General features: G+C 70.2%; 53 protein-coding genes and 1 tRNA gene (2 of these 54 cut by a window edge). 18 read left to right on the forward strand and 36 right to left on the reverse strand.

The genetic code is table 11. The annotated features are described in order from the left end of the window. Both CLM62_RS18825 and CLM62_RS18830 read right to left on the reverse strand, forming a co-directional pair. Positions 1–1,129 carry the 5' portion of a hypothetical protein gene (locus tag CLM62_RS18825; protein ID WP_095751057.1) on the reverse strand. Its footprint begins 218 nt before the window's first position, so 1,129 of the gene's 1,347 nt are visible here — the first part of the coding sequence; its start codon is at positions 1,127–1,129; the stop codon falls past the left edge of the window. A 169-nt stretch (positions 1,130–1,298) separates the two neighbouring features. Next, positions 1,299–2,414: an esterase family protein gene (locus CLM62_RS18830; RefSeq protein ID WP_095751058.1), complete on the reverse strand. Its 1,116-nt coding sequence runs from the start codon at positions 2,412–2,414 to the stop codon at positions 1,299–1,301. 224 nt (positions 2,415–2,638) lie between these two features. Here CLM62_RS18830 and CLM62_RS18835 point away from each other — a divergent pair, with 224 nt between their 5' ends. The 6 genes from CLM62_RS18835 (at position 2,639) to CLM62_RS18860 (ending at position 7,758) form a co-directional block, all read left to right on the forward strand. Next, complete coding sequence (locus CLM62_RS18835) at positions 2,639–4,450, forward strand: phosphatidylglycerol lysyltransferase domain-containing protein (RefSeq protein ID WP_095751059.1); 1,812 nt, start codon at positions 2,639–2,641, stop codon at positions 4,448–4,450. Positions 4,451–4,553: 103 nt separating this feature from the next. Continuing rightward, the gene (gene folP / locus CLM62_RS18840) at positions 4,554–5,480 is read left to right on the forward strand and encodes a dihydropteroate synthase (protein WP_095751060.1); all 927 of its coding nucleotides are present in this window, start codon (positions 4,554–4,556) and stop codon (positions 5,478–5,480) included. Next, positions 5,477–5,980: a nuclear transport factor 2 family protein gene (locus CLM62_RS18845; RefSeq protein WP_095751061.1), complete on the forward strand. Its 504-nt coding sequence runs from the start codon at positions 5,477–5,479 to the stop codon at positions 5,978–5,980. The genes folP and CLM62_RS18845 overlap by 4 nt, the downstream gene beginning before the upstream one ends. A gap of 264 nt (positions 5,981–6,244) precedes the next feature. Continuing rightward, a complete protein-coding gene (gene folB / locus CLM62_RS18850) occupies positions 6,245–6,604 on the forward strand; it encodes a dihydroneopterin aldolase (protein WP_095751062.1) in 360 nt (119 codons plus the stop codon). Further along, on the forward strand, positions 6,601–7,212 hold the full coding sequence (gene folK / locus CLM62_RS18855) for a 2-amino-4-hydroxy-6-hydroxymethyldihydropteridine diphosphokinase (protein ID WP_095751063.1): 612 nt from the start codon (positions 6,601–6,603) through the stop codon (positions 7,210–7,212). The genes folB and folK overlap by 4 nt, the downstream gene beginning before the upstream one ends. A 57-nt stretch (positions 7,213–7,269) precedes the next feature. Next, positions 7,270–7,758 carry a DUF3180 domain-containing protein gene (locus tag CLM62_RS18860; protein ID WP_095751064.1) on the forward strand — a complete coding sequence of 163 codons (489 nt, stop codon included), beginning with the start codon at positions 7,270–7,272 and terminating at the stop codon, positions 7,756–7,758. A 12-nt stretch (positions 7,759–7,770) separates the two neighbouring features. On the opposite strand, the gene CLM62_RS18865 is transcribed toward CLM62_RS18860, so the two are convergent. The 7 genes from CLM62_RS18865 to dacB form a co-directional block, all read right to left on the reverse strand. After that, positions 7,771–8,691 (reverse strand): hypothetical protein, encoded by a 921-nt coding sequence (locus tag CLM62_RS18865; protein ID WP_257003911.1) that lies wholly within the window; start codon positions 8,689–8,691, stop codon positions 7,771–7,773. A 141-nt stretch (positions 8,692–8,832) separates the two neighbouring features. Continuing rightward, a complete protein-coding gene (gene folE / locus CLM62_RS18870; protein ID WP_095751065.1) occupies positions 8,833–9,438 on the reverse strand; it encodes a GTP cyclohydrolase I FolE in 606 nt (201 codons plus the stop codon). Positions 9,439–9,571: 133 nt separating this feature from the next. Next, positions 9,572–11,611, reverse strand: coding sequence for an ATP-dependent zinc metalloprotease FtsH (ftsH, locus tag CLM62_RS18875; protein ID WP_095751066.1), 2,040 nt, complete (start codon positions 11,609–11,611; stop codon positions 9,572–9,574). A gap of 183 nt (positions 11,612–11,794) precedes the next feature. Then, entirely contained in the window at positions 11,795–12,355 is a 561-nt protein-coding gene (gene hpt / locus CLM62_RS18880) for a hypoxanthine phosphoribosyltransferase (protein WP_055523757.1), read from the reverse strand. A 60-nt stretch (positions 12,356–12,415) separates the two neighbouring features. Beyond that, a complete protein-coding gene (tilS, locus tag CLM62_RS18885; RefSeq protein ID WP_095751067.1) occupies positions 12,416–13,456 on the reverse strand; it encodes a tRNA lysidine(34) synthetase TilS in 1,041 nt (346 codons plus the stop codon). 192 nt (positions 13,457–13,648) lie between these two features. Then, complete coding sequence (locus CLM62_RS18890; RefSeq protein WP_095751068.1) at positions 13,649–14,782, reverse strand: zinc-dependent metalloprotease; 1,134 nt, start codon at positions 14,780–14,782, stop codon at positions 13,649–13,651. 140 nt (positions 14,783–14,922) lie between these two features. Continuing rightward, entirely contained in the window at positions 14,923–16,509 is a 1,587-nt protein-coding gene (gene dacB, locus CLM62_RS18895) for a D-alanyl-D-alanine carboxypeptidase/D-alanyl-D-alanine-endopeptidase (RefSeq protein WP_257003912.1), read from the reverse strand. A 124-nt stretch (positions 16,510–16,633) separates the two neighbouring features. On the opposite strand from dacB, the gene CLM62_RS18900 reads away from it, so the two are divergent. Both CLM62_RS18900 and CLM62_RS18905 read left to right on the forward strand, forming a co-directional pair. Next, complete coding sequence (locus CLM62_RS18900; protein ID WP_095751114.1) at positions 16,634–17,125, forward strand: inorganic diphosphatase; 492 nt, start codon at positions 16,634–16,636, stop codon at positions 17,123–17,125. 103 nt (positions 17,126–17,228) lie between these two features. Beyond that, on the forward strand, positions 17,229–18,929 hold the full coding sequence (locus CLM62_RS18905) for a threonine/serine exporter ThrE family protein (protein ID WP_095751070.1): 1,701 nt from the start codon (positions 17,229–17,231) through the stop codon (positions 18,927–18,929). A gap of 36 nt (positions 18,930–18,965) precedes the next feature. Here CLM62_RS18905 and CLM62_RS18910 read toward each other — a convergent pair whose 3' ends face one another. Further along, positions 18,966–19,847 (reverse strand): DedA family protein, encoded by an 882-nt coding sequence (locus CLM62_RS18910; protein ID WP_095751071.1) that lies wholly within the window; start codon positions 19,845–19,847, stop codon positions 18,966–18,968. Positions 19,848–20,029: 182 nt separating this feature from the next. Next, positions 20,030–20,791, reverse strand: a complete 762-nt coding sequence (locus CLM62_RS18915; protein ID WP_095751072.1) for a MerR family transcriptional regulator — start codon at positions 20,789–20,791, stop codon at positions 20,030–20,032. A gap of 90 nt (positions 20,792–20,881) precedes the next feature. Between CLM62_RS18915 and CLM62_RS18920 the strand changes: the two genes are divergently transcribed. Further along, positions 20,882–22,309, forward strand: coding sequence for a glutamate decarboxylase (locus tag CLM62_RS18920; protein WP_095751073.1), 1,428 nt, complete (start codon positions 20,882–20,884; stop codon positions 22,307–22,309). A 210-nt stretch (positions 22,310–22,519) separates the two neighbouring features. Here the strand turns inward: CLM62_RS18920 and CLM62_RS18925 are convergent, their stop codons facing one another. From CLM62_RS18925 to CLM62_RS18950, 6 genes are all read right to left on the reverse strand, one after another. After that, entirely contained in the window at positions 22,520–23,311 is a 792-nt protein-coding gene (locus CLM62_RS18925) for an ABC transporter permease (RefSeq protein ID WP_095751074.1), read from the reverse strand. Then, positions 23,308–24,273 (reverse strand): ATP-binding cassette domain-containing protein, encoded by a 966-nt coding sequence (locus tag CLM62_RS18930; protein ID WP_095751075.1) that lies wholly within the window; start codon positions 24,271–24,273, stop codon positions 23,308–23,310. The genes CLM62_RS18925 and CLM62_RS18930 overlap by 4 nt, the downstream gene beginning before the upstream one ends. Positions 24,274–24,375: 102 nt before the next feature. Then, a complete protein-coding gene (locus CLM62_RS18935) occupies positions 24,376–25,017 on the reverse strand; it encodes a PadR family transcriptional regulator (RefSeq protein WP_095751076.1) in 642 nt (213 codons plus the stop codon). 25 nt (positions 25,018–25,042) lie between these two features. Beyond that, positions 25,043–25,591: a DinB family protein gene (locus tag CLM62_RS18940; RefSeq protein ID WP_095751077.1), complete on the reverse strand. Its 549-nt coding sequence runs from the start codon at positions 25,589–25,591 to the stop codon at positions 25,043–25,045. Positions 25,592–25,770: 179 nt separating this feature from the next. Further along, complete coding sequence (locus tag CLM62_RS18945; protein WP_095751078.1) at positions 25,771–27,231, reverse strand: aldehyde dehydrogenase family protein; 1,461 nt, start codon at positions 27,229–27,231, stop codon at positions 25,771–25,773. Positions 27,232–27,315: 84 nt separating this feature from the next. Further along, the gene (locus tag CLM62_RS18950) at positions 27,316–28,140 is read right to left on the reverse strand and encodes a helix-turn-helix transcriptional regulator (protein WP_095751115.1); all 825 of its coding nucleotides are present in this window, start codon (positions 28,138–28,140) and stop codon (positions 27,316–27,318) included. 343 nt (positions 28,141–28,483) lie between these two features. On the opposite strand from CLM62_RS18950, the gene CLM62_RS18960 reads away from it, so the two are divergent. Beyond that, the gene (locus CLM62_RS18960; protein WP_179382144.1) at positions 28,484–28,990 is read left to right on the forward strand and encodes an ATP-binding protein; all 507 of its coding nucleotides are present in this window, start codon (positions 28,484–28,486) and stop codon (positions 28,988–28,990) included. 102 nt (positions 28,991–29,092) lie between these two features. Here the strand turns inward: CLM62_RS18960 and CLM62_RS18965 are convergent, their stop codons facing one another. From CLM62_RS18965 to rpmG, 5 genes are all read right to left on the reverse strand, one after another. Continuing rightward, positions 29,093–29,362 (reverse strand): DUF397 domain-containing protein, encoded by a 270-nt coding sequence (locus CLM62_RS18965; protein ID WP_095751080.1) that lies wholly within the window; start codon positions 29,360–29,362, stop codon positions 29,093–29,095. Between the two features lie 347 nt (positions 29,363–29,709). Then, entirely contained in the window at positions 29,710–29,943 is a 234-nt protein-coding gene (gene rpsR, locus CLM62_RS18970) for a 30S ribosomal protein S18 (protein ID WP_095751081.1), read from the reverse strand. 7 nt (positions 29,944–29,950) lie between these two features. After that, complete coding sequence (locus CLM62_RS18975) at positions 29,951–31,102, reverse strand: GTP-binding protein (RefSeq protein ID WP_095751082.1); 1,152 nt, start codon at positions 31,100–31,102, stop codon at positions 29,951–29,953. Positions 31,103–31,106: 4 nt separating this feature from the next. Next, entirely contained in the window at positions 31,107–31,364 is a 258-nt protein-coding gene (locus CLM62_RS18980; protein ID WP_095751083.1) for a type B 50S ribosomal protein L31, read from the reverse strand. Between the two features lie 5 nt (positions 31,365–31,369). Next, positions 31,370–31,534 (reverse strand): 50S ribosomal protein L33, encoded by a 165-nt coding sequence (gene rpmG / locus CLM62_RS18985; protein ID WP_010044249.1) that lies wholly within the window; start codon positions 31,532–31,534, stop codon positions 31,370–31,372. 62 nt (positions 31,535–31,596) lie between these two features. On the opposite strand from rpmG, the gene rpmB reads away from it, so the two are divergent. The 4 genes from rpmB (at position 31,597) to CLM62_RS19005 (ending at position 33,499) form a co-directional block, all read left to right on the forward strand. Then, positions 31,597–31,833, forward strand: a complete 237-nt coding sequence (gene rpmB, locus CLM62_RS18990) for a 50S ribosomal protein L28 (protein ID WP_095751084.1) — start codon at positions 31,597–31,599, stop codon at positions 31,831–31,833. Next, positions 31,833–32,138, forward strand: coding sequence for a 30S ribosomal protein S14 (gene rpsN / locus CLM62_RS18995; protein ID WP_095751085.1), 306 nt, complete (start codon positions 31,833–31,835; stop codon positions 32,136–32,138). The genes rpmB and rpsN overlap by 1 nt, the downstream gene beginning before the upstream one ends. Before the next feature lie 54 nt (positions 32,139–32,192). Further along, on the forward strand, positions 32,193–32,723 hold the full coding sequence (locus CLM62_RS19000; protein ID WP_095751086.1) for a hypothetical protein: 531 nt from the start codon (positions 32,193–32,195) through the stop codon (positions 32,721–32,723). A 254-nt stretch (positions 32,724–32,977) separates the two neighbouring features. Then, a complete protein-coding gene (locus tag CLM62_RS19005; protein ID WP_095751087.1) occupies positions 32,978–33,499 on the forward strand; it encodes a DUF4232 domain-containing protein in 522 nt (173 codons plus the stop codon). An 11-nt stretch (positions 33,500–33,510) separates the two neighbouring features. On the opposite strand, the gene CLM62_RS19010 is transcribed toward CLM62_RS19005, so the two are convergent. Then, complete coding sequence (locus CLM62_RS19010; protein ID WP_095751088.1) at positions 33,511–34,704, reverse strand: DUF2786 domain-containing protein; 1,194 nt, start codon at positions 34,702–34,704, stop codon at positions 33,511–33,513. 98 nt (positions 34,705–34,802) lie between these two features. Between CLM62_RS19010 and CLM62_RS19015 the strand changes: the two genes are divergently transcribed. Continuing rightward, positions 34,803–35,537, forward strand: a complete 735-nt coding sequence (locus CLM62_RS19015) for a Clp protease N-terminal domain-containing protein (RefSeq protein WP_095751089.1) — start codon at positions 34,803–34,805, stop codon at positions 35,535–35,537. 55 nt (positions 35,538–35,592) lie between these two features. Continuing rightward, positions 35,593–37,293 (forward strand): bifunctional 3'-5' exonuclease/DNA polymerase, encoded by a 1,701-nt coding sequence (locus CLM62_RS19020; RefSeq protein ID WP_095751090.1) that lies wholly within the window; start codon positions 35,593–35,595, stop codon positions 37,291–37,293. Between the two features lie 462 nt (positions 37,294–37,755). Here CLM62_RS19020 and CLM62_RS19025 read toward each other — a convergent pair whose 3' ends face one another. The 9 genes from CLM62_RS19025 to CLM62_RS19065 form a co-directional block, all read right to left on the reverse strand. Beyond that, positions 37,756–40,332 carry a DUF6397 family protein gene (locus CLM62_RS19025; protein ID WP_143659115.1) on the reverse strand — a complete coding sequence of 859 codons (2,577 nt, stop codon included), beginning with the start codon at positions 40,330–40,332 and terminating at the stop codon, positions 37,756–37,758. Between the two features lie 137 nt (positions 40,333–40,469). Beyond that, positions 40,470–40,868 (reverse strand): UPF0158 family protein, encoded by a 399-nt coding sequence (locus CLM62_RS19030; protein ID WP_257003914.1) that lies wholly within the window; start codon positions 40,866–40,868, stop codon positions 40,470–40,472. A gap of 446 nt (positions 40,869–41,314) precedes the next feature. After that, positions 41,315–41,989 (reverse strand): 4-carboxy-4-hydroxy-2-oxoadipate aldolase/oxaloacetate decarboxylase, encoded by a 675-nt coding sequence (locus tag CLM62_RS19035; RefSeq protein ID WP_095751092.1) that lies wholly within the window; start codon positions 41,987–41,989, stop codon positions 41,315–41,317. A gap of 9 nt (positions 41,990–41,998) precedes the next feature. Beyond that, positions 41,999–43,213 carry an aspartate transaminase gene (locus tag CLM62_RS19040; protein ID WP_095751093.1) on the reverse strand — a complete coding sequence of 405 codons (1,215 nt, stop codon included), beginning with the start codon at positions 43,211–43,213 and terminating at the stop codon, positions 41,999–42,001. A 4-nt stretch (positions 43,214–43,217) separates the two neighbouring features. Further along, on the reverse strand, positions 43,218–43,961 hold the full coding sequence (locus tag CLM62_RS19045) for an SDR family oxidoreductase (RefSeq protein ID WP_095751094.1): 744 nt from the start codon (positions 43,959–43,961) through the stop codon (positions 43,218–43,220). 46 nt (positions 43,962–44,007) lie between these two features. After that, positions 44,008–45,324: an MFS transporter gene (locus tag CLM62_RS19050; RefSeq protein WP_095751095.1), complete on the reverse strand. Its 1,317-nt coding sequence runs from the start codon at positions 45,322–45,324 to the stop codon at positions 44,008–44,010. Positions 45,325–45,416: 92 nt separating this feature from the next. Further along, on the reverse strand, positions 45,417–46,403 hold the full coding sequence (locus CLM62_RS19055) for a biotin-dependent carboxyltransferase family protein (protein WP_095751096.1): 987 nt from the start codon (positions 46,401–46,403) through the stop codon (positions 45,417–45,419). Next, a complete protein-coding gene (locus CLM62_RS19060) occupies positions 46,396–47,127 on the reverse strand; it encodes an allophanate hydrolase subunit 1 (RefSeq protein WP_095751097.1) in 732 nt (243 codons plus the stop codon). The genes CLM62_RS19055 and CLM62_RS19060 overlap by 8 nt, the downstream gene beginning before the upstream one ends. 1 nt (position 47,128) lies before the next feature. Beyond that, positions 47,129–47,911 carry a LamB/YcsF family protein gene (locus tag CLM62_RS19065; protein ID WP_095751098.1) on the reverse strand — a complete coding sequence of 261 codons (783 nt, stop codon included), beginning with the start codon at positions 47,909–47,911 and terminating at the stop codon, positions 47,129–47,131. Positions 47,912–48,233: 322 nt separating this feature from the next. Here CLM62_RS19065 and nac point away from each other — a divergent pair, with 322 nt between their 5' ends. Then, entirely contained in the window at positions 48,234–49,163 is a 930-nt protein-coding gene (nac, locus tag CLM62_RS19070; protein WP_095751099.1) for a nitrogen assimilation transcriptional regulator NAC, read from the forward strand. A 116-nt stretch (positions 49,164–49,279) separates the two neighbouring features. Further along, positions 49,280–50,287, forward strand: coding sequence for a D-glycerate dehydrogenase (locus CLM62_RS19075; RefSeq protein WP_095751100.1), 1,008 nt, complete (start codon positions 49,280–49,282; stop codon positions 50,285–50,287). A 233-nt stretch (positions 50,288–50,520) separates the two neighbouring features. On the opposite strand, the gene CLM62_RS19080 is transcribed toward CLM62_RS19075, so the two are convergent. From CLM62_RS19080 to tmk, 4 genes are all read right to left on the reverse strand, one after another. Further along, a tRNA-Thr gene (locus CLM62_RS19080) sits at positions 50,521–50,597 on the reverse strand. A gap of 117 nt (positions 50,598–50,714) precedes the next feature. Next, on the reverse strand, positions 50,715–52,379 hold the full coding sequence (locus CLM62_RS19085) for an alpha/beta hydrolase (protein ID WP_095751101.1): 1,665 nt from the start codon (positions 52,377–52,379) through the stop codon (positions 50,715–50,717). Between the two features lie 116 nt (positions 52,380–52,495). After that, positions 52,496–53,701 (reverse strand): DNA polymerase III subunit delta', encoded by a 1,206-nt coding sequence (locus CLM62_RS19090; RefSeq protein ID WP_095751102.1) that lies wholly within the window; start codon positions 53,699–53,701, stop codon positions 52,496–52,498. 128 nt (positions 53,702–53,829) lie between these two features. After that, positions 53,830–56,189, reverse strand: partial view of a dTMP kinase gene (gene tmk, locus CLM62_RS19095; RefSeq protein WP_095751103.1) — the 3' portion only. Its footprint extends 919 nt past the window's final position; only the last 2,360 of its 3,279 coding nucleotides appear in the window; its start codon lies beyond the right edge, outside the window — the gene reads right to left on this strand; it ends in the stop codon at positions 53,830–53,832.

Genomic DNA, 56,189 nt, shown 5'->3' on the forward strand with positions numbered 1-56,189 from the left:
TCGTACCGAAGAAGTCGAAGCCGCCCTCGACGGCCGGACGCCGCACGGGCGTCGGCGGTACGACGGCCACCGCGGTCGGCGCGACGAAGTGCCCGGAGGGCTGCTGTGCGGGCTGCGCGCCCTTGGCCGTGGTGGTGGCGGCCGCCGCGCGCTCATGCCCGTCGACCGCCACGGGCTGCCCCTTGGCCTCGTCCTCCTGCGTGGGCGCCGTACCCGCCGACGTGGCCTCGGCCGTGGCGGAACCGGCCTTCACCGGCTCGCCCTTCGGGGCACTGTCCGCGGGCGGGGCGTCGTCGCCCTTGGGGGACCTTCCGCCCTTGGGGGACCTTCCGCCCTTCGGCGAGCCGTCGTCCTCCGGGGAACCGTCGCCCTTGGGCGAACCGTCACCCTGAGGCGACCTGTCGCCCTTGGGCAAACCGTCATCCTGAGGCGAACTGTCCTCCTTGGGTGAACTCTCGCTCTCCTCGTCGAACTTCTTCAGCGCCGCCTTCGCCCGCAGGAACAGCTTGGAACCCTCCGGCGAGAAGATCGCGGGAGCCACAGGCTCGGCCGCCGCTACCTCCGAGACGTCCGCGGTCTCCGTGGTGTCCGCGGCCTCCACGTCGCCGTCGGTCTCGCCGGTCTCTTCCGCGGACGCGGCAGGCGCAGGCAGCAGCTCACGCGCCGCCGGACCCGACGTCTCTATCTCCAGCAGCCGGCGGCCCTCCAGGGCGCTCGCCCGCTCGGTCTCCGCCGTGGCGTACCGCCGCAGCAGCGCGGCGTGTTCGTTGCGCAGACCCGCCAGCTCCGTGCGCTTCGCCCGCAGCCGCTGCTCCAGCTTGACGCGCAGTTCGCGCGACTCCTCGAGGTCGGTCTCCAGTTCGGCGACCCGCTCCTCGAACCGCCACTCGTCGCTCGCCCGCGCGCGCGTGAGGTCGGCGACCTGTTTGCCGGCCTGCGTGTCCCAGCGGCGCATGACGACCGCGCTGACGACCGCCGTCGCCGCGGCGGCCGCGGCCAGACCACGGAGCACCGTCTGCTCCGTGAACACCCAGGGGCCCAGCGCGCAGACGACCGAGACGCCTGCGATCGCCGACGGGGGCAGGAGCCTGTGCAAGGGCGGGGAATGGCGGTGACGTCCACGTGGCATGGCCAGAAACTTACCGCGCGTAGAGGAATCATGGTGCCCCGCCCCGTAAAAACACAGCCATCTCGCGGCCTTCACACGTCATCAGGAATCGGTTCGGTCGCCGAATTCGACCGAATCGGCAAAGAACAAGATCATTTCAGTGGCCACGCAGCCACCACTCACCCGCTGCTCAACCGCTCAGCCGCCCACTGATCCACTGCAGCGTCGCCGGAATCTCCCGCCGCCAGGTGTTGAAGTTGTGCCCGCCGCTATCCAGGATGATCGACGAGATGCGCGTCAGCTTCGTGTCCTTCACCCGCTCTATGAACTTCAGCGTGTCCCTGTAGTTCGACTCGCCGACCTTGCTGCTGGAGACGAGCAGTGAAGTGTCGGGCGCCGGCGTGTGCTTGAGGTACCACCACAGATTCGCGCGGTCGCGCAGGCCCTTGTCGCCCTGGAAGAGGTCGCCCGTGGTGGCGTCGATCGGCGCCTTGTAGTACGGCGACAGGCCTGCTCCGGCGGCGAACACGTCCGGGTGGTGCATGGCGAGCTTCAATGCGCAGTAGCCGCCCGTGGAATTGCCGATGACACCCCAACTGCCCGGTTTCCTGGCCACCCTGTAGTGCGCGCCCACGGCATCGGGCAGGTCCTTGGCGAAGAACGACTCCGTCCGCGGGCCGCCCGGGATGTCCACGCACTCGGTGTCCCGGGGCGGCGCCACCGTCGGCCGCAGCATCACCAGGATCATCGGCCGCATCCGGCCGTCCTTGGCGAGCCGCAGGGCCGTACGCGGGTATTCGAGTTTCTCCACCAGCGCCTTCGCCGTGCCCGGATAACCGGTGAGGACGACCGCCGCCGGGAACGCGCGCGTGCGGAACTCCGGCTGGAAGTACTCCGGCGGCAGGTACACGTACGCGGGCGTGGCGATGCTCGTAGTCCGGCCCACCACGGTGACCTCCTGGATCTGCCCGCCGGTCTGCGGCCGCGCCCCGCCCGCTCCCGGCACCGGCCGCGTGCCGACCACCCGAAGCGGGCCACTGTCCGGCGTGTGGTCGACGACCACGCCCTGGTCGTTCTCCTGCCCGAACAGGTCCGCCCAGGAGGCGTAGAAGCCGAAGGCCTGGTTGGCGGCCAGGCCCACCGCCCCGAAGAGCGCCAGCTGGGTGACGAGGAGCAGAACGACGCGTCCGCCGACGGCCGGCCAGGTCCGCCGGGCCAGCCGTGGCCACAGCCACACCGTGCCGACGAACAGCAGCACGGCGGACAGAACCGCCAGAGCCAGCGTCTTGTTGCTCGTGAGACCCATGGATGGTTACCTGCCTGCGCTTTCCGCCCGGCTCCTCACCGCCTTGGCAAGGGCTTGCCCCGGGCTTTCCTTGGCCTTTGAAACGGCTTGGCCGAGGAGAGTGAACCTCTCCCCCCGAGACACCGTCCTAGAGGGCGCAATGTCGCCGGATGCCCGAATCGGGCCCGGATCCAAGGTCTCTCGCGGAACTACGGGATGCGATGTCTGTCAGGACAGATGAGGAAATGTCGGGCGGGGTTCCGACCCGATCACACTGGGTGCGGCGCGTACTCCGTGGCCCGCGCCCCGAGGCCGTCCCCGTCCTCGTCGGCAGAGCCTGTGCCCTCGTGGGCCTCCTGGACATCGCCGCGGGCGTCTTCCCACGCTTCAGGCACAGCCGTATGCACACCATGGCCGAGGTGCTGCCCGGCGCGCTCGGCCCGTTCGCGGCCGCGCTCTCGCTCAGCGCAGGCGTGCTGTTGCTGCTGCTCGCCCACGGGCTGAAACGGGCCAAGCGCCGGGCCTGGCGCGCCGCCGTGGTGCTCCTCCCGGCCGGAGCGGTGGCGCAGTTCACCTACCGGCACTCCCTGGTGGGCGTGCTCATCTCGCTCGCGCTGCTCGCGCCCCTGCTGCGCCACCGCGACCAGTTCAGGGCACTGCCCGACCCACGCAGCCGATGGCGTGCGCTCGCCAACTTCGTCCTCATGGGCGCGGGTTCCCTCGCCCTGGGCCTGATCATCGTCAGCGCCCATCCGAACCGCCTGGTCGGCGACCCGAGCCTGGCCGATCGCATCACGCACGTCCTGTACGGCCTGGTCGGCTTCGAGGGCCCGGTCGACTACCACGGCAACACGTCCTGGACGGTCGCCTTCTCCCTCGGCGCCCTCGGCCTGCTCACCGCTATCACCACGATCTACCTGGCCTTCCGCCCCGAACACCCAGCCGCACGCCTCACCGACGAGGACGAGGCCCGGCTGCGCGCCCTGCTGGAGAAGCACGGCGGCCGCGACTCCCTCGGCCACTTCGCCCTGCGCCGCGACAAGGCCGTGGTCTTCTCCCCCAGCGGCAAGGCGGCGGTGACCTACCGCGTCATCTCCGGCGTGATGCTCGCCAGCGGCGACCCGATCGGCGACGTGGAGGCCTGGCCCGGCGCCATCGAGCGCTTCATGGACGAGGCCAAGGCCCACTCCTGGACCCCCGCCGTCATGGGCTGCTCCGAGACGGGCGGCGAGGTGTGGACCCGGGAGACCGGCCTGGACGCCCTCGAACTGGGCGACGAGGCGGTGGTGGACGTCGCGGATTTCTCGCTCGCCGGCCGCGCGATGCGCAATGTGCGCCAGATGGTCAAGCGCATCGAGCGCGCCGGTTACGAGACCCGGGTACGACGTGTCCGTGACCTCGGTGAGGCCGAGCTGGACCGCATCCGCCGCGCCGCCGACGACTGGCGCGGCACCGACACCGAACGCGGCTTCTCCATGGCGCTCGGCCGCATCGGCGACCCGGCCGACGGCGACTGCCTCATTGCCACCGCCCACAAGGCCGACGACCGGCCCGGTCCGTACGGCGACCTGAAGGCGATCCTGCACTTCGTGCCGTGGGGCACGGACGGCGTCTCCCTGGACCTGATGCGCCGCGACCGCTCGGCCGACCCCGGCATGAACGAACTGCTCATCGTGGCGGCTCTCCAGGCGGCCCCGCGCCTCGGCATCACGCGCGTGTCGCTCAACTTCGCGATGTTCCGCTCGGCCCTGGCACGCGGCGAGAAGATCGGCGCGGGTCCGGTGCTGCGCGCCTGGCGCGGGCTGCTGGTCTTCCTCTCCCGCTGGTTCCAGATCGAGTCCCTGTACAAGTTCAACGCGAAGTTCCGGCCCCGCTGGGAGCCCCGCTTCGTCGTCTACCGCGCCTCCGGCGACCTGCCGCGCATCGGCTTCGCCGCCATGCAGGCCGAGGGCTTCGTCAACCTGGCCCTGCCGCTGCCGCGCTTCCTGCGCCGCCGTACGACCCCGGCACGCGCGTGTGCCCACGGAACGGCGGAACGCAACGTCCGCGCGGCGTGACCCTGACCGGCCCGAGCGGAAGCCCCACCCCCTCCTCCAGTCCCGGGGGCTTCCGCTCGGGCCGCGGCGTCCTGCCGTCCCGCCCGGGGCCTACGCTGAGCGTATGAGCAAGCAGAGCGGACGCGGACGCGTCGCGGGCCTTCCGGAGTGGGACCGCTGCGCGGTCATGGGAGTCGTGAACGTCACCCCCGATTCCTTCTCCGACGGCGGCCGCTTCTTCGACACGACGGCCGCCGTCAAGCACGGCCTCGAACTGGTCACCGAGGGCGCCGACCTGGTCGACGTCGGCGGCGAGTCCACCCGCCCCGGCGCCACCCGCGTCGACGAGGCCGAGGAGCTCAAGCGCGTCATCCCCGTCGTCCGCGACCTCTCCTCCGAGGGCGTCACGGTCTCCGTCGACACCATGCGCGCCTGTGTCGCCGAGCGGGCCCTCGCGGCCGGCGCCGCCCTCGTCAACGACGTCAGCGGCGGCCTCGCCGACCCCGCGATGATCCAGGTCGTGGCCGCCTCCGAGGCCCCCTTCGTCGTCATGCACTGGCGCGGCTTCCTGCAGGGCGGCAACGTCAAGGGCGTGTACGACGACGTCGTCACCGAAGTCGTCGACGAACTGCACGCGCGCGTGGAGGCCGTTCTGGACGGCGGCATCGCCCCCGACCGCGTCGTCGTCGACCCCGGCCTCGGCTTCTCCAAGGACGCCGAACACGACCTCACTCTCCTCGCTCACCTCGACCGGCTGCTCGGCCTCGGCCACCCGCTGCTCGTCGCCGCCTCCCGCAAGCGGTTCCTCGGCCGCGTCCTGGCGGGCCCGGAAGGCGCGCCGCCGCCCGCACGCGAGCGAGACGCCGCCACGGCCGCCGTCTCCGCGCTCGCGGCGCACGCCGGCGCGTGGGCGGTGCGCGTGCACGAGGTGCGCGCGACGGCGGACGCGGTGCGGGTCGCACGCGCCGTGGAGGGGGCGCGTGCCGAGAAAGAGACGCGGGTCGCGGCAGGGGCGCCTGTCGCGGGCAACGGCGCAGAAGGAGCCCGGTGAGCGCCCCCCACACCGACGTCGAGCAGGTCGAGGCCGCCAACACCGCCTTCTACGAGGCGATGGAGCGGGGCGACTTCGAGGAGGTGTCCTCGCTCTGGCTCACCCCTGCCGACCTGGGCGTCGACGAGACGTACCACGACCCGGCCGACGTCGGCGTGGTCTCCTGCGTGCACCCCGGCTGGCCCGTCCTGACCGGTCGCGGCGAGGTCCTCAGGTCGTACGCCCTGATCATGGCGAACACCGACTACATCCAGTTCTTCCTCACCGACGTGCACGTCTCGGTCACCGGCGACACCGCCCTGGTGACCTGCACGGAGAACATCCTCAGTGGCGGCCCCGCCCCCGAGGGCGGCGAGGAACTCGGCCCGCTCGTCGGCCAGCTGGTGGTCGCCACGAACGTGTTCCGGCGCACACCGTCCGGCTGGAAGCTCTGGTCCCACCACGCCTCCCCGGTTCTGGCCGAAAACGACGAGGAGGAAGGCGACGACTCCCCGGCCTGAGTGGGTAGGCGACCCCATGGGCCACCCGCCCGCAGGGACCAAGAAGTGGTTGGAATCACGAACCCGTGGGTATGGGCGGCTACCAGCCCGTGAGCCGCCGGATTCCCCAGGGGAAACGCAAGGTGAAACCTCCTGGCCCCGGCTCGGGCCCGCGCCCCCGTGGCCCGGCCCTGTCAGTGCCCGCAGGTAGATTCGTTCGAGGTCGGTGTGCCGCCCGCACACGGTACGGACCGGCCGACACCGACGATTGCAGGAGTGATTCGCGTGGATCGTGTCGCGCTGCGCGGCCTGAAGGCCCGCGGGCACCACGGCGTGTTCCCCAAGGAGCGCGAGGAGGGCCAGACCTTCATCGTGGACCTCGTCGTGGGCCTGGACACCCGGCCGGCCGCCGCCGACGACGACCTGGCGAAGACCGTGCACTACGGCATCGTGGCGGAGGAGGTCGTGGCCGTCGTCGAGGGCGAGCCCGTCAACCTCATCGAGACGCTCGCCGAGCGCATCGCCCAGGCCTGTCTGAAGCACGAAGGGGTCCAGGAGATCGAGGTCTGCGTCCACAAACCCGACGCGCCGATCACAGTCCCCTTCGACGACGTGACCGTCACCATCACCCGGAGCCGAGTATGACCGCGTTCTTCACCGAGGGTCAGAGCGACCCGACCGTACAGCCGGTACCCGCCTCCGTCGTCGAGAAGGTCGATGCCGCCGATACCACCCTCCACAACCCGCAGTGGGCCGTGATCTCCCTCGGCTCCAACCTCGGCAACCGCCTGGAAACCCTCCAGGGAGCCATCGACGCCCTCGAGGACACGCCGGGCCTCCGCATCAAGGCGGTCTCCCCGGTGTACGAGACGGAGCCGTGGGGCGTCGAGCCCGGCAGCCAGCCGTCGTACTTCAACGCGGTTGTGCTGCTGAAGACCACCCTCCCCCCGTCCTCGCTCCTGGAGCGGGCACACGCGGTCGAGGAGGCCTTCCACCGGGTACGGGACGAGCGCTGGGGCGCGCGCACCCTCGACGTCGACATCGTCGCGTACGCCGACGTCGTCACCGACGATCCGCAGCTCACCCTCCCCCACCCGCGCGCCCACGAACGCGCGTTCGTCCTCGTGCCCTGGCACGACCTGGAGCCCGAGGCGCAGTTGCCCGGACGCGGCGCGGTCGCCGATCTCCTCGACACCGTCACCCGCGACGGCATCGCTCCACGCAAGGACCTGGAACTCCGGCTGCCCGAGTAGCCGTTAAGGTCAAGACGACCACATTTCGTGGACCCTCGGGGGAGCTGAAGGGACACCGTGAGAGAGCTGCGCATCAGGGTGCTGGCCGGCGTCTTCGTCGTCGCCGGCATCCTGTCCTGGGCGGGCGCCCGCCTGTGGAACTCGGTCGGGACCCTGCCCAGCGTCCCCCTGGCCGCCCCCATCGTCCTCGCCCTGATCGCGGTGGTCCTGCTGGCCACGGCGCTGTCGATCCGGGCCCGCCTCAAGGCCCAGCGCGAGCGGCGCCCCGAGGCGAAGGGCGTCGACCCCCTGATGGCGGCCCGCGCGGTCGTCTTCGGCCAGGCCAGCGCCCTGGTCGCCGCCCTCGTCTCCGGCATGTACGGCGGCGCCGGCGTCTTCCTCCTGGAGTCCCTCGACATCCCCGCCCGCCGCGACCAGGCCATCTACGCCGGCTTCTCGGTCCTGGCCGGCATCGCCGTCATAGCGGCGGCCATCTTCCTGGAGCGCGTGTGCAAGCTCCCGGAGGACGACGAACACAACGGCGCGGGGGCGGCTCCGGCGGCCTGATCATCGCCGGGCTCACCAGGGCTGGCGGGCGAGGTGACCGCTGACCAGGAAGCCGGGGTGGGGGTCGAGGCGGTAGCTGTAGAGGGTGAACGGCTTGGCGCCCTCGGCTCTGCGAAGGCGGACGTCGCGCACCTCGACCCAGCTGGACTCGTCCGGTTCCAAGGGGTGGTACTGGGGCTGAAAGGTACCTCGCGCTTTCCAACGGTCGGTGACGACGAGGGCGGAGGCCGATCCCTTCGGGCGCGGAGTGAACCTCGCGCCGATGATCCCCGCCAGCTCCTCCAGGAACGGCACGTTGCTGCTGACCACAGTGCGCCCGTCCCACTTCTTGTGGCGGAAGCCATCTCCTTCGATGTATCCGTCCAGAAAGCCGTCGAAGGTGTCGATGTCGCGGAGGACCACGCGCGGAAACCGCTGCCGCATGTGATGCGCGTCACCTCCCACATACTGCCGCATCGCATCGGCCAGGTACGACGAAACAACCCGCACACGAAAGCCCGGGACGTCTCGCTTGAGGTACCCGGAGGGTCGCGTTACCGGTTCCAGCTGAGCCGGCAGTCCAGTCGCCTTGGTCAGGCACTCGGCGTACCGCGCGGCGAAGTCCTCCTCATTGACGACGAGGGATACGCAGTTCTTGCCGACCGTACCGTCTGCGCATGTGGCCCCGACAAAGTAGCCGAACTCGTAGCCGGGCCGGATCGTCAGCCGCTCTCGGCACAGCTTCTTCGTATGCGTCCAGGCGAGCATGCACCCTCCCCCCTCCACCGCGGGCACCCAGCCATCCGGGGTGCTCAGCTCCTGTTTCGCGGCCACAGTGAACGTCACGCGATCGGTCACCACATCCACGACTTCACGCGCCTTGACCGCCGTCATCTCAACGACGGTCGTCTGCACAGTCCGCGTACCGTCCAGGCTCCAGAGCTTGGAGCCCACTTCAACGTTCCTGGCCTGCCGGTATCCTCCGACGACGCTCACCAGTTGCTTGCTGGGCAGCCCATACCCCACCGCGATCCCCCTTGATCAGCGATCAACTCCACTGATCAAGGACCGTATCGGGCACCACTGACAATCGGGTCAGCGCGCCAGTATCAGGCTCATTGCCTCGGCCCGGGTCGTAGCATCCCGAAGCTGACCTCGCACCGCCGACGTCGTGGTCTTGGCGCCCGGCTTGCGGATTCCGCGCACCGACATGCACATGTGCTCGGCCTCGATGACGACGATCACGCCACGCGCCTCCAGAATCCGCATCAGGGAGTCGGCGATCTGCGTGGTGAGTCGTTCCTGCACCTGCAGACGACGGGCAAACACCTCCACCAGACGCGCCAGCTTCGACAGGCCAGTAATCTTGCCCGTTTCTGACGGAATGTACCCAACGTGAGCTACGCCATGAAATGGCAACATATGATGTTCACAGAGGCTTACGATCTCAATGTCCTTCACCAGGACCATCTCATCGTGCCCGATATCGAACGTGGTCGTCAGGACATCCTCAGGCTGCTGCGTATGCCCCGCCATGAGTTCGCGATACGCCCGCGCCACCCGCGCCGGAGTCTCCAGGAGGCCCTCGCGGTCGGGGTCCTCGCCGACCGCGATCAGCAGTTCGCGTACGGCGTTCTCGGCACGCTTCTCGTCGAATTCGCCGATGGGGCCCTCGCCGTCCAGCGTCACGGGGTCGGTCATGTGGTGCCTCTGTTCCTAGGTGTCCCGCATGCGGTGTCCTGCATGCGCATACGACAGTGCCGCGCCCCCCAGGGTAAGACCAGGGGGGCGCGGCATGAATTCCGGGCCTGTTGAGGCCTCAGAGGCCAGGAGATCAGCTCTCCGGGCGCTCCTCGGGGGCCGGTTCCGTCGCCGGGGACGGCTCCGCCGCGGTGGCCTTCGCGGTGGTGATCGCCGGCGTCGCACCGTTGGCGCCGTTCGTCAGTGCGAGCTCCTTGGGGGAGAGCACCGGCGGACGGGTGGACGGTGTACGACGGGACGAGCCGGTCCACGCGGGCCGCGGGGGGCGCTTGACGATGGGGGCGAAGATCTCGGCGATCTCCTCCTTGCCCAGCGTCTCCTTCTCCAGCAGCTGAAGCACCAGGTTGTCGAGGACGTCGCGGTTCTCGACCAGGATCTCCCAGGCCTCGTTGTGCGCGTTCTCGATGAGCTTCTTGACCTCTTCGTCGACCAGCGCGGCGACCTCTTCCGAGTAGTCGCGCTGGTGAGCCATCTCACGTCCGAGGAACGGCTCGGTGTTGTCGCCACCGAACTTGATGGCACCCAGGCGCTCGGTCATGCCGTACTGCGTGACCATCGCGCGGGCCGTGGCCGTGGCCTTCTCGATGTCGTTCGCCGCGCCCGTGGTCGGGTCGTGGAAGACCAGCTCCTCGGCCGCTCGGCCGCCCAGCATGTACGCGAGCTGGTCGAGCATCTCGTTGCGCGTGGTCGAGTACTTGTCCTCGTCCGGCAGGACCATCGTGTAGCCGAGGGCCCGGCCTCTCGACAGGATCGTGATCTTGTGGACCGGATCGGAGTTCGGTGAGGCCGCCGCGACCAGGGCGTGACCGCCCTCGTGGTACGCGGTGATCTTCTTCTCCTTGTCCGACATGATCCGGGTCCGCTTCTGCGGGCCCGCCACGACTCGGTCGATGGCCTCGTCGAGCATGTGGTTGTCGATGAGCTTCTTGTCCGAGCGGGCGGTGAGCAGCGCGGCCTCGTTGAGGACGTTGCTCAGGTCCGCGCCGGTGAAGCCCGGCGTACGGCGGGCGACCGCCGACAGGTCGACGTCCGGAGCGACCGGCTTGCCCTTCTGGTGAACCTTGAGGATCTCCAGACGGCCCTGCATGTCCGGGCGGTCGACCGCGATCTGGCGGTCGAAGCGGCCGGGGCGCAGCAGCGCCGGGTCGAGGATGTCCGGGCGGTTCGTCGCGGCGATGAGAATCACACCGCCCTTGACGTCGAAGCCGTCCATCTCGACGAGGAGCTGGTTCAGGGTCTGCTCGCGCTCGTCGTGACCGCCGCCGAGGCCGGCGCCGCGATGGCGGCCGACCGCGTCGATCTCGTCGACGAAGACGATCGCCGGGGCGTTCGCCTTGGCCTGCTCGAACAGGTCACGGACTCGGGAGGCACCGACACCGACGAACATCTCGACGAAGTCGGAACCGGAGATCGAGTAGAAGGGGACGCCGGCCTCGCCCGCGACGGCGCGCGCCAGCAGGGTCTTGCCGGTGCCGGGAGGGCCGTACAGCAGTACGCCCTTGGGGATCTTCGCCCCGACGGCCTGGAACTTCGCCGGTTCCTGGAGGAACTCCTTGATCTCGTGCAGCTCCTCGACGGCCTCGTCCGAGCCTGCGACGTCCGAGAACGTCGTCTTCGGGGTGTCCTTGGTGATGAGCTTCGCCTTGGACTTCCCGAAGTTCATGACCCGGGAGCCGCCGCCCTGCATCTGGTTCATCAGGAACAGGAAGACGACCACGATGAGGACGAAGGGGAGCAGGGACAGCAGGATCCCGACGAAGGCGTTCTGCTTCGTCGGCGAAACCGTGTAGCCGTCCGGGATCTGCTTGTCCTGGTACTTGTTCTGCAGGGTGCCGGCGATGGTCACACCCTGGTCGCCGATGTAGCTCGCCTGGATCTTCGAGCTGCCCTCGATCTTTACGCCGTCCTTGAGCTGGACCTTGATGGTCTGCTCGTCGCCGGTGGTCAGCTTGGCCGATTCGACCCTGTTGTTATTGATCGCCTGGACGACCTGGCCGGTGTCCACCGTCTTGTAGCCGCCGGACGAGCCGACGACCTGCATCAACACGACCACGGCAAGGACGGCCAGCACGATCCACATGACCGGCCCACGGAAGTATCGCTTCACGTCCATCCATACGGAGCGGTGCCGCCCCGTCCCTCCTGCCATAGTGAGTTTGATAAGACAGTTCTTCTGACGGTACCCCAGCTTTGGCGCGCGAATTCGCGCGGGACGGCTGGCAAACCCGTCTGCACGCTTCAACGGCGCGGGACCCGCAGGGGTTCCCGATCTTCGTACAGCGCCTGGCCCTTTGGGTCAGCCGCCGTAGACGTGGGGCGCGAGCGTACCGACGAACGGGAGGTTGCGGTACTTCTCGGCGTAGTCGAGTCCGTACCCGACGACGAACTCGTTGGGGATGTCGAAGCCGACCCACTCGACGTCGATGGCGACCTTGGCTGCCTCGGGCTTGCGCAACAGGGTGCACACCTTCAGGGAGGCGGGCTCGCGCGAGCCGAGGTTGGAGATCAGCCAGGACAGGGTCAGGCCGGAGTCGATGATGTCCTCGACGATCAGGACGTGCTTGCCCTTGATGTCGGTGTCGAGGTCCTTGAGGATCCGCACGACGCCGGAGGACTGGGTGCCCGCGCCGTAGGAGGACACCGCCATCCAGTCCATGGTGACGGGGGTGGACAGCGCCCGGGCCAGGTCTGCCATGACCATCACCGCGCCCTTGAGGACGCCGACGATCAGCAGGTCCTTGCCCGCGTACTCCGCGTCGATCTTCGCGGCCAGCTCGGCCAGCTTCGCGTCGATCTCTTCCTTGGTGATGAGCACCTGCTTGAGGTCGGCACCCATGTCTTTCGCGTCCACCCGCATCACTTTCGGTCGTCCCGCACTTACGGCCCTGCACTACGGCCCTCGGCAGGCCCGCCGGATTCAGCCTTGCCGAATCACCAGTCTGCCACCCTGCCGCTGGGCGACGACTTTGCCCGGGAGATTGATGGCCCCCTGACCGCGCCAGCCGGTGATCAGCCGGTCGACTTCCTCGAGGTGACGGGCGAAGAGGGAGCCCGCGGGGGCGCCGGCCTCGATGGCGGCGCGGCGCAGGATGCGGCGGCGTACGGCGGGCGGCAGGGCGTAGAGCTTGGCGCACTCCAGGAGGCCGGCGGCGTCGCGTACGGAGGCCTCGGCCTGGCGGGCCCAGGTGTCGAGGGCGTCGGCGTCGTCGCGGGAGAGCTGAGCCGTGCGGGCGAGGGCTTCGACGACGCCCTTGCCGAGCGCCTTCTCCAGGGCGGGCAGGCCCTCGTGGCGCAGGCGGGACCTCGTGTACGCGGGGTCGGCGTTGTGGGGGTCGTCCCAGACGGGCAGGGACTGGACCATGCAGGCCTTGCGGGCGGTCTGCCGGTCGACTGAGAGGAAGGGGCGCCGGTAACGGCCGTCGGCCCCCGAGACCGCGGCCATGCCGGACAGGGAGCGGATGCCGGAGCCGCGGGCGAGGCCGAGCAGCACGGTCTCGGCCTGGTCGTCGCGGGTGTGGCCGAGCAGGACGGCGATGGCGCCGTGCCGGACGGCCATGGCGTCGAGGGCGGTGTACCGGGCGTCGCGGGCGGCGGCCTCGGGCCCGCCTTCGCGGCCGACGGTCACGGCGGTGGACTCGACCGGGTCGAGGCCGAGTTCGCGCAGGCGCAGGACGACTTCCTCGGCGCGCAGGTCGGAGCCGGGCTGCAGGCCGTGGTCGACGGTGACGCCGCCGGCGCGGATGCCCAGCTTGGGGGCCTCGAAGGCGAGGGCTGAGGCCAGGGCCATGGAGTCGGCGCCGCCGGAGCACGCCACGAGCACGAGCGGCGACGACGGGCGCTCGTGCGGGGTCTGCCCGGGGGACGGTGGGGTGGGCTGGGAGTTCTGCTCGGTGAGGATGTCGTGGAGGACGCGGCGGACCGCCAGGCGTATCGCCGCGACCGCAGGATGGGGACCCATGTCCGGTTCCCTTCATGAAGTTGTCGGGGGTGAGCCCGAGCTCGGTCACTCAGAGTGTGTAGATGGTGACAGAACCGGGCCGTTCCCCGAGCATTGCACGCCTACCCATGCCTCACGGTCCCTCGGACGGGTGATTGAAGGGGCGTTCGCCTGCCGTCGGCCGGATTCGTTTCACAACCTCCGCACCCCCGTTCACGACTCCGCCTTGCGATGCACCCGCGCGATCCAGTCCGCCGGTTTGGAGATCTCCGTCTTGGTGGGGAGGGTGTTCGGGGAGGTCCACACGCGGTTGAAGCCGTCCATGCCGACCTGGTCGACGACGGCCCGTACGAAGCGTTCGCCGTCGCGGTACTGCCTGAGCTTGGCGTCCAGACCCAGCAGCTTGCGCAGGGCCATGTCCAGTCGGGAGGCGCCCTTGGCGCGGCGCTGCTGGAACTTCTCGCGGATCTCCGCGACGGTCGGTACGACGTCCGGACCCACCCCGTCCATCACGAAGTCGGCGTGGCCCTCCAGGAGGGACATCACGGCGGTGAGGCGGCCGAGGATCTCCCGCTGGGCGGGCGTCTGCACGATGTCCACGAGGGACCGTCCGCCGTCGTCCTCCTCGCCCTCGGGACGGCCCCCGGCGAGGGACTGGGCGGCCTCCCGGATGCGTTCCAACACGGTCATGGGGTCGACCTCGGTCTCGCCCAAGAACGACTGGATCTCACCCTCCAGGTGGTCCCGCAGCCAGGGCACCGCCGAGAACTGCGTGCGGTGCGTCTCCTCGTGCAGGCACACCCACAGGCGGAAGTCGTGGGGCTGCACGTCGAGTTCGCGCTCGACGTGCACGATGTTGGGGGCGACGAGCAGGAGCCGCCCGCCGCCGTTCTCCCCCGCCGGGAGGTCGCGGGTGGGCGGGGCGAAGGTCTCGTACTGGCCGAGGACGCGGGAGGCCAGGAAGGACAGCAGCATCCCCAGTTCGACGCCGGTCACCTTGCCGCCGACGGCGCCGAGGACCGCGCCGCCGGGGGTGTTGCCACGCCGCTCCTGCATCTTGTCGAGCAGCGGTTTGAGGATCTCCCGGAACCCGGCGACGTTCGCGCGGACCCAGCCGGGGCGGTCGACCACGAGGACCGGGGTGTCGTGGACGATCTCCGTGCCCATACGAGTGAAGCCCCGGACGTGTCCCTCCGAGGCCTTGGCGTGCCGACGCAACTCCGCGACGACGGCCCGGGCCTCGTCACGGCTCACGTCGGGGCCCGGCCGTACGAGCCGGGTCGCGGTCGCCACCGCGAGATTCCAGTCGACCATCCCGGAAGATGCAGCACCACCGATGCTCGTCATGCGTCAACCGTACGTGAGCGCTGCCGCTGGGGGCAGGTCATGGCGTTGGCAGGGCTTGGCCCCAGGCCCCTTCTGATGGACCTCCGCGGCGTCACGGAGATCCATCAGAAGGGCCTTCTCCGAGGTGTCCGGCACGGCGGTCACCGACAACCGCATGCCGCGAGGGCCGTTGCCGTCTTGTCCAGTGCCGACTGCGCCGCCCGCGGATCCGACGTGTTCGACGTCAGGAACGCGAAGGCCAGCAGACTGCCGTCCTGGTCGACCACCGTTCCCGCCAGGGTGTTCACGCCCGTCAGGGTCCCCGTCTTCGCTCGTACGATGCCTGCCGCGCCGTCGGCGTAGCGGCTGGTCAGCGTGCCGGTGAAGCCGGCCACCGGGAGGCCGGTGAGGATCGGGCGGAGTTCGGCGTGGGCGGGGTCGCCCGCCTTGGCCAGCAGTGTCGTGAGCAGGTCGGCGGTGAGTCGGTCGGCCCGGTCGAGGCCGCTGCCGTCCTGGAAGGACGTGCCCGACAGGGGCACTTCGAGCTTGCTCAGCTGAGCGGCGAGCGCCCGGCTGGCGCCGTCGAAGTCGGCGCGTTCGCCGGTCGCGACGGCCGTCTGGCGGGCGAGGGCCTCGGCGATGTCGTTGTCGCTGTTGGTGAGCATGCGTTCGACGAGGGCGGACAGCGGGGGCGAGGAGACCGTGGCGAGGGACTGTGCGCGCCCGGTCGCCTTGGAGGGGCCGGGGGACGTCGTCTTGATGCCGTGGTCCTCGAGGAGGGCGGCGAACTTGCGGGCGGCGTCCGCCGCCGGGTCCGTCACCCGGGGGGCGGGGCCGCTGGCGGAGTCGTCCGTGCGGGCCTCGTCGACCATCAGGGCGGAGACGGGGGCGAGGTTGTCGTTGACTCCGATGGGGTGAAGTTCGGAACCGGCGTACAGGGTGGTGTCGTACGAGAGCGTCACCTCGCGCATGTCGCGCTTCTTCAGGGCGGCGGCGGTCTCGTCGGCGAGGGTGCGCAGGCTCGCCCAGCCCTCGGCGTCCTCATGAGCGGTGAGGGTGGGGTCGCCGCCGCCGACGAGGACGAGTTCCCCGGTGTCGGCCTCGAGGGCCGCGCGGGTGGTGAGGCGGTGGTCGGCGCCCATGGCGGTCAGGGCGGCTGCGGCGGTGGCGATCTTCGTGGTGGAGGCGGGCGTGAGCGCGTCGTCGGCCCCGACGCCGTACAGGCGCCTGCCGGTGGCGACGTCCACGACGGCCGCCGTGACGCGGGTGCCGAGCGCCGTGTCCTTCAGGAGCGGGTCGAGGACGCCGGCGAGGGCCTGTCCGGTCGGGGCCGACTTCAGGCTGCCGGCGCCGCCGCCGAGGCCGGCGAGGACGGAGCCGGCGCTGGGGGCAGGGCGGGGCGCCCGGTCCGCCGTGCCGGGGGACGTACCGGAAGAACCATCGTGATCTGCGCCACCCATGCGCTCCTGGGCAGCCGCCCGGTCGCGCTCGGCCGTACGCTGACCGGTGGAGTCCCAAGGGCCTGCGGCGGTCACCACTCCGGCGGCCAGCGCCAGGCCGACGGTGGCGGCGCCCGCGGTGTACTGCCAGGTCTTCGCCCTCGTGATCCGCGCGACCTGCGGTTTCGTGGCGCGTGCGAGCCGCGCGACCCGTGGTCTCGCGGCCGTGGCAGCGCGTGCGAGACGTGGGCCCACGGCGTCCGCGGCCTGTGCCAGACGCGGTCGTACGGCGTTCGCGACCCGCGTCACATGCGGTCTCGCGGCTCGCCAAGACCTCAGCTCTGGCACGACCACCAGCCCCTTTCGCGATCACACACCTGCGTGAGGGACACTTAACCACCAGAACTATGTGCTGATCATGGAGGAGCCACCGGTGGAGTTCGACGTCACGATCGAGATTCCGAAGGGTTCGCGGAACAAGTACGAGGTGGACCACGAGACCGGTCGGATCCGCCTGGACCGTCGCCTCTTCACCTCGACCAGCTACCCGGCCGACTACGGCTTCGTCGAGAACACCCTCGGCGAGGACGGCGACCCGCTGGACGCGCTGGTCATCCTGGACGAGCCGACCTTCCCCGGCTGCCTCATCCAGTGCCGCACGATCGGCATGTTCCGGATGACGGACGAGGCCGGTGGCGACGACAAGCTGCTGTGCGTGCCGGCGCACGACCCGCGCGTGGAGCACCTGCGTGACATCCACCACGTGTCGGAGTTCGACCGCCTGGAGATCCAGCACTTCTTCGAGGTCTACAAGGACCTGGAGCCCGGCAAGTCCGTCGAGGGCGCCAACTGGGTGGGCCGTACGGACGCCGAGGCCGAGATCGAGCGGTCCTACAAGCGCTTCAAGGAGCAGGGCGGTCACTGATTCCGCTGTCGCGAAGGGGCCGCACGCACACGCGTGCGGCCCCTTCGCGTATCTGTGCGCATACTGAGGCTTGCTGAACGTGTCGTACAGGGAGCGCTACGCAGTGACGGAGGCGGAGGACCGCAAGCCGCGGTCGGACGAGGCCAGGAGTGCCTTCGCAGCACCTGGTGTGGTCGTCGGGGATTCTGCCGAGTCCTCCACGACATCCGAGTTCGCGATTCCCGAGGGCCTCGCGGCCCCCAGGGTCGTCGGGACGGAGTCGGAGACCACATCCGAGTTCGCCCTCCCCAAGGGGCTCGACGTCCCGCACACGCCCGTGGCGGAGCCCGAGGGGTCGGCGTTCAGCCCACCGAGGACCTACAGCGCCCGGCACGCGCCGCCCGCGTTCACGCCGCCGACCGGCATACCCATGGTCAGTCTGACCAAGGATGTGCCCTGGCAGGACCGGATGCGCACGATGCTGCGGATGCCGGTGGCCGAGCGGCCCGCGCCGGAGCTCGTGCACAAGGCGGAGGAGGACGAAGGCCCGGCCGTTCCGCGCGTCCTCGACCTGACGCTGCGTATCGGTGAACTGCTGCTGGCGGGCGGCGAGGGTGCCGAGGACGTGGAGGCGGCGATGTTCGCCGTCTGCCGGTCCTACGGCCTGGACCGCTGCGAGCCGAACGTCACCTTCACCCTGCTGTCGATCTCCTACCAGCCGTCCCTGGTCGACGACCCGGTGACGGCGTCCCGGACGGTGCGCCGCCGGGGCACCGACTACACGCGCCTGGCGGCCGTCTACCAGTTGGTGGACGACCTCAGCGACCCGGAGACCCACATCTCCCTGGAGGAGGCCTACGGGCGGCTCGCCGAGATCCGCCGCAACCGGCACCCCTACGCCGGCTGGACGCTGACCGCCGCGAGCGGGCTGCTGGCGGGTGCGGCCTCCGTGCTCGTCGGCGGTGACCTCATCGTCTTCGTGGCGGCCGCGCTGGGCGCGATGCTCGGCGACCGGCTGGCGTGGCTGTGCGCGGGGCGCGGGCTGCCGGAGTTCTACCAGTTCACGATCGCCGCGACGCCGCCCGCCGCGATCGCGATCGCACTGACGCTGGCGCACGTCGACGTCAAGGCGTCCGCGGTCATCACCGGTGGGCTGTTCGCGCTGCTGCCCGGACGGGCGCTGGTGGCGGGCGTGCAGGACGGTCTGACCGGCTACTACATCACCGCGTCCGCGCGGCTGCTGGAAGTCATGTACTTCTTCGTGGGCATCGTCGTCGGGGTGCTGGTGATGCTCTACGTCGGCGTCCAGCTGGGCGCCCGCCTCACCCCCGACGCGGCCCTGAGCGCCGAACCACGGCCGCTTTTGCAGATCGGCGCGTCGATGCTGCTGTCCCTGGCCTTCGCGGTGCTGCTGCAGCAGGAACGGGCCACCGTGCTGGCGGTGACCCTGAACGGGGGTGTCGCATGGTCGGTGTACGGCGCGATGCACTACGCGGGCGGGCTCTCGCCGGTTGCCTCCACGGCGGTCGCGGCGGGGCTGGTCGGGTTGTTCGGGCAGTTGCTGGCCCGGTACCAGTTCGCGTCGGCGCTGCCATACACGACGGCGGCGATCGGGCCCCTGCTGCCCGGTTCCGCGTCGTATTTCGGGCTGTTGTCGATAGCGCAGAACGAGCTCGACGCGGGGCTGGTGTCGTTGTCGCAGGCCGCGGCGCTGGCGATGGCCATCGCCATCGGCGTGAATCTGGGATCGGAGATCTCTCGGTTGACCCTGCGGATCGGGTCACCCGAGAAGCGGCGGGCCGCCAAGCGGACGCGGGGGTTCTAGCGCCGGGTGCCTACAGGCCGGGTGCCTACGGGGGCGTCAGTAACCCTGCCCCTGGTTGTACGGGCCCTGCTCGTTCTGCTGGCCGTAGCCCTGGGGGTACTGCTGGGCGTAGGGCTGCTGGGGGTTCTGGTCGTAGTACTGGTCGTAGCCGTACTGCTGCCGGCCCTGGGTGCCCTGGCCGCCGTACGGCGGCTGGGGCTGCGGCTCGTCGGCCGACGGGATGCGGCGGAGCTGCGTCGTCGCGTCGTCCATCATCGGGGCCATCTGCGGCTGGACGGCGGGAGCCTCCGCGACCGCGCGCTTCTTCTTCGACCGTTCGCGCAGGTATTCGATGATGATCGGGACCACGGAGACGAAGACGATCAGGATGAGGATCGCCTCGACGTTCGTCTTGATGAACTCGATCTGGCCGAGCCAGTAGCCGGCGAGGGTGACGCCCGTGCCCCAGGCGATGCCACCGATGACGTTGTACGTGAAGAACGTGCGGTACTTCATACGGCCGGCGCCAGCCACGATGGGGGCGAAGGTGCGCACGATCGGTACGAAGCGGGCGAGGACGATCGCCTTGGGGCCGTACTTCTCCATGAACTCGTGGGCCTTCTCCAGGTTCTCCTGCTTGAAGAGTTTGGAGTTGGGCCGGCTGAAGAGCCTGGGACCGAAGAACTTGCCGATCATGTAGCCCACTTGGTCGCCGATGACGGCGGCGATCACGATCAGCGTGCAGACCAGCCACAAGGGCTGGGTGATGTAAGTGCCCTCGGCCACGAAGAGTCCCGCGGTGAACAGCAGCGAGTCGCCCGGCAGGAACGCGAAGAGCCCGGACTCGGCGAAGACGATCAGCAGGATGCCGGGCAGGCTGAAGGTCTCGATCAGGTAGTCGGGGCTGAGCCACTCGGGGCCGAGCGCGAGCGTGGTCACGGGATTGTGGCTCCTGCTGGTGGGAGGCGGGCTGGGGGCTGGCTGCCCAAAAGTATCAACGCAGCCGTCGTGACCCAGGTTCCATGGAGGATCCCAGGATGCACTGTGGTCCGCCTGGGACAAAGCTGTGAGCCATGACGGCGGCGGTCCTGGCCCGGGAGTGAGCCTCCCGGGCCAGGATTCTAGGACGTGTGCCGGGCCGCGTTCGCCTTGATCGCGTCCCTGAGGTGTTCGGCGAGTCCCGGGCGCATGGAGTCGTAGAACGCCTTGAAGCGCTCGTCGGACACGTACATGTCGGCGAGGCACTGGTGCATCTCGTACGGGCACTCGTAGTACCACGTGCCGATGTGCTGTCGATGTTCCTCGGCCATGTCCATGGCCCGCTCGCCGGTTGACGGCTCGTCCTCGGCCATCAGGCCCTTGTAACGCTCGCTCCAGTCGTCCGCCTCGGCCTGCAGCCGCTTCCAGTCCTCCTTGGTGTACTGGGCCGCGCGCCGCTGCGACTCTGCGTACGCCTCCGTGCCGCCCCAGCGCTGTTCCGCCTCCTGTGCGTACTGCTCCGGATCCTTGTCGCCGAAGACCTCGAACCGCTCCTGGGGCGTGAGGTTGATTCCCATCTTGCGTGCCTCCATGGCGTGCTCCACGGCCTCCGCCATCTTCTGCAGCTTCTCGATCCGGGCGGTCAGCAGTTCATGCTGGCGGCGCAGGTGGGCGCGCGGGTCCACGGCCGGATCGTCGAGCAGGGCGGCGACCTCGTCGAGCGGGAAGCCGAGCTCTCGGTAGAACAGGATCTGCTGCAGCCGGTCGAGGTCGACGTCGCTGTAACGCCGGTGGCCGGCGTGGCTGCGCTCGCTCGGGACGAGCAGGCCGATGTCGTCGTAGTGGTGCAGCGTGCGCACCGTGACTCCGGCGAATCCGGCGACCTGTCCCACGGAATAACTCACTTCTTCCGCTCCCTTCTCAGTACGCCTTCACGATGAATCCTTACGTGGCGTGAGGTGCAAGTCCTCCGGCCCGGTCCTACCGTCGTACGCATGCCACTGCACCCAGGGGACAGCGGAGCACCGGATGACAAGGGCGTCGGGCGCAGGCTCGCCGTCAACCCTTTCCACGGCGAGGCGAACCCGGTCGGCGGTATGACCGAGGCCCCGCCCAAGCACCGGCTCCCGGACGCCCCCCTGCCGCCCACGACCGCCTACCAACTCGTGCACGACGAGCTGATGCTCGACGGCAACTCCCGGCTGAATCTCGCCACCTTCGTCACCACCTGGATGGAACCGCAGGCGGGCATCCTGATGGGCGAGTGCCGGGACAAGAACATGATCGACAAGGACGAGTACCCGCGCACCGCCGAGCTGGAGCGGCGCTGTGTGGCCATGCTCGCCGATCTGTGGAACGCGCCCGACCCCTCGGCGGCCGTGGGCTGCTCGACGACCGGGTCGAGCGAGGCGTGCATGCTCGCGGGGATGGCCCTCAAGCGGCGGTGGGCGCGGCGGAACGCCGACCGGTACCCGGCCCGGGACGTCCGCCCGAACCTCGTCATGGGGATCAATGTCCAGGTCTGCTGGGAGAAGTTCTGCACCTTCTGGGAGGTGGAGGCCCGTCAGGTCCCCATGGAGGGCGACCGGTTCCACCTCGATCCGCAGGCCGCCGCCGAGCTGTGCGACGAGAACACCATCGGGGTCGTGGGCATCCTCGGCTCCACCTTCGACGGCTCCTACGAGCCGATCGCCGACCTGTGCGCCGCCCTCGACGCCCTCCAGGAGCGCACCGGCCTCGACATCCCCGTCCACGTCGACGGTGCGTCCGGCGCCATGGTCGCGCCCTTCCTCGACGAGGACCTGGTGTGGGACTTCTGGCTGCCGAGGGTCGCCTCCATCAACACCTCCGGGCACAAGTACGGTCTCGTCTACCCGGGCGTCGGCTGGGCGCTGTGGCGGGACGCGGAGGCCCTGCCCGAGGAACTCGTCTTCCGCGTCAACTACCTGGGCGGCGACATGCCGACCTTCGCGCTGAACTTCTCTCGGCCGGGCGCGCAGATCGTGGCGCAGTACTACACCTTCCTGCGGCTGGGCCGGGAGGGGTACCGGGCCGTGCAGCAGGCCGCGCGGGACGTGGCCACCAGCCTCGCCGAACGTGTCGAGGCGCTCGGCGACTTCCGGCTGCTGACCCGGGGCGACGAGCTTCCCGTATTCGCCTTCACGACCGCTCCGGACGTCCGGGAGTACGACGTCTTCGACGTCTCCCGGCGGCTGCGCGAGCGCGGCTGGCTCGTGCCCGCGTACACCTTCCCGCCCCACCGCGAGGACCTGTCCGTGCTGCGGGTGGTGTGCCGCAACGGCTTCTCGGCCGACCTCGCCGAGCTGTTCGTGGAGGACCTGGGGCGGCTGCTGCCAGAACTGCGCCGGCAGCCGCATCCCCTGACCCCGGACAAGGACATGGCGACCGGGTTTCACCACTGACGCGGCCGTCCGGTCCGCGGCTGTACGCCACCCTCCCCTGATCCACCTCATGAGCCCCCCCCCGATCCGCCCGGCCGCGACGCACTGTCATTTCTGGTACACCGCTCACCGCGCCCGGGTTCCCACCGGCGCATGGCGATTTCTGCCCTACTCGCCCAACTTCCCGCCCTACTCGCCCAACTTCCCGCCCTACTTGCCCAACTTCCCGCCCTACTTGCTCAACGCCCCGAACCTCCGTACCGCCAGCGGAAAGAACACCGCGAGCAGAGCCAGCGGCCAGGCCACCGCCGCCCACACATGCCCCGGCTCCCCGCCCGGCCCGCCGAACAGGTCCCGTACCGCCGTCGCCGTCTGGGACATCGGGTTCCACTCGACCACGGTGCCCAGCCAGTCCGGCATGGAGTCGGGAGTCGCGAAGGCGTTGGAGAGGAAACCGACCGGCCAGACCAGGATCTGCACGGCCTGCACCAACTCCGGCTTCCCGGCCACCATGGCCAGGTGGATGCCGATCCACAGCATGGCGAAGCGGAAGAGCAGGAGCAGACCGACGGCGCCGAGGAAGGCGCCCGGGCCGCCGTGCGCGCGCCAGCCGATCGCGTAGCCGACGCCGATCATCACGGTCAGAATCAGTGCCGACTGGAGCATGTCGGCGACCGAACGGCCCACCAGTACCGCGCCGTTGGTCATCGGCATGGACCGGAAGCGGTCGATCACGCCCTTGTTGAGGTCCTGCGTGACGGCCACCATGGTCCCTTCGAGCCCGAACGCCATGGTCAGCGCGAGCATGCCGGGGACCAGGTAGTCGACGTACTCCCCCGCCACGTCCCGGCCACCGCCGACGAGGTAGCCGAACATCAGCAGCAGCATCACAGGGAAGACCAGGCCGACCACGACCTGTACCGGCTGCCGCGCCCAGTGGGCGAGTTCGCGGCGGGTCATGGTCCAGGAGTCGGTCAGTGCGTACGTGCTCGTGCGCGGTCTCGTGCTCACACTCGCGCTCATACGGCCTCCTTCACTCGGGCGTCGTCCGCTCGCTGGTCCCCGGTGAGGTGCAGGAACACCTCGTCCAGCGTCGGGCGGCGAAGAGCCACGTCCTCCGCCTCGATGCCGGCCTCCTCCAGGGCCCGTACGACACCGGAGAGCGCCGCCATGCGGTCGGCGACCGGGGCACTGAGCAGCCGGAGGTCGGCGTCGACGGAGACCTCGTCCTTGGACATGGGCAACAGGGCCACGGCCGCGCCCAGTTGCCCCGCGTCCCGCAGGACCACGTCGATGCGGTCGCCGCCGGTCATCGCCTTCAGCTGGTCCGCCGTGCCGTCCGCGATGACTCGGCCCCGGTCGACGACCGAGATGCGGTCGGCGAGCTGATCGGCCTCCTCCAGGTACTGGGTGGTCAGCAGGACGGTCGTACCGCCGCCGACGAGCGAGCGGACCGCGGCCCACACCTCGGCGCGACCGCGCGGGTCGAGGCCGGTGGTCGGTTCGTCCAGGAAGAGCACCTCCGGTTCGGTGATCAGGGAGGCCGCGAGGTCCAGGCGGCGGCGCATGCCGCCGCTGTAGGCACGCACGGGTTTGCGGCCGGTGTCGGTCAGGCCGAAGCGCTCCAGGAGCTCGTCGGCGCGCACGCGCGCGTGGCGGGCACCCAGGTGGTAGAGGCGGGCGAACATCTCCAGGTTCTGACGGCCGGAGAGCTCCTCGTCGAGGGCCGCGTGCTGGCCGAGCAGGCCGATGCGCAGACGCACGTCGTACGCCCGGCCGGCCACGTCGTGGCCGGCCACCTCGGCGCGGCCCTCGTCCGGCCTCAGCAGGGTGGTCAGGACCCGTACGGTGGTGGTCTTGCCGGCGCCGTTCGGGCCCAGCAGGCCGTGGACGGTGCCGCGAGCCACCCTCAGATCGAGCCCGTCCAGGGCCGCCTTGTCGCCGTACCGCTTCCGCAGGCCTTCGGCGACGATCGCGTCGGTCATCGGGCTCCTTCCGGGTAGAGGACAGCGCGAGCAGGTTAGTCAAACTTGACTACAAGCCCGGCGAGGGAGCGTATGCCCATCCGGGCAATTGGTCAAACTTGATTAGCGAGCGTCCTCCGGATGACGCTCCCCCGTCGCGTACGGGTTCTCCTCACCCTCCGCCAGCACGCCGACGAACGGCTCACCCTCCCCCGCGAAGGTGTACGCCCCGCCACGGATGCGCTCGATGAGACCTCGAGTCCACTCGGCGCCGGTGTCGGCCGAGTGCACCCAGAAGTTCATGATCTCGCCGATGTGACCGAGCTGACCGGGACCCTCCTCGGGCGTGTAGTACTCGGTGACCGACTTGCGCCACTCCTCGATGCTGCGCACGCGTTCCTCGAGGAGGCCGAGGACTTCCTCGCGGTCCAGGTCGACCATGCAGCCGAGGGCGGCGGTGAGCATGTCCGGCCGCTGGTCGTAGGCGGTGAGGTACTGGCGGACCAGCGAGAGGTACTCCTCGGTGCCCTTCTCGGTGAGCTCGTACTCGGTGCGCGGCGGGCCGCCGACGGTGGACGGCGCGATCTCGTGCGCGTGCAGCAGTCCCTGCTTGGCCATCTGTTTCAGGGCGTGGTAGATCGAGCCGGGCTTGGCGTTGGACCACTCGTGCGCGCCCCAGTACTCCAGGTCGTTGCGCACCTGGTAGCCGTGGGCCCGCCCGTGCTGGCGCACGGCGCCCAGCACGAGGAGACGGATCGCTGACATGCCGTCCAGATTATGCCGCCGCGGGTCAGCCCCAGGAGGTGCCCTGCTCCTTGGCCACCAGTTCGAAGGCGGTGGCGCCGTCCAGAGACTCCCGGATGATGTCTGCGTGGCCGGCGTGCCGGGCCGTCTCGCGGATCAGATGGAGGGCCAGCCAGCGCATGGAGACGCGCTCGCCCGGGGGAAACCAGGGGTCGTTCGGGAGCGGGAAGGTGTCGTCGAGGCTGGGAACCGTGCGGATGAACGCCTCCGTCTCGGCGGCGACCTTCTCCCAGTACGCGAGCTGCGACTCGACCGTCTCATCACCCACCAGCTGGAAACACTCGTGCCAGTTCGTCTCGTCCCGGTGGACGGCCGGCGGCTCGCCCTTGGCACGGGCCACCCAGCCCTGTTCGACCTCGGCGACGTGCTTGAGCAGACCGGCCAGGGACAGCTCACTGGCGCTGGGCCGTGACGTCGCCTGCTCCTCGGTCAGCCCCAGCAGCGCCCGGCGGATGCCGCCCCGCTGCTCGGCCAGGAAGGAGAGCAGCGCCCCGCGCTCGTCGCCCTGCGCCTCGGCTCGCACGTGAGTGACCATGACCGGCCGCCTTTCATCGGAGTCGGGGCCTTGAGAGCCCTTCTGACACCGACGAAACTACGGACCCTTGCGGTCAGCTTCTGTCCGCAAGAGTCCGCCACAGCGACGTCCTCAAGAAAACGTCATCAAGGGATCAGGCCGTCGAGCAGGCCATCAAGGAATGAGAGATCCGAGAGCGATCAGAACGGGAATCCGCTCCGTCCGTGCTGCACCGAGATCCACTTCAGCGTCGTGAACGAGTCCAGCATCGTGTCGCCGTTCAGCCGGCCGAGCCCCGAGTGCTTCTCGCCGCCGAACGGGACGATCGGCTCGTCGTGGACCGTGCCGTCGTTCACATGGAACATGCCGGTGTCGATCTGCTTGGCGAAGGCGACCCCCCGCTCGATGTCGCCCGTGTGGACGGCGCCGCTCAGGCCGTACGGCGTGTCGTTGACGAGGCGTACGGCCTCCTCCTCGCCGTCGAAGGGGACGAGGAAGACCACCGGGCCGAAGACCTCCTGCTGGAGCAGGGCGGAGTCGGCGGGGACGCCCGTGAGGACCGAGGGCTCGACCAGGTTGTCGGTCGTCGTGCCGTGCACGAGCGCCGTCGCGCCCTCGGCGATCGCCTGCTGGACGACGCCCGAAACGGCGTCCGCCTGGGAGGAGTTGATGACCGGGCCGATGACGGTCTCGGGATCGCGCGGGTCGCCCGCCTTCAGGGTCTTGACCTTGGCGACGAACTTCTCGGTGAACTCGTCGGCGATCGAGCGGTCGACCAGGACACGGTTGGCGGCCATGCAGACCTGGCCCTGGTGGACGAACCGGCTGAAGACAGCCGCGTCGACCGCGTAGTCGAGGTCGGCGTCGTCGAGGACCACCAGCGCGCTGTTGCCGCCCAGTTCGAGGACCGAGCGCTTGAAGTTCGAGGCGCAGACGGTGGCGACGTGACGGCCGACCTTGTCGGAGCCGGTGAAGGAGATGACCTTCGGGACCGGGTGCTCGATGAAGGCGTCGCCGATCTCGGCGATGTCCGTGATGACGACGTTCAGCAGACCGCCCGGCAGACCCGCGTCCTCGAAGATCTTCGCCACCAGGGAGCCGCCGGTGATCGGCGTGTTCTGGTGCGGCTTGAGCACGACGGCGTTGCCGAGCGCGAGCGCCGGGGCGACCGACTTGATCGAGAGCAGGAAGGGGAAGTTGAAGGGGCTGATCACGCCCACGACACCGACGGGCACGCGGTAGACGCGGTTCTCCTTGCCGTCGACCGGCGAGGGGATGATCCGGCCCTCGGGGCGCAGCGCCAGGTGGATCGACTCGCGCAGGAACTCCTTGGCGAGGTGGAGCTCGAAGGCGGCCTTCAGCCGGGTGCCGCCGAGCTCGGCGATGATCACCTCGGCGATCTCCTGCTCGCGCTCCTCGATCAGCCTGAGGGCCTTCTCGAACACCGCGCGGCGGGCGTAGGGGTTGGTCGCCGCCCATTCCTTCTGGGCGCGGGCGGCCGCCCGGTATGCCTCGTCGACCTCGTCGACCGTGGCTATGGTGATCGACGCCAGCTTCTCGTTGTCGTACGGGTTGAAGTCGATGATGTCCCAGGAGCCGGTGCCCGGGCGCCACTCACCGTCGATGTACTGCTGAGCCAGGTCGGTGAAGTAGGACGACATGTGATCCCTCAATCGCTAGCAGACACGATCAACAGCAGACACGCACGACATCACGGTCTGATCACACGTCATCGTACTTGTGTTTCAAGAGAGTTGGAGGAGTCCCCGAAGAAGATCCCGGCTCTCGTCCGGCCCCGGACTGTCCTGTTGCAGTTCCTTCAGCGCCTTCTCGTACTGGGCCACGTCCTCGTGCTTGTCCAGGTACAGCGCGCTGGTGAGCTGCTCCAGGTAGACGACGTCGGACAGGTCGGACTCCGGGAAGGACAGGATCGTGAAGGCGCCGGACTCCCCGGAGTGGCCGCCGAAGCTGAACGGCATGATCTGCAGCCGTACGTTGGGCCGCTCGGAGATCTCGATCAGGTGCTGGAGCTGGCCGCGCATCACCTCGCGCTCGCCGTACGGGCGGCGCAGGGCCGCCTCGTCCAGGACGATGTGGAAGTCGGGCGCGTTCTCGTCGACGAGGTACTTCTGCCGCTCCAGGCGCAGCGCCACGCGCCGCTCCACGTCGGCCTCGCTGGCGCCCTTCATGCCGCGCCGCACGACCGCCTGGGCGTACGCCTCGGTCTGCAACAGACCGTGCACGAACTGCACTTCGTACGCGCGGATCAGGGAAGCCGCGCCCTCCAGGCCCACGTAGGTGGGGAACCAACTCGGCAGAACGTCCGAGTAACTGTGCCACCAGCCCGCGACATTGGCCTCCTTGGCGAGCGAGAGCAGCGAGGTGCGCTCCGCCTCGTCCGTGATGCCGTACAACGTCAGCAGGTCCTCCACGTCCCTTGTCTTGAAGCTCACCCGGCCCAGTTCCATCCGGCTGATCTTCGACTCGGAGGCGCGGATCGAGTAACCCGCCGCCTCGCGCGTGATGCCACGCGCCTCCCGCAGCCGCCTGAGTTGCGAGCCGAGCAGCATCCGCCGCACCACCGATCCGGGCTCTCCCGCGCTCACGTTCGCCGCCTCCCCAACCGTCTTCAGGGCCCGAAGTCTGCCACTAAAACACTCCGAGCAGTACTCGTCCGATTACAGAGATGGAAAGAAGCCAGAGTTTCCGCGCAGGAGCGGGAGGGGTTGTGGGAAGGACGGGGCAAGAAGAGGGAGAGAAGATGGCGGAAAAAATGGCCAACAAGCGGTACGGGAGGGTCCAATTCGGTCACCTGCACGTGCATCTGCCCTTGCATCTGCTGTACGCATCGGAAAACATGGTCCCGCGCAACCGCTGCATCGCAACGACCGCGAATTCCCGGGAGTGCCTCGCATGGGGACGAATGGATCGACCATGCTCGAGCCGTTACGGCAGGGCCTTCCGCCGCTTGATCCCGCGGCCGTGTCCAGCGCCGCCTCCTGTGCTCTGCCCGCCCGTTACGAAGCCGTGCGCGAGGCCAGGCAGTTCACCCGCGGAACGCTGGACCAGTGGGAGCTGGGCGACCGTTTCGACGACGTGTGCCTGGTGGTCTCCGAGCTGGTCACCAACGCGCTGCGACACGCGCTGCCGGCCGGTACCCCGCGCGTCCCGGAGCAGAACCCGCTCGTACGGCTGCACCTGATGCGCTGGACCGAGCGGCTGGTGTGCGCGGTGCGTGACCCCAGCCACGACAGCCCTGTGGCGCGCGAGGCGGACGACTTCTCGGCGGAGTCGGGCCGCGGCCTGTTCCTCGTCGACTCCTTCAGCGACAGCTGGGGGTGGCATCCGCTCGCGGGCACGCTGGGCGGCAAGGTGGTCTGGGCGCTGTTCCGCGTGCCTGAGCCGCAGCCGGGCGAATGACGGACTTCGGCGTCTTCTGACGCCGAAGTTCTACGCGCGTTACGGCCTGTCAGGTGCCGATCGCCCTCAGTGGCAACGCTTTCCCGGCTTTCCCGGCGAACGTCAGCCTGCTATCAGGTGGTCGAACTCGCCGTCCTTGATACCGAGCAGCATCGCCTCGATCTCGGCCCGCGTGTAGACGAGCGCCGGGCCGTCCGGAAAGCGCGAGTTGCGGACGGCCACCTCCCCACCGGGCAGGCGGGCGAACTCCACGCAGGAACCCTGCGAGTTGCTGTGCCGACTCTTCTGCCAGGCCACCCCGTGCAGCTGGGTGGCGGCCATGCCGTTGTACACGCCGGACGCGTCGGCAACGTCGTACACGTCGTGGTCCACAGGTCGCTCCCCGGTGGTGCATTGGCTGGTGAGGCCATTGATGCAGTGGTCAACTTGACCCGGATCATAGCCCTGTTCATGTGCAGATGCATGGGCAGATGCACGTGCACGCGGGGTCATCCTGCGGTTACAGCTTTGGCGACCGCTTTACTCACGGCTGTGACTCGCCTCTGCCCCAGAGCTCGCAAGCCATGCGACCGCCGGCCCCCGCCCATGAGAAGAGACGCATGCCGCGGCATTCGTGTTCCATCGTTCATGGAAACGACAACAGGTAGGAGGTCCCTACGTGTCGAACGTAGGGACCTCCTACCTGTGTCCTGCCTGTGTCCCGACTGCCGCAGGCGTCGTCAGCGGCTGCTGTACGGCAGCAACGCCATCTCCCGCGCGTTCTTGATCGCGCGCGCCAGGAGCCGCTGCTGCTGGGCCGAGACGCGGGTGACGCGGCGGCTGCGGATCTTGCCGCGGTCGGAGATGAACTTCCGCAGCAGGTCGGTGTCCTTGTAGTCGATGTACGTGATCTTGGCCTGGTCCAGCGGGTTGGGACGGTGCTTGGCGGGCTTGCGTTCGGGCTTGCGGGGCATGGCGGGGTCAGACCTCCAGGAGGGTGTCGAAGGCGGGCGGCAGCCGCTTCCAGGCGGCGCGCCCGGCGGCGTACTCGGCGTCGGTCAGCAGGCAGGACTCCAGGAGCCGTTCGAGTCCGTCGCGGTCGAGGCCGGGCGAGGTGAAGACGAGGTGCTGGCAGCAGTCGCCGTGCTCGGGGTCCCAGTCCAGCGCGGCGGCGGCGCGGCGCACCGGCGGGACCATCTCCCAGGCCGCGTCCGGAAGGGCGGCGAGCCACGGGCCCGCGCTCTCCACGCACAGCGCCCCGCCGGCCGCGTCCCAGTGCAGCAGCGTGTCCGGCTTGTCGGCGAGCCAGAACCGGCCCCGGCTGCGGGCGGCGGCGCAGGTGATGTCCTCCAGCGCCGCGTACAGCCGCTCGGGGTGGAAGGGGCGGCGACGGTGCCAGACGAGGGTGGAGACGCCGTGGGAGTCGGCCTCGGCGGGCAGCAGGGCACACGCGGGGTGCTGGGCGGCGGCGGCCGCGTCGACGTCGAAGCCGGCGAGGGCCGCCTGGAGTAGTGCGGGGTGTGCGCCCACCAGGTCACCGTGGCCGATCAGGACCTGGCGGGCCGTCGGGTGCAGCTGGGCGAGCAGTTCGCGGTCCTCGTCGTCGGCCTCCGGGGAGTCGGTGACGGCCAGGACGGGCGCGTACTCCAGCTGCCGTGCGAAGGTGTCGGCGACCGTGCGCTGGTCGGTGGCCGCGGCGGCGAGGCCGCGCTCGGCCAGGTCGTCGCCGTTGCCGAGATACGGCAGGACCAGCGCCGGGTCCACGGCGGTGATCACGCCGGTGACGGTGAGCCCGCCGGACGTGACCACCTCGGCCATGGCCTTGGGCTCGACGGAGTCCCACAGCTCGACGACCGCGAGCCGGATGCCGCCCGTGTCCCGGATCCGGATCAGTTCCGGCACCAGGTCCTCGCGCAGGGCACAGCAGGCGCAGTCGTTGACCAGGGGCGCCTCGCCGGCGTCGATGATGCCGGTGGCGTCGCGGATCGTCCGGACGACCGTGCCGGCGGCGGCCGTCGCCAGGTCGTGGTGGAGTACGACGCTGTCGGGCACGTCGGCGAGCAGCCGCTCCACGGCCGCCTTGCGGGCGTCGGCGTGCAGCCCGCCGACGATCACGACGGAGAGCTCGGGCATGTGACTAGCTCCGCTTTCCGTACCGGCGTTCGAAGCGCTCCACGCGTCCGGCGGTGTCCAGGACGCGGGCGGTGCCCGTGTAGAACGGGTGGCTGACGTCCGAGATCTCGACGTCCACGACGGGGTACGTGTTGCCGTCCTCCCACTCGATCGTCTTCTCGCTCGTCGCCGCGGACAGCGTGGAGCGGGTGAGGAAGGCGTAGTTCGCGGCACGGTCGCGGAAGACGACGGGACCGTACTCCGGGTGGATTCCCTTGCGCATGACGGTCAGCGCTCCTCTCGGAAGTCGACGTGGCGGCCGACGACCGGGTCGAACTTGCGCAGGGTGAGCCGGTCCGGGTCGTTGCGGCGGTTCTTGCGGGTCACATAGGTGTAGCCGGTCCCGGCGGTGGACCGGAGCTTGATGACCGGGCGGAGTTCGTTGCGTGCCATGCTGCTATCTTACTGAAAATGAATTCCATTTACACACCCATGTCGAGAGAGGTGCATCACCCGTGTCCGCCCACTGCATGCTGACCGGAGCCCAGCCCGGCTTCGGCAACCGCATCTCGCACTCCCACCGGCGCACCTCGCGCCGTTTCGACCCCAACATCCAGTCCAAGCGCTACTGGCTGCCGAGCGAGGGCCGGTACGTACGGCTGCGGCTGAGCACGAAGGGGATCAAGACCGTCGACACGATCGGCATCGAGGCGGCCGTGGTCCGCATCCGTGCCCGGGGGGTGCGGGTCTGATGGCGAAGAAGAGCAAGATCGCGAAGAATGAGAAGCGGCAGGAGATCGTCGCGCGGTACGCCGCGCGCCGGGCCGAGCTGAAGGAGATCATCCGGCGGCCGTCGTCGACGGACGCGGAACGGCTCGCCGCACAGCGGGAGTTGAGCAAGCAGCCGCGCGACGCCAGCGCGACGCGCGTACGCAACCGCGACCAGACCGACGGGCGGCCGCGCGGCTACTTCCGTGCCTTCGGGCTGTCCCGGGTGAGTCTGCGCGAGCAGGCGCACGCGGGGTATCTGCCGGGGGTGCGCAAGTCGTCCTGGTAGCTTGCTGCGGTCCTCCCGGCCAACCGGGCCGACCGCTACAGCTTGGGAGCTTCCATGACCTGGACGACTTCGGGTGCGCGTCGGCGGGTGCGGGTCGCTGCCGCGGCCGCGGGCCTCGCCGGCGCGCTCGTACTGACCGCGTGCAGCGGCGACGGCGGCTCCGAGGACGAGGCCTCCACCGGACCCAGCAGCCCTGATACGTCCGCTTCCGCGAGCGCGGAGACGGGCGGCGGGTCCGGGGGCTCCGGCGGTTCCACGGCCGCCGTCGACGGGCTGGAGGGCAACTGGCTCGCCACCACCGACGGCAAGGCCGTGGCGCTGGTGGTCACTGGCTCGCAGGCCGGGCTCTTCGCGACCGGCGGGACCGTGTGCAGCGGGACCGCGCGCGAGGAGTCCGGCATGGAGATGATCCGCCTCAAGTGCAAGGACGGCAGCAAGGACCGGGCCACCGGGATGGTCGACTCCGTCGACGAAACGACCCTCAAGGTGACCTGGGAGGACGGCCTCGGTGCGGAGACGTACACCAGGGCGGAGGGCGGCGGGCAGCTGCCGACCGGGCTGCCTATGGCCGGTTTGGGGTCGTAAGAGCATTAAGTGTGCGCTTAGGGTCGTAAGCCCCTATGTGTGTACCTGGGGTCGCAAGGTCCAAAGTGTGCACCTAGGGTCGCAAGGCCCAAAGTGCACACCTAGGGTCGCAAGGCCCAAAGTGCACACCTAGGGTCGCGAGGCCCAAAGTGCACACCTAGGGTCGTACGCCCGGGGGGCGGCAACCGTGCCGCCCCTTCATGCGTGATGATCCTTGCAGTCGATCGCCGATGTCACGCCCCAGAGGACCTCACATGCGCGCCACTCCCCTCGCCGTCACCGCCCTCGCCGCGGCCCTTCTCCTCACCGCCTGCGACAGCGGCGGGAGCGACGACAGCAACGGCACCGGCAAAGGCGGCGACGCCTGCGGGATCGACCAGCTGGGCGTCGAGGTCGGCCCGGCCAACGCCGCCCCGGCCGCCGGAGACACGGGAAACATCCCCGTCTCCGTCACCAACCAGAGCTCCCCGTGCGCTCTGGACGGCTTCCCGGGCATCGAGCTGAACGCCGGCGACAAGTCCGCGACCGTCCCCGCGGCGGACGGCGCCAAGCCCGAGAAGCTGACCCTCGCCAAGGGCGACAGCGTGACCTTCACCCTCACCTACGTACGGGGTGGGACGAGCGGCGCGGAGAGCCTCGCCGCCAAGACGCTGCGGATCAGCATGCCGGGGGCCGGTGACGACGAGAAGAGCTTTCCCTGGACGTACGGCCCGGTGGCGCTGAAGGGCGGCGAACCGGACGCGTCCGTGGGGCCGTTCACGCACGCGGGTGACTGAGCACCCGGCGGTCACTGCAGCGGTCGTCGGCCTCTGACCTGCGCGCGGTCGGCCGCCTGGGACCCCTCCGTCCAGCCCGCCGCGTCACCGACGCCACGCAACCGCGTCGTGGTCGTCTCCGGGAACATGCGGTCCAGGCGGTCGGTGACCGCGACCTCGCGGGAGGCGAGGACGGGCAGCAGGTCCTCGCTCACGGTGGCCTCGGCGGCGGCGCGCAGGCGGGTGCCGACGCGGTGGGCGTAGGCCGCGAGGAAGGACTGCCGGAAGGTCTTGGTCCGCTTGCGGCCGTCCGCCCGCTGGGCCGCCTCCGCCTTCGTCATCGCCGTCGTGGCCTGCACGAGGAGCGAGGTGTAGAGGAGTTCGACCACCTCCAGGTCGGGTTCGAAGCCGACGACGGTGGAGAAGCCGAACGGTTCGTTCCACACGGCCCGGCAGTGGTTGGCGGTGGCGACCGCGTCCAGCAGCACCGCCTTCGCCTGCTCGTACGGCGGCTCGACACCGATCCGGCAGGCGCCGGGCGCGTCGGCACCGCCGGAACCCTGCCCCTGCGCCCGGTCCGACAGCAGTGCCTCGTCGATGCTGTGCCGGGCCATCAGCTCCTGCGCCTTGGCGCTGAGCGCCTCGGCCTCGTCCGGGAAGCCGGTCGCCTCCGCCTTGGCGAGCAGGGCGCGGATGCGGGTGAGCATGCGGGACTCGGTCCGGGAGCCGGAGCCGCGTTCCTGTCCAGGCTCCTCCAGCGGCTCAAGGACGGGCAGCCGCAGCAGCAGGCGGTACAGCTCCAGCACGGCGGTGGCGTGCGAGAAGCGGTCGGTGCGGGGCGGGGTGCCGGTGAGGTCGTCCGGCTGGGCCATCTGGGCGAGGTGCGCGAGCTGTGCGGTCCAACGGGGGCCGCGCGGGCGGTCGTTCGGCGCCTGGGCGTGGATCAGCGCCGAGGCGAGGCGTACGTGTACGTCGTCCAGCTCGCGCCGCACGATCCGCACGACGTCCGCGGGCTGCCAGCCGCGCCGCCATACCGCCGCCAGGAACTCCTCGCCCCGCCGGCCCAGTTCGGCGTCCGCCGCAGGGTCGGCCGCGAGGAGCGAGGCGCCGGTGTCGAGGGCGGTGTCCGTTTCGGCGTAGAGGGCGGCCTGGAAGGCGCGTTCGACGGTGCCGGGCGTACGGCCCGAATCACCTGTCGTACCGCCTGAGTCATTCGTACTGCTCACCCGGCGATGGTCTCACTCCCCGAAATTCGGTCTGATGTCCATCGTGCTGGCGTCAACCAATGGTTGACGAAGGGCGGCCGTCAACCTACGGTTGACACATGGCGAAGAATTCGAACATCACGTCATCCGTACGTCTCGACGACCTCATCACGGCCATCAAGAAGGTCCATGCCGAGCCCCTCGAACAGCTCCAGGACGCGGTGCTCGCCGGTCAGCACCTCGGCGAGGTGGCCGACCATCTGATCGGCCACTTCGTGGACCAGGCTCGGCGCTCGGGCGCCTCCTGGACGGACATCGGCCAGAGCATGGGCGTCACCCGGCAGGCCGCGCAAAAGCGGTTCGTGCCGAAGGAGGGCGCGGACCTGAGCGCGAACCAGGACTTCAGCCGCTACACCCCCCGCGCCCGCAACACGGTGATGGCCGCCCACAACGAGGCCGTCGCGGCCCGCAACCCAGAGGGCCGCCCCGAGCACCTGGTCCTCGGCCTGCTGGCCGAACCGGAGGGCCTGGCCGCCAAGGCGATCACCGCGCAGGGCGTCCTCCTGGACGCCGTACGCCAGGCCGCCACCGCCGCGCTGCCGCCCGCGGCCGAGGAGGTCCCGGAGCTCGTCCCCTACGGCTCCGACGCCAAGAAGGTCCTGGAGCTCACCTTCCGCGAGGCCCTGCGCCTCGGCCACAACTACGTCGGCACCGAGCACATCCTGCTCGCCCTGCTGGAGTTCGAGAACGGCCAGGGGGTCCTGTCGGGCCTCGGCATCACCAAGGAGGCGGTGGAGGAGAACGTCACCGCCGTACTCGACAAGATCACAGTGAAGTTCGGCGAACAGGACTGAGCAGGTCCGAGCAGGTCGGGGGCCGTTGTCAGACCCTCCTGCCACACTCGCAGTCATGACCGACCGGTGGGCTCTCGCTCCGGCCGAGGACGGCGGCGTGGAGATCGCCCCCCTCGGTCCGGGCGGGGTGCTCGCAGGGCCGGTGCTGCGGGTGGCGGACCCCGCCGAGGCCGTGCGCGGCCTGCCGGACGTCACGCGCTGGGTGTGGCGGTCGACGGCCGAGACGTATCCGCGCCTGCTCGCCACGGGGGTGCGAGTGGAGCGGTGTTACGACGTCGAGGACGCGGAGACGCTCCTCCTCGGCCACGAGGGGCGGTACGGCGAGCCACGCTCGGCGGCCGCCGCCCTCGCCCGGCTGCGCGGCGGCCCCGTACCGCCCGATCCGCCCCAGCGGTCCGCCGAACCCGGCTCGCAGTCACCCCTCTTCGAGCCGCAGGCCGCGCACGTACCACTGGCCGACCTGGTCGAGGTGTACGCCGAACAGCAGCGCCGCCATGACTCCACCGCGCACCCGGACCGTATGCGGCTGCTGACCGCCGCCGAGTCGGCGGGGATGCTGGTGGCCGCCGAGATGAACCGGGCCGGACTGCCCTGGAGCGCCGAGGTGCACCGCCGGGTGCTCCACGACCTGCTCGGCGAGCGGTACGCGGGCGGGGGCGAGCCCCGGCGCCTGGCAGAACTCGCCGACGAGGTGTCCGACGCCTTCGGCCGGCGCGTGCGCCCCGATCTGCCCGCCGATGTCATCAAGGCGTTCGCGCAGGCCGGGATCAAGGTCAAGTCGACCCGGCGCTGGGAGATCGAGTCGATCGACCATCCGGCCGTGAAGCCACTGGTCGAGTACAAGAAGCTGTACCGGATCTGGGTCGCCCACGGCTGGTCCTGGCTGCAGGACTGGGTGCGCGACGGCCGCTTCCGGCCCGAGTTCCTGGCGGGCGGGACGGTCACGGGCCGATGGGTCACCAATGGCGGCGGTGGCCTCCAGATCCCCAAGGTGATCCGGCGTGCGGTGGTCGCCGACCCCGGCTGGCGGCTGGTGGTCGCAGACGCCGACCAGATGGAGCCCCGCGTGCTGGCGGCGATCTCCCGCGACCCCGGTCTGATGGAGGTCGCCGGCCGCGAGAGCGACCTGTACCAGTCGGTCTCCGACCGCGCCTTCTCCGGCGACCGCGCCCAGGCCAAGCTGGCCGTGCTCGGCGCGGTCTACGGCCAGACCTCCGGCGACGGCCTGAAGAACCTCGCCGCGCTCAGACGCCGCTTCCCCAAGGCCGTGGCGTACGTCGACGAGGCGGCCCGCGCGGGCGAGGAGGGGCGGCTCGTACGGACCTGGCTCGGCCGGACCTGCCCACCGGCGGCCGGGGCGACGGAGGACACGGCGGAGGAGGCGGGCATCCCGGCTGCCGAGGAGGACTCCGACGACCGGCAGCCGGCCCGGTCGGAGTGGACCCCCGGATACGCCTCCACCAACGCCCGCGCGCGGGGCCGCTTCGCCCGCAACTTCGTCGTCCAGGGCAGCGCCGCCGACTGGGCCCTGCTGCTGCTCGCCGCACTGCGGCGGACCTGTGCGGGCATGGCGGCCGAGCTGGTCTTCTTCCAGCACGACGAGGTGATCGTGCACTGCCCCGAGGAGGAGGCGGAGACGGTCGTGGCGGCGATCCGGGACGCGGCGGACCTAGCGGGGCGGCTGACGTTCGGTCAGACGCCGGTGCGGTTTCCGTTCACGACGGCGGTGGTGGAGTGTTATGCGGATGCGAAGTGATCGTGCGGGTGGTCAGCAGGCCTGTCCCCACTCGGGCTCGGTCACTTGGTCGCCCCCTGCGATCTCGGACTCCGAAGACCTCCACATGCTGTGCGGTCCCGACGTCCGCATCGTCAAGGTATGACTCTGCGAGGCCGCGTCTCGACGGAACGCGGGTATTCCTCGTCGACGGCGAACGGGCCGGACGGTCGCAGGCCTGTTCCCCTGTCGCCCGGACCCGCCGACGCACCTGACCTCGCCGTCCTCCTCTGCCTCTGTTCCAGCGCCCGTCCCTGAGCCCGGCTCCGGCTACGAAGGCGAGCCCCCGGCAGCCTCGACGAACTACACGACCAGTGAGATCGCGGCAGCCACGGCAGCACGCTGATGAACCAGTCCGCCAAGCGCCTCGCCTCCTGGCCTTCGTCCCGGGGAACGTGCCCTGGCGCGACATCGCCTGGAGGCCATAGTCCTGGCGGCGCGCTGTCACCAGTCGAGCGCGACGTCATAGCAGGAGAAGCGGGTGGAGTGGCAGGCATCGCAGTGTGTGTGCCAGGGGGCGCACGGTTCGCCGCAGGAGGCGCAACGGCCATGCGTGGCCAGGGGCCGGGAAGCGGCCACCAGTTGGTTGATGCGTTCAGCGGCTGCCTGCTCGCGGGCCGCCACCTCCTCCGAGCTCAGGCCGCCACATTCACGGTCGAAGGCCAGGACGGCAGTACCCAGGTCTCGCATGGTCGCGGCGTACTCCTCGGCTTGGGGCAACGTCATTCGTTCGATACGAGCGCGCGGGCGGATCAAGTGGTGCAGGGCCGTGCCGCGCAGGACCGCCCGGCAAACGGCCGGGTAGGCCGGGCGGTCCGCGTCGATGGGCATGGTGATCAGACGCCAGACGGTGTGACCGTCGCGCGGCCAGCGAGCGTCGACGTCCAGGGGTGCCCCGACGACCTGGCGTGCCACTTGTAGCTTGGCGTGGATCTCGGCCACGGGCATCGGCCGCAGCCATGAGCGCTCCTGGGCGGCCTTACGGGCGGCAGCGGTCCAGCCGACCAGAGCGTGCGGGATCTCTCCGGGCTCCGGTCGTCCGAGGTCGGTCCAGGTGGGGCGCAGCCGAGCCGTCGTGACACGCAGGTCACCGGACCTGGCTCCATTGGCTGCCTGGACGGCCTGATCCAGAAGCCGGGCAGCGGCAGTGAGGCCGGGCAGTCGACTGCGGTAGGCGCCCACGAGCCCCTCCCCCGCATCATGGCCCCGTCGCCCGGCCCGGCCGGCGATCTGGGCGGCCTCCCAGATGAACAACTCCCGGCGGGATCGGCCGTCGTACTTGCCCGTTTCCGCGAACGCCACCGTACGCAGCGGAAGGTTGACACCGTGACCGATCACATCAGTGGTGACGATCACGTCGACGTCGCCCTCGGACAGGCGCCGGATCTGCTCGCGGCGGGCTGCGGGTGGCATCGCGCCGTAGAGGACCGTCGCCGACCGGCCCGCCTCGAGCAGTTCGCGGTGCAGAGCGAGAACGGCCTTACGGGAGAAAGCCACCACCGCGCTGGCCGGCGGGAGGGTCGCAGCCTTGGACTCCGGCATCCGGCTCAGTGCGCCGTGCCGGATATGACGGACCACCGTGATGTCCGTGCCCGGGGCGAGGAGCTTGCGCAGCAGGTCTTCGGCTTCCGGCGCGGCGCAGACGTGCACGTCGGTGTGGGCTCCGTCCAGCAGCAACCGGGTCCAGGCGTGGCCACGGTCCTCATCGGCCAGCCAGTGCGCTTCGTCGACGACCAGGAAATCGCCGACGGTGGGCGCTGCCTCGGCCGTGCAGCACAGCACCGGCGCGTCCGGGTTGAGGCGTTCCTCACCCGTGAGCAGACCAATCCGCTCCGCACCGAGCCGGGTGCGCAGCCGTTCGTAGACCTCGAAGGCAAGCATGCGCAGCGGCGCCGCGTACACGCCGGTCCGCCCGGCCTCGGCGCAGGCGGCCAGCAGGGCGATGGCGTCATATGTCTTGCCGGAGTTGGTGGGGCCCAGATGGAAGGTGACCCTGGGGTCGGCTGTCCGTTCCGGGACATGAGCGCGGGCCCGCGCGGCTGCCGCGTGCTCGCGCCGCTCTCGCAGCCGCTTCGCGGCCTGTTCTGCTTCCCGGGCCGCCTGCCGCTCGTCCTTCCGGCGCTGCGCGGCCCGCTGTTCACGCACCGCTGCCTTCCGCGCTGGGGCAGGCACCGTGGCCAGGTCATCAGCCACGCTCTGCTCGAGCAGATCCGCGGGGCTGCCGCAGTCGCGGTACTCGTCCGGGATCTCCTCCACAGCACAACCGAGTCGCGCCGCCGCGTCGGACGGGGCGACCAGCTCAGGTGCCGGGCGGCTGCGCCGGGCCCTGCGCAGAGCGGCCGTAAACTCCCGGGCGGCCTCTGCCTGCTCCTCGGGGGTGACAGGATTCGCGTGCGAGCCCAGCACGTCCGTCAGTCTCTCCTCCGCGGCACGCCTTGCGAGATGGACGGCCTCGGCCTGGCTGAGCTGCCCACGGGCGGCGGGCGGCTGCGCGGAAGGCAACCAGCACGACCACGCGGCAGCTTTCGTCCAGGGGTCACGCAGCGTCAGCAACGCCTGGGCACGGAGCCGCGAGCGGTAGCCCTCGGCCCGGCGGTCGACGCCGGAGGTCAGTTCGGCCAGGTAGGTGCCGGGCAGCCGGGCACCGAGCAGCTCGGGACGGCGCTCGGGCAACTGGCGGGCGTCAGCAGCCGAGTACTGCCAGACCTCGGCGTGATAGCGGTTGGTGTACGAACGGACCGGGCGGATAGCCCCGGCACGCGCCAACTGATCGAAACGGTGCCTGCTGATTCCCGCGAGCCCGGCAGCCTCCGTCGCATGCACCAGGCGGGTGAGCTCGGCGAGTTCGCCAGGTTTCGCACGCCATCGGGCCACCTCGCCCGCTTTGACGAACAGCTCGCCCCCGCTCCAGCACGTACGGATCACGCCGTGTTCGATCCCCAGAGTTAACTCGTCTCGCCGCAGGCCGAGTTCCCGGCGTGCCGCTTCGAACGTGAGGTGCTTTGCTGTCGTACCGGCCATGATGTCCTCCCCCGTGTTCACCGTGCTTCACACTGTGACACCTGGGTCTGACAATCAGTTACCGAACTGTCACTGGAGGTGAGATGAGCCTTGTGACCAACCCGCGATCCAGGAGCCGTCCAGCGCAGCGCAGCCTGTCAGAGTCGCGGTACGGGGCCCCGCGGACAATAGCCCTCCTCGGCCAGCCAGGCGCGGGCCCGCCCACGCTGTCGTTCATCGCAGAACCTGTGGTACCGACGCCAGGAGCGCTCGTCACGGGCGAGGGCGTCCTTGAAGCGCCGGAAGGTGCCCCGCCCGCCAAGGGCGATCCGCAGCCGGTCGGCAAGGGCGGCGTCGCCGAGCCCGTCGATGAACAGCTCCATGTCCCGGTAACCGGCCCGGGAGCCCAGAGCCGGAACGTACAGCCATCGCTCGGGATCGTCCGTCTCCTCGCCCGGGGGCCCGGGCTCCAGCTCCTCAGTGAACGCCGGTCGGCACTCCCCGGTGGACAGATCGAGCCGGCCGGCGGACTCAGCCGGGTCACCTTCCAGCAGCATGACGAGCATCTCCATATCGACCGGAATTGGGCGCAGGAGGGGGAACACCGCGTCTCCCGTGACCGCGCGCAGCCGGTCCGCCAGCTCCTCATCGCCCCGGAAGCCAACACAAACGAAGAGAATCTCTCCGACCGGCCGATCCACCCATCTGAGGGATCTCAGCAAGGAGTGATCTGCTGTCCGGGTGTTCCCGGCGAGACCCTCCTGCACCCCGAGTCCTGGTTCGGGCGGCGGAGCAGCTGGCTCCGTACTCGCTTCACAGAACCAGCACGGTCCGAACGAACGGTTCGGGGTCTACGCGGCGGCCCGACAGCCTCGCATGCTCATCTCCCCTGAAATCCTGGCCGGTGTGTCGCTCCTTATCTCCTGAGCGTCAAAGGCGACCACGAACAGCATGAAGCGCCACCCGCCACGGCGCCCTCCGGCAACGCCAAGGGGCAATGCCGCTAGTCCTCGATCACGAGCCCCTTCGACGCGAGAAGCGGCTCGAGACCGCACATCTCGATGACCGTCCTTCCCGCCCGGTACGCGGAGATGTAGCCGGCCTCGGCGTCGACCCGCTCCTGTGAGGCGGTGGTCACCGCGGCGGCGTCCTCGCGGCGGACGACGACCGCGCCGTCGGCGTCGGCCCGCATCACGTCACCTGGGCGGACGAGTACGCCGCCGATGGTGACCGGCTCGCACATCGGCCCGACTGTCTCCTTGACCGTGCCCTTGATGGACACACTGCGGGAGAAGACGGGGAATCCCAGGGCGCGCAGGTCCTCGGTGTCCCGGACGCCCGTGTCGGTGATCAGGCCGCCGAGTCCCTTGGCCTGGCAGGCGTTGGCGAGAACGTCCCCGAAGGAGCCCGCCTCCTCGTAGGCGCCGGCGGACACGACGACGACATCCCCCGGGCGGGCGTAGGCGATAGCGGTCTGCAGCATCAGGTTGTCGCGCGGTGCGCACTGGACCGTGAAGGCGGGGCCGCACAGGGACATGCGGTGGTCGACCGGCTTGATGGCCGAATCCAGCGCCCCGAGCCGGCCCTGCGCTTCGTGAATGGTGGCCGAGGAGAAGGCACCCAGCTGCTTCACCAGAGCGGCGTCCGGCCGCTCGAACTTCGTACTGACGCGGATCATGACGACCTTTCAGGCGGAGGGAGCGGAGGACAGGCCGGCGCAGGCCGTCGCGAGGCGCGCGCATGCCTCGGTGAGGACGTCCGTCGACGTGGCGAAAGAGATGCGGAAGTAGCCGGGTGCGCCGTACGCGGCTCCGTGGATCACCGCTACCTGCCGGCTGTCGAGCAGGTAGCGGGCGAAGTCCTCGTCGTTCTGTATCCGGCTTCCCGACGGTGTGAACTGCCCGATGGCGTCGTGGCAGTTCACCAGGAGGTAGAAGCCCCCGTCGGGAACGGTGCAGCTGAGCCGGGGAACGTCGTTGACGAGTTTCGCCGTGGCATCGCGGCGTTCGCGGTAGACGTGCACGGTGTCCCGGACGAAGTCCTGCGGTCCCGTGAGCGCGGCGGCAGCGGCGGCCTGGCTCACGGACGAGGGGCAGGAGGAGGTCTGGGACTGCAGCGTGTTGATCGCGGTCACCAGGTCCGCAGGCCCCACGCCGTAGCCGATGCGCCAACCGGTCATCGCGTACGTCTTGGAGACGCCGTTGGTGAGGAACATCCGGTCGGCCAGGCGTGGTTCGACGGCTGCCAGGGACGCGGCGGCCTCCTCGCGGTACCAGATCTCGTCGTAGATCTCGTCGGTGAGGACACGCACGTGTGGATGGTCCAGCAACACCTGGGCCAGTTCGTGCAGTTCACCGGCGGTGTAGGCGGATCCGGTCGGGTTGCCGGGGGTGTTGAGGACGACCCAGCGTGTTCGCGCGGTGATCGCCGCCCCGAGCCGCTGCGGAGTCAGCTTGAAGCCGTCCGCCTCGGGACAGTCGACGATCACCGGAGTGCCGTCGTTCGCGCGGACCATGTCCGGATAGGACACCCAGTACGGGGCGGGGACGATGACCTCGTCCCCTTCGTCCAGGGTGGCCATCAGGGCGAGGAAGATGACCTGCTTGGCTCCACCGCCGACCGTGATCTGCGCGTCGGAGAAGTCCAGGCCGTGGCGCTCTCGCAGCTTCCCCGTGATCGCGGCGCGCAGAGCCGAAGTGCCGTTCACCGGGGTGTACTTGGTCTCCCCCGCCTCGATCGCCCTGATCGCGGCGGCTTTGACGTGGTCCGGGGTGTCGAAGTCGGGCTCGCCCACGGTGAGATCGAGGATGGTAAGTCCCCGACTCTTGAGTTCGCGCACGCGCTGCGCCGCCGCCGTACTCGGTGAGGGCTTGATGCGCCGTACTCGCTCGGCCGTGTGCATGTGATCAGCCCTCCCTGCGCTCGAAGTTGAGGCCGCCGGGGACCTGAAAGGTGGGCAGGATCTCGATGTGGCCGATGTTGACGTGCCGGGGCGCGTCGACGGCGAACTCGATGGAGTCGGCGATGTCCTCGGGCTTGAGGGACTCGTAGCCGTCGTAGAACTGCCGCTGGGCCTCCTCCATGTCGCCGAGCAAGCGACCGAAGATCTCCGTCTCCACGCGTCCGGGGCAGATCTCGGTGACGCGGACCCGGCGGCCGTAGCCGTCGACCCGCAGTTGGCGGGAGAGGGTGTGCACGGCTGCCTTGGTGGCGTGGTAGATGGTGTTGCCGCCGAAGTTGTAGACGCCGGCGATGGAACTGATGTTGACGATGTGGCCGAGGTCGCGCTCCACCATGCCGGGCATGAGCAGCCGGACCAGGTGCAGCACGGCCTGGATGTTGACGGCGACCTGCTCGTCGACGGCGAACTCGTCGGCGGTCAGGATGTTGCCGGTCCGTGAGACTCCCGCGTTGTTGACGAGGACGTCGACCTCCAGGCCGCCCAGGGCGGCGGTGAGCGCCCCGGTGTCGGTGATGTCGACGGCGTGCGGGACGCAGCCGGTGGCGCGGGCGAGGGCGTCGAGCCGTTCGGCGTTGCGCGCCACCGCGTGGACCTCCAGGCCGCGCTTGGCGAGTCGCTCGACGACCACGGCTCCGATGCCGGTCGACGCTCCGGTGACGAGGGCCGTCCTGTAGTCGGAGATGGGCATGCTGATGTGCTCCTTGGTGTGGGGGGTGTGCGGGTGCGTGTGGCTGTCAGGCGTCGCGCAGCGGCAGGTGGGCCCGGTCCTTCACACGGGACACCGCGATGAGCGTGCCGAGGGCGGTGATGACGGCGTAGAAGGCCGGCATGTTGACGTTGCCCGTGCGGGCGATGAGGTAGGTCATCAGCAGGGGTGCCGTACCGCCGAAGAGGGCCGAGGAGAGGTTGTAGCCCAGGCCGTAGGCGGAGTAGCGCACCCGGGTCGGGAAGAGTTCGACGAGCAGGATGTGGATGACACCTGTGTGGCCGGCGAACACGACCGCCATGATGCAGGCGCCGATGACCGCGAGGGCGACGTTGCCGGTGCCGATCAGCAGGTAACAGGGGATGCCGACGACGGCCATGGCGACGGCGGCCGCGGCGAGGACCTTCTTGCGGCCGATCCGGTCGGAGAGACGGCCCATGTAGGGGATGGCGATACAGATCGCGACCAGGCTGGAGGCGGTGACGAGGAGGCCCTGCACCTTGCTGAAGTGAAGCTCGCTGCTCATGAACGTGGGCATGTAGCTGAACAGGACGTAGTAGCCGGAGCCGTTCATCAGGGGGATGAACAGGGCCAGCAGCATGGCGCGGCGGTGCTCGGCGGACGCGAACGCCTCCTTGAGGGGGTTTTTGGACAGGCCGTCCTCTTCCTTCAGGCGCGTGAAGTTCGGCGTGTCGCTGATGCGCTTGCGGATGTAGATGCCGGCGACGCCGAGCGGGACGGCGAGCAGGAACGGGATGCGCCAGCCCCATGACTCCATGCGTGCGCTGCCGAGTCCGCTGGTCATGGCGGCGGCGACCAGCGTGCCGGTGAGCAGGGCGAGGAACGACGCTATCTGCGCGTAGCTGGTGTAGAGGCCCCGCTTGCCCTCCGGGGCGTGCTCGGCGAGGAAGCTCATGGCGCCGGACGCCTCACCGCCGACGGAGAAGCCCTGCGCGACGCGCAGCAGGATCAGCAGGGCGGGCGCCGCGATGCCGATGCTCGCGTAGGTGGGCAGCACGCCGATGGCCGCGGTGGCGACGCTGATGAGCAGGATGACGAAGACCAGCATCCGCTGGCGTCCGATGCGGTCGCCGAGGTGGCCGCAGATGACGGCGCCGAGGGGGCGGAAGAAGAAGGAGACGGCGTAGCCGAGGAAGACGAACTGGACGGCGGTCGCGTTGTCCGTGTTCGGGAAGAAGACGGCGGCGAGCGATCCGGCCATGAAGCCGAAGATGCCGTTGTCGTACAGCTCGGCGAAGATCCCGACGCACCCCGCGAGGGTGACCTTGCGGGCTGTTTTGGGATCGACGGTGTTGGGGACGGGCTGAGCGGCCATGGTCGTCATGGCGTCTCCTGTCTGGCAGCAGGCGTGGGATGAGGGGACGTTCAAACTCCGTGCGGGCGGGGCGAAGGGGCGCTGCTGAGCGGGTGCGGGGGTCAGTCGGCGGCGGGAGTGCGAATGCGCAGGGCGTCGAAGGCCGTGCGGACGCGGGTCCTCAGCGCGTCGACGGCGCCTCGCTGTGCGCGGTGGGCGGCGACCGCCTGGTCGAGGGTGCGGTGGCGGAAGCGGATGGTCTGCCCGGGGCGCACCTGCCCCAGGGCGGACAGACCGGTGGCGGTGACGACGGCCAGGACGGGGTAGCCGGCCGTGACGCCGCGGCCTCGGTGCAGCACGAGGAGTTCGTCCCCGGCCGGCACCTCGACGGCGCCGACGGGGACGCCGCGGGAGAGGACCTCGCCCTGGGTGATGCGGCGGGGCACCTCGCCCTGCAGCCGCAGGCCGATGTGGTTGCTGCGCGGGCTGACGGTGAAGGGTGCGTCGAGCAGGCGCTGTCCCGTGTCTCCGAACTCGGCCCGGTCGGGGCCGTCGGTGACGTCGATGGTCCAGGTGGTGGGGAACGGGGGGACGGGTGCGTTCAGGCGGAACAGCGGGATCCGCGAGAAGGGGTGGTCGATGGGCGGGCAGGCGGTGCGCAGAGCGAGTTCCTCACCTTCGCGCAGGGCGGGCCCGAATCCCAGGACGGTGTCGGGGGCGCAGCTTCCCTGCAGGTGGTCGGCCTCGAACGAGCCGAGTACGGCCAGGTAGACGCGCAGTCCGCGCCTGATGCCGGTGACCCGGACGGTCTCGCCGGCGCGCACGGGGACCGGTTCCCACTGCGGGTGGACCGTTCCTCCGACGGTCACGTCGGCGGGGGCGCCGGTCACGGCAATAAGGATGTCGCCGGAGGGAACGCACGCGAAGTCGAGATCCGTGATCTCCAGCAGTGGGGCGCGCTCGTCGTTGCCGCACAAGACGTTGGCGACGCGCGCCGAGTGCTGGTCGGAGGCTCCGTTGGCGGGCAGACCGTAGCGGGAGCGGCCGACACGGCCGAGGTCCTGCACGGTGGCGATGCCCGCGGTGCGGATGGTGAGGGTGTCAGCCATGGCAGTCCGTCAGGGACATGTCTGCGTAGCCGTCCCACTGTCCGGGTGTGATGGGGAGGAATCGCAAGCTGTCGCCGGGCTGATAGGCGGTGATCGGGTCGTGGTGCAGATCGAGGACGCGCACGGGGGTGCGCCCGAGGAGCGGCCAGCCGCCGGGCGAGGGCATCGGGCAGATGACCGCCTGCCGGCCGGCGACAGCGACCGAGCCGGGATCGACGCGGGTGCGGGGCGACGCCAGCCGCGGCACCGGCCTCGGGAAGGGCGGTCCGTCCGTCATCGGCGCCCCCGCGGGCGCGCCGAGGCAACGTACGGTGAGGTCGGTCCCGGAGTGGATGGCGATGACCTCCCTCTCGGTCAGGTCGAGTTGACCGGCGACTTCGGGCAGATCGGGCCCGTACTCGCCGCCGTAGACGACGGGGACGACGAAGCGTCGCGGCGGTGCCGTCCGCACGGGGTTCGGCCCGAGGCGGGCGGCCTCGTGCGACAGGGCGCGCCTGACCGTGTCGTGGTCGGTACGGGTGCAGTCGAACTCCACGAGCAGGGCGTCATAGGTGGGTACCACGTCGTGGACACCGGTGAGCTGGACGGCGTCCAGGGCGTCGGCCAGGGCGTGGACGAGCCGCCAGGCGTCTTCGGCGTCCGGGCCCACGGCCTTGGCGACCAAGGCGGAGTCACCGCAGTCCGTGATCGTGACGTTGGGGTTGGCATCGACGTTGGCGTTCATGTCATACGCCCTTACCGCTCAGCACCTTGTCGAGAGAGGCGATGCCGACGCCGGCGGCGAGGAGCTGCTCGCGGATGCGGCCGGCCAGCGCGATCGCTCCGGGGCTGTCTCCGTGCAGCAGTACGGTGTCGCAGGCGACCGGGACGTCCTTGCCGTCGACGCTGCGGACGACCCCCTCGGTGACCATGCGCAGCGTCCGCCGGGCCACCTCGTCCGCGTCGTGGATCACCGCTCCGGGCTCGGAGCGGGGGACGAGGGTCCCGTCGTCGCGGTACGCGCGGTCGGCGATGCCGACGATGCCCACCCGCAGTCCGCGGGCCTGGGCGGCGTCGGCGAGCTCACCGCTCTGCGCCAGAACGATCAGCGACTCGTCCAGGGCGGCGACGGCGTCCACGACGGCACGGGCGTAGTCGGCGCGTACGGCAACCAGGTTGCCCAGGCGTCCGTGCGGGGCGACGTGCCGCACCCTCGTACCGTGCGTGACGGCGAACGCCTGGAGGGCGCCGATCTGATACAGCACGTCCGTACGGACCTCCTCCGGCGTGAGATCCATCGCGCGGCGGCCGAAGCCGACCAGGTCGGGAAAGCTCGGGTGAGCACCCACGGCCACCTGCTTCTCCACGCAGGTCCGGACGGTGGCGTCCATGATGCGCGGATCACCGGCATGGAACCCGCAGGCCACATTGGCGGACGTCAGCATCTCCAGGAGAGCTTCGTCGTCGCCCATCGTGTAGGCGCCGAATCCCTCGCCGAGATCGGCGACGAGGTCAACCATGGGGGTCATGACGTCCTCCGGGAGTAATGATGAGGAAAGAGACTCCAGCACGTCTTCGTGATATCCCGTAAAGATCCGCAGTCTCGGACACAAAGGCGATGGTCGCGAGCAGAAAGAATTCATGGGAACCGATTTACTCCGACTTCGCCGGGCGGTTCCGGGCTGGATGTTCCGCTCAACCTAATCCCGTGCTCGCATGACCACCAATATGCGTTCGGTCTGGCGTTATCGCGAACGGCTATGACCTGGCTCACAGCCGAGGCCCTTCGGGACTGTGCTTCGGGCCACTCCCTCCCTACGATGAGGCTCCGCTCCCCGTGGAGGGCCCCGCATGGACACCAGGCGTCTGTACTCGTTCATCAAGATCGTCGATGCGGGGAGCATCACGCGCGCGGCCGACATCCTGCACATCGCACAGCCCGCACTCAGCCAGCAGTTGTCCACGCTGGAGGCGCAGTTCGGGCAGCAACTGCTGATCCGCAGCAAACGCGGGGTCGCCCCGACCGAGGCGGGCCGGGCGCTGTACCGCCACGCTCAGCTGATCCTCCGGCAGGTGGACCTCGCACACGCCGCCGTCGAGGTCTCCGGCCGGGCTCCCGCCGGGAGCGTGTCGGTCGGCCTCGCGCCGTACAGCCTGGGCGCGGCACTCGCCCTGCCGCTGCTCAAGAGTGTGCGCGAGCTCTACCCGGACATCCTGTTGCACGTCAACGAGAACTTCGGCGGCGTCATCAGCGAAGCGATCATGACGGGCCGGATGGACATGGCGTTCATCTACGGGGCCGGCCCGCTGCGGGGTGTGCAGTTCGAGCCCGTACGCACGGAGGACCTGTTCCTGATCGGCGCGCCCGGCGAAACAGCCCCGCCCGGACAGGGCGAGGTGAACCTGGAGGAACTCACGAGTGTGCCCCTGCTGCTACCCAGCCGCATCCATACGATCCGGCAGGTCGTGGACGCCGCCTTCCAGCAGGCGTCGCTCCGGCTGAACGTGGTGGGCGAGGTCGAGTCCGCGCTGACGCTCGTCAACGCGGTGGACGCGGGGCTCGGCGCCACGGTCCTGCCCTGGTCGGCGGCGCGCGCCATCCTCGACGTCCGCTCCCTGTCCGTGCGCCGCATCGTGGATCCCGTCATCCAGGTCAAGCTGTCACTGGTCACGTCGGACAATCAGCCCCTCTCGGAACCCGCCCTGGCCGTGCATGATCTCTTCCTCGAAATGATCACCACCTTTGACGATTCCACTGCCGGGGATAAGGATCGCCGATAGCGTCACACGAATCCGTTATTTGTTTCCGGTGACCTCCCCGGCTAGCGTTTTCCAGGACCAGTTTCTTTCGAACCGGCCGCCGGTCGACAATTCACGGCTCGTCACTGGAGACATAGATGAAAAAGCGTGTCCTCACCACCCGTGAAAATCTGCCCGGCCGCGGCCTGGACCGCCTTTCCGGGGCGGCGGACGTGGTGGCCTGGCCGGGGACGGGGAAGCCCGGACCCCTCGACCTCGCCGCGCTCGCCTCCGGGGTGAGTGGCGTTCTGGCGCTGGGCAACGATCCGGTGGACGGTGCGCTGATGGACGCGGCGGGACCCTCGCTGCGCGTCATATCGCTGGCGAGCATGGGATTCGACAACGTCGACCGGGCCGCCGCCGCCGAGCGCGGCATCGTCGTCACCCACACCCCTCGTGTGCTCGCGGAGACCACCGCCGACCTCACGTTCGCCCTGATCCTCGCCGCCCGCCGTCGGATCGGCGCCGCCGAAGCGAGCCTGGCGGCAGGCTCCTGGGAGCTGTTCCGGATGCACGACTACCTCGGCCTGGACATCCACGGAGCCACCCTGGGCCTGATCGGCTACGGTCAGATCGGCCGCGCGGTGGCCCGCCGGGCCCACGGGTTCGGCATGCGCGTGCTCCACCACGACCCCTACGCACCCGACGACGACCTGTCGGTCTCGGTGGGTCTGGCCACGCTGCTGGCCGAGTCCGACATCGTGTCGCTGCACGTGCCGCTCACCGAGGAGACGCGCCACCTGATCTCGGCCCGCGAACTGGCCGCGATGAAACCCACGGCCACACTCGTCAGCACCTCCCGTGGCGGGGTCGTCGACGAGGAGGCCCTGCTCCATGCCGTCCAGGAGGGACGCTTGCACTCCGCCGGTCTCGACGTCTTCGAACGCGAACCGATGGGAACGGAACTGTCGCCGCTGGTGGCCGAGCCGCATGTGATCACGCTGCCCCACATCGGGTCGGCCACCGAGGCCACTCGGGCCGCCATGGTCGACCTCGCGGTCGACAACATCCTCGACATCCTCGCCGAACGCCCCGCCCGAACCCCCCTCCCCGGCAGCCCGGCCGTGCCGGGCACGCCGGCCGGCGCCGCCGGGGTACGTGCATGAGCCACCCGCTGTTCGACATCACCGGAGAGACGGCCCTGGTCACCGGCTCCAGTGGACCTGACCCGTTCCTGACAAATGACTTGGCCCCAGGACCGACATCGTGAATTGCGCCCCACCTTGGAGCGGTGGGCCCACGCATTACATGCACAGCCTCAAGAAGCCCTCGGCACGCCTATTCCAAGGTCAAGAGAACGAAAAAACCGCAGCTCAGTGGCCTGAACTGCGGTTTCCCTTGGAGCCGCCTTCGGGATTCGAACCCGAGACCTACGCATTACGAGTGCGTTGCTCTGGCCATCTGAGCTAAGGCGGCGCGCCGTCCGCACCATGGTGCGATCAGCAACGTCGGTAAGTCTACACAGTTTCCGGGGGTGCTCCGCACCGGCCCCGGGCACTGGGCGCCCGGGGCCGTCGCGGTGCCGTCACGGGGCTAGGAGCAGCGTTTTCCGTCCGTCGGAGGGGTGCCGCGGAGCAGGTAGGCGTTGATCGTGGAGTCGATGCAGGTGCTGCCGCGGCCGTAGGCGGTGTGGCCGTCGCCCTCGTAGGTGAGGAGGCGGGCGGAGGAGAGCTGGCCGGCCAGGGCGCGGGCCCAGCGGTACGGCGTCGCCGGGTCGCGGGTGGTGCCGACCACGACGATCGGGGCCGCGCCCTTCGCCTCGATGCGGCGCGGCTCACCCGTGGCCGCCACCGGCCAGTAGGCGCAGTTCAGGGAGGCCCAGGCGAGGCCCTTGCCGAACACGGGGGACGCCTTTTCGAAGGTGGGGAGGGACTTCTGGACCTCGTCCGGGGTGTCGAAGGCGGCCGGGAGGTCGAGGCAGTTGACGGCGGCGTTGGCGAACATCAGGTTCGCGTAGCGGCCCTCGGCGTCGCGTTCGTAGTAGCCGTCGGAGAGGAGCAGCAGGCCCGCGCCGTCGTTGTCGTCCATCGCCGAGGTCAGTGCCTCGCGCAACTGCGCCCAGGCTCCCTCGTCGTACATCGCCGCGATCACTCCGGTGGTGGCGAGGGCCTCGCTGAGCTTACGGCCGTCCGCGTCGCCCGTGGGGATCGGCCGGGCGTCCAGCTTCTCGAAGAAAGCCCTGAGCTTCCTGCCGGCCTCGGCGGTCTTCGTGCCCTTCGTGCCCAGCGGACAGTCCGGCTGCTGGACGCAGTCCCTCGCGAACGACTGGAACGCCGTCTCGAAGCCCGCCGTCTGGTCGAGGTTCATTCGGCGCGCCGGCTGCGAGGGATCCATCGCGCCGTCCAGGACCAGCCGGCCCGCCCGGCCCGGGAAGAGTCCCGCATAGGTCGCCCCGAGGAACGTCCCGTACGACGCCCCCACGTAGTTCAGCTTCGCGTCGCCCAGCGCCGCCCGCACGATGTCCATGTCCCGGGCCGTCTCGACGGTGGACACGTGCCGCAGGAGCTCCGGCGAGTCCGCGCCGCAGCCCTCCGCGAACCTCTTGTACGCGTCGACGAGTTCGGTGGTCTCCCGCTCGTCGTCCGGCGTGATGTCCGTCTGCGTGAACCTGTCCATGTCCGGCCCGTCGAGGCATTCGACGGGCTCGCTCCCGGCGACGCCGCGTGGGTCGACCGCCACCATGTCGTAGCGGGCGCGAACCTGGGCCGGGTAGCCGATCCCGGCGTACGCCTGGAGGTAACCGATCGCCGAGCTGCCCGGCCCGCCCGGGTTCACCAGCAGTGAGCCCAGCCGCTTGCCCGGCCCCGTGGCCTTCTTGCGCGCGACGGCGAGCCGGACGTCGCCGTCGGCCGGATGCGCGTAGTCGAGCGGCGCCTTCAGCGTGGCGCATTCGAAGCCGGGGACTCCGCACCCGCGCCATTTCGGTTTCTGTCCGTAGTACGGCGCGAGGGCGGCCGGCGTGGCCTTCGGCAGCGCGGCGAGCGCGGCCTCCGCGGCCGAGCCGGTCGCAGTTGTCGCACTTCCCGAGGAGCACGCGGAGACGAGCACCGCCGCGACGGTGAGGAGGGCGCCGCCGGTGGTACGGGCTCTGCGGGTACGGGCTCTTCGTGTGCGGGAGCTGCGCGTCCTGGGGTTCGGGCCGGGCGAGTCGGTCTGGTCTGCCGCCGTGCTGGGGCGGAAGCTGCGCCTGATGAACATCAACCGAGCGTAACTCTCCGCAGTGGCTCGAATGCCCTCCGCGTACGCCATGGCTCGTACGAGTGACGTGGTCAACCTCCTGTGCTGGTTCCTACGGTCGGGTCTGCCCTCGTGGGTCAGCCCGCTCTGAGTGCCATGGTCATCGCCTCCACGGCGAGCAGCGGGGCCACGTTGCGGTCGAGGGCCTCTCGGCAGGCGGCGATCGCCTCGATGCGGCGGAGCGTGGACTCCGGGGAGCCGCCGCGGGCGAGCCGCTCCAGGGCGTCCTCGGCGTCGACGTTGGCGATCGCGACCCGGGAGCCGAGCTGAAGGGCGAGGACGTCGCGGTAGAAGGCGGTGAGGTCGGTCAGGGCGAGGTCGAGGCTGTCGCGCTGCGTACGGGTCCTGCGGCGCTTCTGCTTGTCCTCCAGGTCCTTCATCACACCCGCGGTGCCGCGCGGCATCCGTCCGCCCTGGGACGCGCCCATCGCCGCCTTGAGCTCGTCCGTCTCCTTGCCGTCCCTCTCCTCGGCGAGTTGCCTGGCGTCCTCGGCGGCCGCGTCGACCAGTTCCTGGGCGGCCTTGAGACAGCCGCCGATGTCCTCGACCCGCAGGGGCAGTTTCAGCACGGCGGCGCGGCGCTCGCGCGCGGCCGGGTCGGTGGCGAGGCGGCGGGCGCGGTCGACATGGCCCTGGGTGGCGCGGGCGGCGGCCATGGCGGCGGCGGGCTCGACGCCCTCACGGCGTACGAGCATGTCGGCGACGGCGTCGACCGAGGGCGTCGAGAGGTTCAGGTGACGGCAGCGGGAGCGGATGGTGGGCAGGACGTCCTCGATAGAGGGGGCGCACAGCAGCCAGACCGTCCGGGGAGCGGGCTCCTCCACGGCCTTGAGGACGGCGTTGGCCGACTTCTCGTTCAGCCGCTCGGCGTCCTCGACGAGGATGACCTGCCAGCGGCCGGTCGCCGGCGAGGTGAACGACTTACGGACGGTGTCCCGCATGTCGTCGGCGAGGATCTGCGTGCCGACGGCGGCGACGGTGGTGACGTCGGCGTGGGTGCCGATGAGCGCCGTATGACATCCGTCGCAGAAGCCGCAGCCGGGGGATCCGCCGAGGGCGCGGTCCGGGCTGACGCACTGCAGCGCGGCGGCGAATGCCCGCGCCGCCTGAATGTGCCCCGCGCCGGGCGGCCCCGTGAACAGCCAGGCGTGCGTCATCTTCGACGCCTCGGGCGGCGGCGTGTCCGCGGTGGCTGCGGTGACCAGGGCGTCGGCGTCCCGAGCGGCGGCGTCGAGCTGCTCGCTCACCCTCTCCTGGCCGACCAGGTCGTCCCAGACGGTCATCCCTCACCCCGCCCTTTCGTCATGTCACGCGGTACGGGATCCATTGTGGAGGGCGGCACTGACAACGCGGCACCGGCAACGGGGCACCGGCAAGGAGGCCGGCTCAGCCGCGGGCAGTCGTCCGCGGCTCAGCCCCGCCGCCCCCGGCCACGTCGCCCGCGCTCGTCGTCGAGCTCCTCGTCCTCACGCGGACCGAGCAACTCGTCCGCCAACGTCGGCAGGTCGTCCAGCGGCGTCTCCTCGGCCCAGTCGGACCGCGTCCGCCGCCGAGGAGCCCCGTCTTCGTCGACCTGCGGCAGCTCACGCGTGCGGTCCTCGGTACCGTCCGGCCGCGCCCCTGGCCGCTCGTCCCGGAAGAACCCCGGCGGAACCCGGTCCGCATTGCCCTCGTCCCGCACGGGGCGCAGCACCGCGGTCTCGTCGTTGGCACCGTCCGGCGCCACGGGAGGCAGTACGGCGGTCTCGTCGGCGGCACCCGGAGGAACCTGCGGCAACACCGCCGTCTCGTCCGCCGCCCCCGGAGGAACCGGCGGCTGCGGCAGCTCGGCCGTCACCTCGGAGTCGGGCCCACGGGAGCCGGAGCCCCGCTCATCCGCCCCCTGCTCGCCCCGCTGGTCCCTCTCGCCGCTCTGGTCCTTCTGGTCCTTCTGGTCCCGGACCCGCGGCAGCACCGCCGTCTCGTCCACCGGCCCGCCCGACGCGTTCGTCGGCGTCACGACCGGTGTCGGTACGGTCGCCGCGTCCGGGGTGATGCCAGGAGCCGTCGGCTGCGGCCCGGTCGCCTTGGGCCCGGCCTCCGCCGCGGCAGCGGCCTGCTCGGCCAGCCGCCGGGCCTCCTCGGCCCGCAGCAGCGCCTCCTCGGCCTTCCGCTGCTTCTCCAAGCGCCGTGCCTCGGCCTCGGCGCGCAGCCGGGCCTCCTCCTCGGCCTGCTTGCGGCGTCGGTCCTCCTCGGCCTTGCGCCGGGCCTCTTCCTCGGCCCGCGCCTTCTCCTCCGCGAGGAGCCGCTGCCGCTCCTCCTCGGCCCGCTTACGCGCTTCCTCGGCGCGCAGCCGGGCTTCCTCCGCCTGCCGTTCGGCCTCGCGGCGCTGCGCCTCCTCCAGTTCGCGCCGCTTGCGCTCCTCTTCCTCGGCCTTCAGCCGCGCGAGCTGCTCCTGGCGTTCCCGCTCCAGGCGCTCCTCCTCAGCCTTGCGGGCGGCCTCTTCCTCGGCCTTGCGCCGGGCCTCCTCCTCGGCCTTGCGGCGCGCCTCCTCCCGGGCCTGGATCTCGGCCTCGGACAGCGGCAGCACCTGGTCGAGCCGGTGCCGGATGACGGTCGTGACGGCTTCGGCCTCCTGACCGGCGTCCACCACCAGGTAGCGCCCGGGGTCGGCCGCGGCCAGCGTCAGGAAACCGGACCGCACGCGCGCGTGGAACTCGGCCGGCTCCGACTCGAGCCGGTCCGGCGCCTCGGTGAACCGCTCGCGCGCGGTCTCCGGCGAGACGTCCAGCAGCACGGTCAGATGCGGGACGAGACCGTTCGTCGCCCAGCGGTTGATCCGGGCGACCTCGGTCGGGGACAGATCACGGCCCGCCCCCTGATAGGCCACGGACGAGTCGATGTACCGGTCCGAGATGACCACCGCGCCGCGCTCCAGCGCGGGCCGTACGACCGTGTCCACGTGTTCCGCGCGGTCCGCCGCGTACAGCAGCGCTTCCGCCCGGTGCGACAGCCCGGCGCTCGACACGTCCAGCAGGATCGACCGCAGCCGCTTGCCCACCGGAGTCGCCCCCGGCTCGCGCGTCACCACGACCTCGTGCCCCTTGGCCCTGATCCACTCGGCGAGCGCCTCGGCCTGGGTGGACTTCCCGGCGCCGTCGCCGCCCTCCAGGGCGATGAAGAAGCCGTTCGCAGCGGGCGCCGTCACCGGGTCGTCGCCGCCGAGCAGCGCGTCCCTGAGGTCGTGCCGCAGCGGCACGCCCGAACGGTCGTCGACCTTGGCCAGCACCAGCGCGGCCACCGGCAGCAGCAGCGCGCCGACCAGCATCAGGGTGAAGGCCGCGCCGCCGTGGGCGAACACGAACTTGCCGTTCTCCAGGCGGTGCGGGCCGATCGCCGCCGCCACCAGGGGCGCGATCACCACGCCGAGCGCCACCAGGACTCGTACGACCGCGTGCAGATGCTCCGTCGTACGCGCCCGGCGGTTGTCCTCGGCCTCCTGGTCGAGCAGCGTGTGGCCGGTGTTGGCGGCCATGCCCGCGCCGACGCCGGCCAGCGCGAGGATCAGCAGCACGCTGGTGACGTCCGGGACGAGGCCGGCGGCCAGCAGCGCGACGCCGGTGAAGGCGATCGCCAGCGACAGCAGCCGGCGGCGCGACAGCGACGGCAGCACGGAAGGCGCCGTACGGATGCCGACGACCACGCCGCCGGTCAGCGCGCACACCAGCAGCCCGTACATCACCGGGCCGCCGCCCAGGTCCTTGGCGTGCAGCACGGCGACGCCCACCGCGG

This window comes from Streptomyces sp. SA15 (assembly GCF_002291145.1).
GTDB lineage: Bacteria > Actinomycetota > Actinomycetes > Streptomycetales > Streptomycetaceae > Streptomyces.

Coding starts and splice junctions, on each gene's coding strand:
- CLM62_RS18830 (WP_095751058.1), bottom strand. CDS start 2,414: ATGGGTCTCACGAGCAACAAGACGCTGGCTCTGGCGGTTCTGTCCGCC.
- CLM62_RS18835 (WP_095751059.1), top strand. CDS start 2,639: ATGTCGGGCGGGGTTCCGACCCGATCACACTGGGTGCGGCGCGTACTC.
- folP (WP_095751060.1), top strand. CDS start 4,554: ATGAGCAAGCAGAGCGGACGCGGACGCGTCGCGGGCCTTCCGGAGTGG.
- folK (WP_095751063.1), top strand. CDS start 6,601: ATGACCGCGTTCTTCACCGAGGGTCAGAGCGACCCGACCGTACAGCCG.
- folE (WP_095751065.1), bottom strand. CDS start 9,438: ATGACCGACCCCGTGACGCTGGACGGCGAGGGCCCCATCGGCGAATTC.
- ftsH (WP_095751066.1), bottom strand. CDS start 11,611: ATGGACGTGAAGCGATACTTCCGTGGGCCGGTCATGTGGATCGTGCTG.
- hpt (WP_055523757.1), bottom strand. CDS start 12,355: ATGCGGGTGGACGCGAAAGACATGGGTGCCGACCTCAAGCAGGTGCTC.
- tilS (WP_095751067.1), bottom strand. CDS start 13,456: ATGGGTCCCCATCCTGCGGTCGCGGCGATACGCCTGGCGGTCCGCCGC.
- CLM62_RS18890 (WP_095751068.1), bottom strand. CDS start 14,782: ATGACGAGCATCGGTGGTGCTGCATCTTCCGGGATGGTCGACTGGAAT.
- CLM62_RS18920 (WP_095751073.1), top strand. CDS start 20,882: ATGCCACTGCACCCAGGGGACAGCGGAGCACCGGATGACAAGGGCGTC.
- CLM62_RS18925 (WP_095751074.1), bottom strand. CDS start 23,311: ATGAGCGCGAGTGTGAGCACGAGACCGCGCACGAGCACGTACGCACTG.
- CLM62_RS18930 (WP_095751075.1), bottom strand. CDS start 24,273: ATGACCGACGCGATCGTCGCCGAAGGCCTGCGGAAGCGGTACGGCGAC.
- CLM62_RS18935 (WP_095751076.1), bottom strand. CDS start 25,017: ATGTCAGCGATCCGTCTCCTCGTGCTGGGCGCCGTGCGCCAGCACGGG.
- CLM62_RS18940 (WP_095751077.1), bottom strand. CDS start 25,591: ATGGTCACTCACGTGCGAGCCGAGGCGCAGGGCGACGAGCGCGGGGCG.
- CLM62_RS18945 (WP_095751078.1), bottom strand. CDS start 27,231: ATGTCGTCCTACTTCACCGACCTGGCTCAGCAGTACATCGACGGTGAG.
- CLM62_RS18950 (WP_095751115.1), bottom strand. CDS start 28,140: ATGCTGCTCGGCTCGCAACTCAGGCGGCTGCGGGAGGCGCGTGGCATC.
- CLM62_RS18960 (WP_179382144.1), top strand. CDS start 28,484: ATGGGGACGAATGGATCGACCATGCTCGAGCCGTTACGGCAGGGCCTT.
- rpsR (WP_095751081.1), bottom strand. CDS start 29,943: ATGCCCCGCAAGCCCGAACGCAAGCCCGCCAAGCACCGTCCCAACCCG.
- CLM62_RS18975 (WP_095751082.1), bottom strand. CDS start 31,102: ATGCCCGAGCTCTCCGTCGTGATCGTCGGCGGGCTGCACGCCGACGCC.
- CLM62_RS18980 (WP_095751083.1), bottom strand. CDS start 31,364: ATGCGCAAGGGAATCCACCCGGAGTACGGTCCCGTCGTCTTCCGCGAC.
- rpmG (WP_010044249.1), bottom strand. CDS start 31,534: ATGGCACGCAACGAACTCCGCCCGGTCATCAAGCTCCGGTCCACCGCC.
- rpsN (WP_095751085.1), top strand. CDS start 31,833: ATGGCGAAGAAGAGCAAGATCGCGAAGAATGAGAAGCGGCAGGAGATC.
- CLM62_RS19000 (WP_095751086.1), top strand. CDS start 32,193: ATGACCTGGACGACTTCGGGTGCGCGTCGGCGGGTGCGGGTCGCTGCC.
- CLM62_RS19005 (WP_095751087.1), top strand. CDS start 32,978: ATGCGCGCCACTCCCCTCGCCGTCACCGCCCTCGCCGCGGCCCTTCTC.
- CLM62_RS19015 (WP_095751089.1), top strand. CDS start 34,803: ATGGCGAAGAATTCGAACATCACGTCATCCGTACGTCTCGACGACCTC.
- CLM62_RS19020 (WP_095751090.1), top strand. CDS start 35,593: ATGACCGACCGGTGGGCTCTCGCTCCGGCCGAGGACGGCGGCGTGGAG.
- CLM62_RS19025 (WP_143659115.1), bottom strand. CDS start 40,332: ATGGCCGGTACGACAGCAAAGCACCTCACGTTCGAAGCGGCACGCCGG.
- CLM62_RS19030 (WP_257003914.1), bottom strand. CDS start 40,868: ATGCTGCTGGAAGGTGACCCGGCTGAGTCCGCCGGCCGGCTCGATCTG.
- CLM62_RS19035 (WP_095751092.1), bottom strand. CDS start 41,989: ATGATCCGCGTCAGTACGAAGTTCGAGCGGCCGGACGCCGCTCTGGTG.
- CLM62_RS19040 (WP_095751093.1), bottom strand. CDS start 43,213: ATGCACACGGCCGAGCGAGTACGGCGCATCAAGCCCTCACCGAGTACG.
- CLM62_RS19045 (WP_095751094.1), bottom strand. CDS start 43,961: ATGCCCATCTCCGACTACAGGACGGCCCTCGTCACCGGAGCGTCGACC.
- CLM62_RS19050 (WP_095751095.1), bottom strand. CDS start 45,324: ATGACGACCATGGCCGCTCAGCCCGTCCCCAACACCGTCGATCCCAAA.
- CLM62_RS19055 (WP_095751096.1), bottom strand. CDS start 46,403: ATGGCTGACACCCTCACCATCCGCACCGCGGGCATCGCCACCGTGCAG.
- CLM62_RS19060 (WP_095751097.1), bottom strand. CDS start 47,127: ATGAACGCCAACGTCGATGCCAACCCCAACGTCACGATCACGGACTGC.
- CLM62_RS19065 (WP_095751098.1), bottom strand. CDS start 47,911: ATGACCCCCATGGTTGACCTCGTCGCCGATCTCGGCGAGGGATTCGGC.
- nac (WP_095751099.1), top strand. CDS start 48,234: ATGGACACCAGGCGTCTGTACTCGTTCATCAAGATCGTCGATGCGGGG.
- CLM62_RS19075 (WP_095751100.1), top strand. CDS start 49,280: ATGAAAAAGCGTGTCCTCACCACCCGTGAAAATCTGCCCGGCCGCGGC.
- CLM62_RS19085 (WP_095751101.1), bottom strand. CDS start 52,379: ATGTTCATCAGGCGCAGCTTCCGCCCCAGCACGGCGGCAGACCAGACC.
- CLM62_RS19090 (WP_095751102.1), bottom strand. CDS start 53,701: ATGACCGTCTGGGACGACCTGGTCGGCCAGGAGAGGGTGAGCGAGCAG.